The sequence below is a fragment of the Verrucosispora sp. ts21 genome, assembly GCF_002879555.1.
Classification (GTDB): Bacteria; Actinomycetota; Actinomycetes; order Mycobacteriales; family Micromonosporaceae; genus Micromonospora; species Micromonospora gifhornensis.
Genome location: NZ_PNOZ01000038.1, coordinates 1 through 55,515 on the forward strand (window position 1 = coordinate 1; position 55,515 = coordinate 55,515).

Below are 55,515 nucleotides of genomic sequence, written 5' to 3' on the forward strand. Positions count from 1 at the left end.
CACACCCACACACCCACACACCCACACACCCACACACCCACACACCCACACACCCACACACCCGCGATCTTGCACTTCATGTCGCCTTTATGCGCAGTTCATCCCGCTATGTGACGACCAAGAGTGCAAGATCGCCGCGCACAAGGCCCGCAGGCGTAGACCCTCAGGCCGCGCGCACCACACGTACGCGTGGATCTTGCACTTTGTGTCGCCGTTACGCGGCATTTATCCCGGTATTCGGCGACCGAAAGTGCAAGATCAACGCATGAAGGGGCCGCGCGTGCAGGCCCCAGGGCAGGTTCCCGTGCACGGCCCGCGCGGCACGGCCCGCGCGGCACGGCCCGCGCGGCACGGCCCACGCAGGGCATCGACCCACGCAGGGCATCCCCGTGTAGGGCACCCCTGTGCAGGGGTATGCCGCTGCACGGGCCCGCGTGTGCGAGCTTTGCCGCGGGGTTGGGGGCGCGGCGAGGGGTGGGGTTAGTCCTTGTCGCCTCTGGCGAGGTGGCCCGTTCCGGGCTGAAAATCGTGTCGGTCGCTCGCTGACGTCGTTGCTCCTTGGTCCGTGTGAGGTCGTGGGTTAGTCGGACGCTGGTAGCCGCGTTATGGGCCCTTCACTGTTGCTGCGAGCACGCGAGTTAGATTCACCCGTTCTGTGGCTGCCGTGGGCGACCGCCCTGATGTTCGCGCTGGTGGGGAGGGTTTCGGTTGCTGGATCAAGCCCAGGACGAAGAGCAGATCATCACGCGTGTGGCGGGGTTGGACATTGGTAAGGCGTCGTTGGTGTGTTGCGCACGGGTTCCGGACGAGAAGAAGCCCGGACGGCGGCTGCAGGAAGTGCGGACCTACCCGACGATGACCCGATCGTTGATCGGGCTGGCCGAGCGTCTGGCCGCGCTGGGGGTGACCCGGGTGGTCATGGAAGCCACCAGTGACTACTGGAAACCGGTGTTCTACCTCCTTGAGGCGCACGGGTTCGAGGTGTGGCTGGTCAACGCCCGCGACGTCAAGCATCTGCCGGGCCGGCCGAAGACCGACAAGCTGGACGCGGTGTGGTTGTGCAAGGTCGCCGAACGGCAGATGATCCGGCCGAGTTTCGTGCCACCGGCGCCGATCCGGATGCTGCGGGATCTGACCCGCTACCGGGTCGATCTGATCGCTGAGGCGGGGGCGGAACGCAACCGGGCGGAGAAGCTGCTCGAAGACGCGCAGATCAAACTGTCGGTCGTGGTCAGCGACCTGTTCGGCACGTCGGGGCGGGCCATGATGGCGGCGTTGATCGCCGGGCAGCGCGACCCACACACCCTGGCCGAACTGGCCCGCTCCAGCCTGCGCCGCAAGATCCCAGCCCTGCAGGAAGCTCTCACCGGTCACTTCACCGACCACCACGCGTTCCTGCTGGGCAAGATGATCGCCCGCATCGAGCAGGTCGAGGCCGACATCCGCGAGGTCGACGCCCGGATCGAGGCGCAACTGGCCCCTTTTGCCCCGGCGGCGACCCGGCTGCTTGAGATCCCCGGAGTCGGCCCGGCCGCCGCTGCCGCGATCATCGCCGAGATCGGCGTGGACATGACCCGCTTCCCGACCCCGGCCCACCTCGCCGGCTGGGCCAAGTTCGCCCCCGGCGTCAAGGAATCAGCCGGCCGCCGCAAAGGCACCGGATCGACCGGACACGGCAACCGCTACCTCGCCCGCGTCCTCGGGCAGATCGCGGTCTCCGCCGCCCGCACCAGCACGTTCCTCGGCGAACGCTACCGGCGCATCGCCCGAAGACGCGGCGCCAAACGCGCCATCGTCGCGGTCGGCCGCTCAGTCCTGACGATCATCTGGCACCTGCTGTCAGACCCCGCAGCCGGCTTCCGTGATCTCGGCGCCGACTTCTACCTCAGCCGCACCGACACCGAACGCCGCAAACGCAACCACATCCACCAGCTCGAAGCCCTCGGCTACCGCGTCACCCTCGACCTCGCCGCCTAACGCACCGCCCAACAAGACCCATCCCGCGCCGCTCCGCGACGCGGGATGCTGCCGCACGTCAAGTTACGGTCGATTTTCGAGTTAGTGCAGGGGGGTGTGGGCGGGGTTGACCTGTTCGGTGGGGGATGGGGGTGGTGGGGGAGTGCCGTTGCCGAAGGGGCGGCCGCCGAGGGCTTCGCGGTCGTGCGGGGTGAGCCAGTTCGACAGGTCGGGGCCCAGCGGCACCACCCCGGTCGGGTTGATGTCCCGGTGCACCTCGTAGTAGTGCCGTTTGATGTGGTCGAAGTCGATCGTGTCGCCGAAGCCGGGGGTGGTGAACAGGTCCCGGGCGTACGCCCACAGCACCGGCATCTCGCTGAGCTTCTGCCGGTTGCACTTGAAGTGGCCGTGGTACACCGGATCGAAGCGCACAAGCGTGGTGAACAGCCGCACGTCCGCCTCGGTGATGGTGTCGCCGACCAGGTAACGCTGCCCGGCGAGCCGGTCGCTGAGCCAGTCCAGCCGGTCGAACAGCCGGTGGTACGCCTTGTCGTACGCCTCCTGGTTGCCGGCGAAGCCGCACTTGTACACGCCGTTGTTGACGTCCTGGAAGACCACCGCGTTTACCTCGTCGATCTCGGCCCGCAGGTGCTCGGGATACAGGTCCGGGGCACCGGGTCGGTGGTGGGCAGTCCATTCGGTGGACAGGTCCAGGCTCATCTGGGCGTAGTCGTTGGTCACCACCTGCCCGGTCGGCACGTCGACGATCGCCGGCACGGTGATGCCGCGCGGATAGTCGGGGTGGCGGGCGAAGTACGCCTCCTGGATGCGTTCGATGCCGAGCACCGGGTCCCGGCCACCCGGGTCCAGGTCGAAGGTCCAGCTCCGCGCGTCGTGGGTCGGCCCGGTGACGCCCATCGACAGGACGTCCTCAAGACCCAGCAACCGCCGTACGATGATCAGCCGGTTCGCCCACGGGCAGGCGCGACTCACCACCAGCCGATAGCGTCCGGGCTCGACCGGATAGCCGTCCCGCCCGTCCGCGGTGATCCGGGTGGTGATGTAGTTCTGGTCCCGGTTGAACTCCCCGCCCGGCTCCACGTACTTCCCGCCGGTCTGTCTCTGGCCCGTGCCGTTGTCTGCCGTCATCGCCCTGCTCCTTGCCCGCGCCGCCTGCCATGCCGGTCCCATCATTGCTGACACTGCGGCCGCTGGCCCGGCAGAAGGGGCGGTGATCGAGCGGAAGCGCGGGAACCGCCCGTGCGATACCCGTCGGGCCGATCAGAGGTATCGGGGTGTCAACTGGGCCACGGACAGGTTCACCGGAAATGGCTCACCGGTGTCGACGAAACTGGTCCACCGTCCGGTCTCGGTGTAGACCTCGTGCACCGGATCGATCCGGTGGGTGTGTACCACGAGACCGGCCGGATCGGTCTCGATCCGCCAGTCCGCACCTCGACACCCTGGGTGACCTCGTACTCGTCGGGGTACTCCGCTTCGAGCGCGACGCCGAGTCGCATGGCGATGGTCTGGTGGGCGGCGGTGGGGGAGGCAGGCACGAGCAGCACTCCATCGAGCAGCTCGCGGCGGCGACCGTCGTCGGGCAGGGCGTCGAGGTCGTCCGTCGTCCACTCGCCCGACGGCGGTTGGTGCAGCGCGGCGGTTATCTGACGGGTCCTTTCCGATGTGTCGTTCTCCCCGTGGTCACGGTACTGACAGCAGAGCCCGGGTGGTGGTCGCGCGCGCCGTGCCCACAGGGCAGGATGGTCGACATGAGCGAGCGTCAGCGAGCGAATCATCGGCTCGGCGCATTGGTGCCTCGTGACGACACGGAGCGCAGCGGAGTGTCGGCATGAGCGAGCGAAGCGAGCCGGCGGGTGTGCCGGGCAGCGGGCTGGTCAAGGGCCTGGCGGTCACGCTCAAGACGATGACGAAGCGCTCCACCACCCAGCAGTACCCGGACGTCGCCCCCGAGTTGCCGCCCCGCTCACGTGGGGTGATCGCGCTGCTGGAGGAGAACTGCACGGTCTGCATGCTCTGCTCCCGCGAGTGTCCGGACTGGTGCATCTACATCGACTCGCACAAGGAGGAGGTGGCGGTGCCCGGCGCCGCCCGCCCTCGCCAGCGCAACGTGCTCGACCGGTTCGACATCGACTTCTCGCTCTGCATGTACTGCGGCATCTGCATCGAGGTCTGCCCGTTCGACGCGCTCTACTGGTCGCCCGAGTTCGAGTACGCCGAGTACGACATCAAGGACCTGCTGCACGACAAGGATCATCTCGGCGAGTGGATGGCGACCGTACCGCCGCCACCGGCGCACGATCCCAACGGTGAGCCGGCCAAGGAGGAGACCGCCGCCGCGCGCAAGGCCGCGATCCCCGCCGCGCCCGCCGCCCGGCCGACCGCCCCGCCGGTACGCCCCGAGCCGGCACCCGGCGGTACGGGTGAGCCCGGCGACGGGGAAGGTGCTTCCGAGTGACCGGCGTGGACGTGCTGCTGCTCGCCCTGGGCGCGGTGGCCGTCGGGTCCGGGGTGTTTGTGGTGTCGACCCGGCACCTGGTCCGCGCCGGGCTCTACCTGGTGGTCTGTCTCGGTGCCGTGGCGGGCATGTATCTGGTGCTCACCGCCGAGCTGGTGGCCTGGGTGCAGGTGCTGATCTACGTGGGCGCGGTGGTGGTGCTGCTGCTGTTCGCGGTGATGCTCACCCGCGCGCCGATCGGTGCCTCGGACGATCTGGACCGTCCGGGGTGGCCGGCCGCGCTGATCGGCGGCGGGGTCGGGCTGGGGTTGGCCGCCCTGCTGATCGACGCGTTCCGCTGGACAACTGTGGAGCTGCCCGAGGCGGGCACCGCCGAGCGGATCGGCGAGCAGGTCTTCGCCAGTTGGGTGCTGCCCTTCGAGGTGCTGTCGATCCTGCTGCTGTCGGCGCTGGTCGGCGCGATCGTGCTGTCCCGCCCCGACATCGGGCGCACACCGGGAGACAGCGCTGCGCGGGACCGCACACCGGGAGACCGTCCAGCCGGGGACGAGCCGGCCGAGCGGGCCGGCTCGGGTGGCGAGGGAGGGGCCCGGTGAGACCGGTCATCCCGTACGTCACCGCCGCGCTGCTGTTCGGCCTCGGCGTGTACGGCGTACTGCGGCGACGCAACGCGGTGCTGGTGCTGATGGGCGTCGAGCTGATGCTCAACGCGGTGAACCTGATCCTGATCACCGCCGACACCACGACCCGGGCGCTGCTGCCGCACAGCGGTCAGGTCTTCGCGCTCTTCGTGATCGTGCTGGCGGCGGCCGAGATCGGGGTGGGGCTGGCGATCGTGCTCCAGCTCTACCGGATGCGGGCCAGCGTCGCCGTCGACGAGGTGCCACTGGACACGGCGCCACTGGACGAGGTGTCGATGGACAAGGTGCCGTTGGAGGGTCAGCGGTGAGCACCACGACGCTGCTGGGCGCGCTGCTGCCGGTCGTACCGCTGGTCGCCGGTCTGGTCGGTCTGCTGCTGCCACCGGCGGCGCGGGGCGCGACCACCGACCGGGACACTTCCCGGCGCGCGGCGATCGCCCTCGGTGTGGCCGGGGCTGCGGGCGCTCTGCTGCTGGCGGTGGCGCTGCTCGTCACTCTTGACGCCCCGGCGGAGTCCTCGACCACCTGGATCCGCTTCGGCGAGCTCACCGTCACCCTCGGGGTACGCCTCGACGGCGCCGCCGCCCTGGTCGCCGTGGCGGTCGCCGCCGTGGCCCTGGCTGTGCAGGTCTACTCGGTCGGCTACCTCACGCGGGGGCCGCACGACGACACGGATGTCGACCACCGCTACCCGCCGTACGCGGCACAGATCAGCCTCTTCACCGCCGCCATGCTGCTGGTGGTGGTCTCCGGGGACCTGATCATGCTGCTGGTCGGCTGGGAGGTGATGGGCATCTGCTCGTACCTGCTGATCGCCCATGACCGGTGGCTGCCGCAGGCGCCGGCCGCCGGGCAGAAGGCGTTCCTGGTGACCCGGGTCGGCGACGTCGGGTTCCTGCTCGGCATCGCCCTGCTCGGGGTTTCGGCGGGCAGCTTCCGGATCGCCGACGTGCTCGCCCACGACCACGGCACCGGCACGCTGACCGCCGCCGGTCTGCTGCTGCTCGCCGGGGTCGCCGGCAAGAGCGCACAGTTCCCGCTGCACACCTGGCTGCCCGACGCGATGGCCGGCCCCACCCCGATCTCCGCGCTGATCCACGCCGCCACGATGGTGGCCGCCGGGGTGTACGCAATCACCCGGCTCTGGCCGCTGTTCGAGGCCACCCCCACCGTGCTGGCCGTCCTCGGGGTGATGGCCTCGGTGACGCTGCTGCTCGGCGCGTTCGCCGCCACCGCACAGGACGACATCAAACGGGTGCTCGCCTGGTCGACGGTCTCCCAACTCGGCTACATGACCGGTGCGCTGGCCGTCGGCTCGCCGCCTGCCGCGCTGTTCCACCTGCTCACCCACGCCGCGTTCAAGGCGTTGCTGTTCCTCGCCGCCGGTGTGGTGATCCACGCCGTCGGTACCGCGGCGATGTCCCGGATGGGCGGGCTGCGGCACAGCATGCCTGTCACCTTCTGGTGCACGCTGATCGGTCTGGGCGCGCTGGCCGGCCTACCCCCGCTCTCCGGCTTCTGGAGCAAGGAGGGCGTGCTCGCCGCCGCCGAGGGTGCCGCCCTGCACGGCGACGGCCCGGCTCCGGCCTGGGTGGGCTGGCTGGTCTGGCTGGCCGGGCTGGTCGGCGTTGCCGTCACCGCCTGGTACGCCACGCGGCTGCTGCTGCGTACCTTCTTCGGCGCGCCGCGCACCCCGCTGACCCACCCGCACGACCCGCCTGCTCTGCTGCGCTGGCCGGTGCTGGCGCTGACCGTGCCGGCGGCCCTGCTCGGCCTGGCCGGCTTCCCCGGCTGGTTCGCCACCCAGTTGCAACGCACGACGCCGTCCGACGCCGAGGGGGTGTCGGACCTGATGCCGCCGGACGGGCTGATCCACCTCACCCCGACCGTCCTGCTGCCCCTGGCGTTGCTGCTGCTCGGGGCGGGCCTGGCCTGGGCCGGTTGGCGGCGGGACACCGCCGCCGATCCGGCGGCGGCGCTGGGTCCGCTGCGGCCGGCCTTCGCCGGCGCGTTCCGCCTCGACGACGTCCAGCACACCCTTGTGGTACGCCCCACGACCGCGCTCGCCCGGGCGGCACGCGTCGCCGACGAGCGGGTCGTCGACGGCGCGGTCACCGGCACCGGCCGGGGTGCGGGTGCCCTCGGCGGCGGCCTCGCCGCCCTGCACCGCTCCGCGCTGCCCCGAGCCGTCGTCGCGGTGCTCGCCGGTGCGTTGCTGATCGCCCTGGCCGCCACCCTGATCGGAGCAATGTGATGAGCCGCAGCGCGTCGCGGGCCGCATCGCGGAGCGGAGCTGCCCGATGAGCTTCGGTGAGTTCCTGCTGGTCGCGGTCCTTGCGCTACCGGCGCTCGGTGCCCTGGCGGTGGCGGCGATCCCCCGCGACCTGCCCGCCCGCGTGGCCGGTACGGTGGCCGCCGCGCTGACCCTGGTCGCGGCGCTGGCGCTGGCCGTCGACCGGTCCGGCAGCTGGACCGCCTACGCGGTGACCCCGCCTGCGGTACGCCCCTGGCACGCCCTCGACCTGCCCTGGGTGCCGGGCCTGGAGCTGCGTTTCCACCTCGGGGTGGACGGCATCTCCTGGCCGCTTGTGGTGCTGACCGCCCTGCTCACCCTGCTCTGCTGCGGGTACACCTGCTGGCGGGTACCGCCCGGTGGCAGCGGGCGCGCCCTGGTGGCGCTGCTGCTGGTGGTCGAGGTCGGCATCCTCGGCACCTTCCTCGCCCTGGACCTGGTGCTGTTCTTCCTCTTCTTCGAGATCGTCCTGCTGCCGATGTACGCGATCATCGTCGGCTGGGGCGGCGACGGCACCGACCCGGCGGCGGTGGTGGCACGGCGTCGGGCGGCCCGCAAATTCGCCCTGTACACCCTGTTCGGCTCGGTGCTGCTGCTGGTCGGGGTCTACGTGGTGGTGGCCGCCGCCGGTACCGCCGACATCGTCGCGCTGACCGGCGGCAACGGACTGGCCCGGGGCACCCAACTGGCCGCGTTCACGCTGCTCGCGGTGGCCTTCGCGGTGAAGAGTCCGCTCTGGCCGCTGCACTCCTGGCTGCCCGACGCGCACACCCAGGCCCCGACCGTCGGCAGCGTGCTGCTCGCCGGGGTGCTGCTCAAGATGGGCACGTACGGTCTGATCCGGGTCGCCGTCGGGGTGGCGCCGGAAGGGGCCCGCTGGGCGGCACCGGTGCTGGGCGTACTCGCCGTCGCGGCGATCCTGATCGGATCACTTGTGTGTCTGGCGCAGACCGAGCTGAAACGGCTCATCGCGTACTCAAGCGTGGGGCACATGGGGTTCGTGCTGCTCGGGATCGCCACGCTGACCGCCACCGGCATCCAGGCGGCGCTGATCGGCAACGTCGCGCACGGCATCATCACCGGCCTGCTGTTCTTCCTCGCCGGGGCGATAAAGGACCGGACCCACACCGGGGCGCTGCGCGAACTGTCCGGGCTGCGGGAGACCGCCCCCCGGCTGTCCGGGCTGCTCGCCTTCGCGGCGGTCGCCTCGCTGGGGCTGCCCGGCCTGGCCGGGTTCTGGGGTGAGGCGTTCGCGGTGGTCGCCGCCGTCGAAGTGGGCGGCGCGCTGTGGATCACGCTGGCGGTGCTTGCCGCGTTCGGCGGTGCGCTGACGGCGGCGTACCTGCTGCGGCTGTTGCGGCAGGTCACCCACGGCACTGCGACGCCTGCGGTGGCCGGGCTGAAACCGGGACTGGCCGGAGCCGAGGTGGCCGCCTGGACGCCGCTGGTGCTGCTCGCGCTGGCCGTCGGGCTGGCACCGACCCTGGTGCTTGGTGTCGCCGAGGCACCGGTGACGGCCCTGGTGGAGGTCCTGCGATGACGACGACCCGGGACCGGGCCGACGGGAGGCAGCCGTGAGCAGGGTGCAGAGCGTCGACAGTGTGGCGCTGCTGCCGGCGTACCTGGCCGCCGGGACGGCCGTGCTGGCGCTCCTGGTCGACCTGGTGCTGGCCCGCAGGACGGCGACGATCGTCGCGGCGGCCACCGGTGCACTCGCCACCCTCGTCGCGGCCGTGGCGGTCGGTGCCGGAGCCGAACGCCGTACCTTCTGCGTCGGGGCCGACTGCTCGTACGTCTTCGGCGGGCGGGCCGCGCTGGTGGCCGGGCTGGTGGCGCTGCTGGCGCTCGGGGTGTTGGCGTTGGCCGGGCCGCTGCTGCGCGACGGCGTGACCCCGGTGGGGGAGTTCTGCTTCCTGCTCGCCTGCTCGATGACCGGTGGTGTGGTGCTCGGCGCGGCCGGCGACCTGATCACCCTGATCGTGGCGGTGGAGGCGTTGACCCTGCCGCTGTACATCCTGGTCGGGCTGCGCCGGGGGAGCCTGGCCAGCGCCGAGGCGGCGGTCACCTTCTTCGTGGTCAGCGTGGTGGCCACCACGCTCACCCTGCTCGGTGCGGCGCTGCTCTACGCGGTCACCGGCAGCCTGCACCTGGAACGGCTGGGCGCGATCCTGGCCGACCGCTCGGACCTGCTGGACCTGCCGCTGACCACTGTCGCGGTGACGCTGGTGCTGGCCGGGCTGGCGTTCAAGGTGGCGGCGGTGCCGTTCCACGCCTGGGCCCCGGCCACGTACGACGGGGCACCGCTGCCGGTGGCCGCGTACCTGTCGACGGCGTCGAAGCTCGGCGGGGTGGTCGCCCTGCTGGCCGTGGTGCAGCACGCGCTGCCACTGAGCGTGGCGGGGCCGGTGCTGGCCCTGGTCGCCGCGCTGACCATGACCGTGGGCAACCTGGTGGCCCTGCGTCAGCGGCGTACGGTGCGGCTGCTGGCCTGGTCCTCGGTGGCCCAGGCGGGCTACATCCTGGCCCCCCTCGGCGCTCTCGCCCTGGCCGACGTCGACGCCCGCTCCGCCGCGTACGCCGCCGCTCTGGCGTACGCCGTCTTCTTCGTGCTGTTGGAACTGGCCGCCTTCGCCGGGGTGGTGGCCCTGCGCCCGGCCGGGGCGGACGGTGGTCGCCTCGACGACCTGCGCGGCGCGGCCCGGCGGCACCCCTGGGTCGGCGCGGGCCTGGCGTTCGCGCTGATTGGGCTCGCCGGCCTGCCACCGGGGTTGGCCGGGTTGTTCGCCAAGGTGACCGTGGTGCGGTCGCTGCTCGGCGGCGATGCGGCCTGGCTCGCCCTGCTGGTGGCGCTGAACGCGGTCATCGGCCTGGCCTACTACCTGCGCTTCGCCGCGCTGCTCTACACCCCGACCGACAGTGCCCTCGCCGGTACTCCGGCCGGTGACGCGCCTGCCGGGGCGATCCGACCGGCTCGCGTGGTGGTGGCCGCGCTGGCCGTGGCGACCGCGATCGCCGTGATCGTCGGCTTCGCACCGCAACTGGTGCTCGATCTCGCCGGCAGCTGAATCCGGCCTGACCTGCCGGTGCATTCCCCAACATGACTGTCACTCAGGTAACTCTCAGTCATGAACCGGATGGTTGACGGGTACCGGGTTGTTGTACCGGTCGACGGATCCACGCATCCGTGCACCGAAGGAGTGATTCGTGCACCACAACCGTCTGAAGACCGCCGCGCTGCTCGGCCTGCTCACCTCGCTGATCCTGGCGGTGGGCTACTGGTTCGGCGGCAGTGGCGGCCTGGTCATCGCCGTCGTCATCTCGCTTGTGATGAACGGCGTCACCTACTTCTACTCCGACAAGCTGGCGCTTCGCTCGATGCGGGCACAACCGGTCAGCGAGGCACAGTTCCCCGAGCTGTACCACATGGTGCGGGAGTTGGCAGCCGAGGCACGGCAGCCCATGCCCCGCCTCTACATCAGCCCGACCGCCCAGCCCAACGCGTTCGCCACGGGTCGTAACCCGCAGAACGCGGCGGTCTGCGTGACCCAGGGGATCGTCGAGCTGCTCGACTACCGGGAGTTGCGGGGCGTCATCGGGCACGAGCTGTCACACGTCTACAACCGGGACATCCTGATCTCCAGCGTGGCCGCCGGCCTGGCCGGCATCATCACCATGGTGGCGAACCTCGCCCTGTTCATCCCGCTCGGCGGCAACGACGAGGACGGCCCCAACCCGGCAGTGCTGCTGCTCACCATCATCCTGGGCCCGATCGCGGCCAGCATCATCCAGTTGGCGATCAGCCGCAGCCGGGAGTTCCAGGCGGACGCCTCCGGCGCGGAACTCACCCGTGACCCGCTGGCGCTGGCCAGCGCGCTGCGGAAGATCCACATGGGCGCCCAGCGTCGGCCGCTGCCGGCCGAGGGGCAGCTCACCAGCACCGCGCACCTGATGATCGCCAACCCGTTCAAGGGCGGCGGGGTCGCGGCGCTGTTCGCCACCCACCCGCCCATGGAACAGCGCGTCGCCCGGCTGGAGCAGATGGCCCGCAACATGGGCCCGGTCCGCTACCAGCGCTGACCCGCACCGATCCTTCGCCGCCCACACCGGGTCCACCCGGTGTGGGCGGCACCCTATTCGGTTGCGGGCCACCACCTGGACAGCGTTAGGGTTCAAACCGCTCTCGCTCATTACACCTGTGGAGGTCCTCGGTGGCTGGTCTGCGCCGTTACCTGGGCGTTTGGCACCTTCCCGGGGCGCCGACCCTGTTGATCACCGGCATCATCGGGCGACTCGGGATCGGCATGACCCCGCTGGCCCTGCTGCTGGTCATCGAGGAGGTCACCGGCCGCTACTCGCTGGCCGCCCTGGCCGGCGGCTGCTACGCCCTCGCCGGGGCCGCGCTCAGCCCGGTGGCCGGGCGGATCGCCGACCGCATCGGCCCCACCCCGGTCCTGATCGGCACCGCGGTCGCCCACCCACTGGCCCTGATCGGCCTGCTCTGGGCGGCCCGCTCCGAGCAGACACCCTTCGCCCTGGTCCTGGTGGCCGCCGCCCTGGCCGGTGCCTCCTACCCGCCGCTGACCGCCGCGATCCGCGGCGCGTGGAACGACCTGACAAGCGTCGCCTCCGGCCGGTACCACCTGCGCAACACCGCCCTGGCCGCCGAGACCACCCTCTTCGAAGTCGTCTTCGTGCTCGGCCCACTGCTGGTCGCCGGCTTCGTCCTGTTCGCCGACGCCGGGGCCGCGCTGATCGGTGCGGCGGTGGTGACCCTGGTCGGCACCGTGGCCGTGGCGCTCGGCCAGACCATGCGTGGCTGGCAGCGGCACGAAGGGGAGCACCAGACCCGAGGCCTCGGCCCACTGCGGGTCCCCGGATTCCCGGCCCTGCTGCTCTGCGTGGCCAGCCTCGGCATCGCCTTCGGCGCGGCCGGCGTGACGGTGCCCGCCTTCGCCACCCGCTACACCCCCGACGACCCGGACAGCCTGGCCGGCGTACTGCTGGCCGTCTGGGGCGTCGGCAGCGCCGTCGGCGGCTTCTGGTTCGGGATCCGCCGCCCGGCCCGCAACATGACCCGACAGTTCGCCTGGCTGCTCGCCGCCGTGGCGGGCAGCTTCGCCGTCTTCGCCGTGATGCCCACCCCCTTGGCGCTCGGCACCGCCCTGGTGGTCGGTGGGGCCACCATCGCGCCGGCCCTGACCCTGGAGAACACACTGGTCGGGCGGATCTCGCCGGTCGGCATGCTGAACGAGGCGTACACCTGGGTGGTCACCATGTCCGTCGGGGCGAGCGCCGCCGGAGGCGCGGTGGCCGGCCTGATCGTCGACCACGCCGGCGGCGTGCCGTGGGCGTTCCTGTTCGCCGGTGCGGCGGTCGCCGCCGGGGCCGCCCTCGCCGCCCTGCCCGCCGGCCCCATCGCCCGCGCAGAAGCCGCCACCGTACGCGTCGAAACCCCCGCCCCGGTCTGACCGGGCCGGCGGTGGGTATCACCGAGGCATGTTCGCCTTCTTCTCGAACCGCCTCGGCTGCCTCGGCTCGATCCTGGTCAGCGCCATCGGCACCATCGTGCTTCTGTTGATCTTCAACCGCTGACCCGGCTGCCGCCCGACGGGATATTTGCACCGAAGACCACCCGACCGGCGTGGGTCAGCTCAGTGGGCCACGCCGGTCAGGTGGCGGCGAGGAACGCCCGTACCCGCTCCATGAGCAGCGCGGCCGCCTCCGGGTCGTACGCGTCGAGTGAGGAGTCGGCGAAGAGGTGCTGGTCGCCGGGATAGACGAACAGTTCGGCGTTCGCTGAGGAGTCGGCGAGTTCGCGTGCGGCCGGCAGGTCCTCGTCGAAGAACTCGTCGCCCTCCTTGCCGTGAATCTGCACCGGCACGTCCTCGGGCCACGCCTCTCCGAATTCCGTGACCGGGAGGCAGGAGTACATCAGGAGGGCCCCGCGGGCACCGGGCCGTGTCTGCGCAAGCTGCTGGGCGATCGTCACGCCGAAGGAGAATCCGGCGTAGACCAGCCCAGGGCCGAGTTCGTCGGCCGCGGCGATGCCGCGCTCCTGGATTGCATCCGGCCCCAACTCACGAGCGAATCCGAACCCTTCCTCGATGCTGCCGAACGTACGGCCATCGAACAGGTCCGGCGTGTGCACGGTGTGTCCGACCTGGCGCAGGCTGTCCGCGAAGCTCCGGACCCCGTCGGTCAAACCTTGGATGTGGTGGTAAAGCAGCACGTTGGCCACGGCGTAGAACCCCCTGTGAACGATCGAAATTTCTCGAACGTTCCGGGACGCTAGTCTGTTCCGCTATGGCAGACAACCCCCCGGACTACGACCTGGCCGAGCGGATCGCGCTGACCAGCCCGGACCAGGTGAAGGCCATCGGCCATCCGCTCCGCACATCGATCCTGCACCTCCTCCACGAGCGGGCCGCGACCGTGACCGAGCTGGCGGCAGCGGTCGAGCGCCCCAAGAGCACGGTCGCGCACCACGTGGACGTGCTCACCCGCAACGGCCTGCTCCAGGTGGTGCGTACGCGAAAGGTGCGGGCGGTCGAGGAGCGCTTCTACGGGCGCACCGCGCGGATGTTCTACATCCCGTCGGAGTCATCGCCCGCCGGCGGACAGATGCCTGGCGACTTCAACGACTTCGAGGTGGCTGCACGCGAGTCAGCGAAGGCGTTCGAGCAGGGAAAGCTCTGGGGCTTCATCCGGCATGCGCGCATCTCGGAGGCGCAGGCCGCTCAGTTCTGGGACCGGATGGCGCAGCTGGTCGACGAGTTCGACCGGATGCCGAGATCCGGCGAGACCATGTACGGGTTCGCGATCGGCGTTTATCCCACCGACCACCCGACCCTGCCGAGGGAGCAGTGACACGCCACCCGAGAAGGCTGCCGGTCGTCTCGCATCCCGTGGCCGGCGTCGCGGTCCCCGGCGGTTGCGCAGGAGCATTCCCGCCCGCCATCGGCCAGGTGGCGGACCGGGCAGACCGCCGCCCGACCCGCCCACGTTCGGACGAGCCGTTTGAGGTGGCGGGCCGGGCGGCGGCCCGCTCCCCAGGAGGCGGGTCGATGGCAGGCAGTGGGATGGGTCGTCGTGGTGTGACGGCATCAGGACCAGACTCGACCAAGCCGTCACCAGGCCGTCAGCGGTCAGGTAGGGACCAGTGCCGACGACTCCTGCCGAGGCCACAGGGGCAGCCGGTCCGCCGACCGGCTAGGACGGTGGTCTACCTGTAGTTGGTGAACTGAAGGGCGACGCCAAAGTCCTCCGCCTTGAGCAGGGTGATGACGGCCTGAAGGTCGTCCTTCTTCTTGCCTGTCACGCGCAACTGGTCGCCCTGGATCTGCGCCTGCACGCCCTTGGGGCCCTCGTCGCGGATCTTCTTGCTGATCGCCTTGGCCTTCTCCTGGTCGATGCCCTGCACCACCTTGGCGTCGATCTTGAAGATCTTGCCCGACGGACGAGGATCCCCGGCGTCCAGCGACTTCAGCGAGATGTTCCGCTTGATCAGCTTCTCCTTGAAGACCTCCAGCGCGGCCCGTACCCGCTCCTCGGTCTCCGCCTGGAGGCTGATCGCCTCCTCGCCCGACCAGGAGATCTCCGCACCCGTACCCCGGAAGTCGAACCGCGTCGCAAGCTCCTTCTCCGCCTGGCGAAGGGCGTTGTCGACCTCCTGGCGGTCAACCTTGCTGACGATGTCGAACGACGGGTTCGCTGCCATGCTCATACTCCTGCTGTTTGTGATCGTTTGCCCCTGGATGACCAGGGGTGCGACCCCCTGACGGTACCCGGTTGCGCCGAAGCCGGGAGGAGCCGCTATCCTTGCTTCCGCCGCCGCACCTCGGTGCGGAGGTGTGCCCTGGCGGGTTGCCCGAGCGGCCAATGGGAGCGGACTGTAAATCCGTCGCGAAAGCTACAGAGGTTCGAATCCTCTACCCGCCACCAGGTGCAGAAACGGCCCCTGACCAGCAGAGATGCTGATCGGGGGCCGTTTTCGTCGATCTACCTCTGTCGGGCGCGGGCGATCGGGGTCTGTGGGAGACGGGTCGGGGTTGGCAGGTAGTCCGGGGCTTGGGCTGACGCGGTAGTTGGAGGTGTCGTTCAGTTGCTCAGCGCTGTGGTGTCGCCGGCGAGGCGGCGGGCTTCGGCGATGACGTCCTCGTCGAGGTCTGCGGTCGTTGTGCTGGTGTACGGCTGCCCGTTGTAGACCGAGTCGACGTAGTCGTAGGCGATGTCGAGGGCGATCAGGTCGGCTGCCAGTGGAGTGCCGTCCCAGGTGATGAATCGGTACGCCCAGGATGTCAGGTCGCGGGGCGCGATGGTCTGCGCGAGCAGTCGGCGGGCCATGACGCGGAGTGCCGCATCTTCGCCCTCTCGGCTGCCCGTCGGGTAGTAGGTCAGCGAGAGTTCCGCGAGGGCGCCTTCAAGCCAGCGCCGCAACTCGTCGCTTTCGTTGCCATATCCACTCGTAGGTTCCTCGTCCGATGGCTGTGAACCCCGAACGGGACGAGGGGCAGCACTTGCTGGACGAGTCGCAATGGCGGGTATCTGTTGGTGGCGACCATGATCGGTGGCGTGCGTGATCCGACACTTCACTGCGGCGGCCGGCTTCGACCGTCGGGCGAGGGGTCCTTGCTGGGCATAGGCAGATCTCGCGGCCGTCTCGGGGCCGTCGTCCTGGACTGACTGGCTGAATCATCCATTCATGGGGGTGACTGAATTGGTATGTCGCGCCTACTCTGGTCGTGGTGCGGGCGGCGGTCTGGGGGGCCGTCGTCGGGGGCGTTGACTGGGCGCTTTCGGCGGCGTTTCAGGACACTGCGGCAGGGTGGCGCGGTTGGTCCGCTAGACCCGCTAAGCCACCTAAGTGGTGTATGTGCGGATAGCGTGTTCTTCCGGCTAGCCGTCGTCCGGAGGGCTTTGACCTGGTCGGATGCGGTGCGGCGGTGCACGTGCAGCTGATGTCAAGCGGCAACCCGACCAACATCGGGTTTGCGAGCTTTCCACCGCCCCGCAGGCTGTGGCACCATCGGAGAGCCCTGTTACGCACATTCGTCACCCCGCCAGGAGCGCTCATGTCTGCTCACCGTCTGGGCCGGCTACTCGGCTCCCTTCTGCTCGTCTCCGGCCTGGTGGTCGCGGCCGGCGTCGCCGGCGAGTTCGAGGTCCGGACCCACGGCATCGAATGGATGATGCCGGTGTTGGGCACGCAGGTGCGCTGACGCGCGTCCCGTCCTGACTCGGGCTCTACACCTCCAGCACCCCACGTCCCGAGGAGAGCCATGACGCCGTCGAGGTCTGGCTCTTCTCGCGGACGTACCGAACGGGCCTGGCTGATCACGGCTCCGCTCGCCCTCTGTGCTGTCCTCTTCTCACTCCTGCTGGGCTTGACCGTTCGGCCTGCGCTGGGTGACTGGCTGCTCACGCTGCTGCTCACGGTGGCGATGATCATTGCCGCCATCCCCACCATCAACGTGGTGGTGCGTCGGCAGGCGCTCGGCACCACGTTCACCGAAATTCCGCTCGTCGTCGCGCTCTTCGTGCTGCCCCCGCTGTCGGTGGTGCTGGCGTACACCGTGGCCACGCTCGTGGTGCAGGTGCGCCGCAAGCTGTTGCCGCCGAAGCTCTGGTTCAACGTGGCCCTCGCTGCGGCGGCGACCGCCCTGGCGACGATGGTCTACACGGTCCTGCCGACTCCGGTGGGTGCCGGGCCCGCCACCTGGGGGTTGCTGCTCGCGGCGATCGCTACGCACGCCCTTGTCGGGTTCGTCGCGGTGGTCGCGGTGATCTCCGTCGTGCAGGGCTGGCAGTCCGGCCGGGAGTTGATCCGGGCGGTTCCGCCGATGTCGCTCACCGTGGCGATCAACCTCTCCGTCGGCATCCTGATCATCATCGGCCTGGAGAGCACGCCGTGGGCGGTTTTCCTCTTCGCCGGTCTCGCCGTGGCGTTCGCGCTCGTCTACGACACGTACACACAGGTCATCCGGCAGCACCGCACGCTGACGGAGATGTACGAGCTGACCAAGGCGATCACCGAGAGCGGGTCGGACGGCAACCTCATCGACGCCCTGCTGGTCCGCATCCGCAGTCTCATGCAGGCCGAGTACGCGACGCTGTGGCTGCCCGCCCAGGGGCGGCACCCGGAGGTGCTGCTCACCGCCCAGGAGGGCAAGTCCGGTCTGCTCGACTCGGCGCTCACCCCGCAGGCGCTGCGGGACGCGGCAGTGACCCGCCAGTCGACGGTGTCGGTGGGCAGCCGGTTCGGCGCCGACCCGGAGTTGCGGGAGTCGTTGGGGCGGGTGGCCAAGGACGTGATCGTGGTACCGCTGCGGTCGGGCAAGGCGGTCATCGGCACGCTTGAGGTGGCGAACCGCCTCGGCGACGTCAACTCGTTCCGCCCGGCGGACGTGCCGGTCCTCCAGACGGTCAGCGCCCACGCCGCGGTCGCACTGGAGAACTCCCGGCTGGTCGACCGGTTGCGCCACGACGCGTACCACGACGGGCTCACCAAGCTGCCCAACCGGCGTCGGATCCTCGGCGCGCTCGCCGAGGCGGTCCGGATCCGGGCCCCCGGCGAGGTCGTCGCGCTGCTGCTGTTCGACGTGGATCGGCTGCGCCAGGTGAACGAGTCGCTGGGGCATGCCGCCGGAGACAAGGTGCTGACCGAGGTCGCCAACCGGCTGCGCGGCTGCGTGCCGTCGGCCGCCCTGGTCGGTCGGGCCGGTGGCGACGAGTTCCTGGTGACCCTGCGACTGGAGAGCGCCGAAGCAGCGGTGGAGCTGGCCGGCCAGCTCCGCGAGCAGATTCGCGACGAGATGGTCTTCGACGCGCTCACCCTCGATGTGGACACCGCCGTCGGGGTCGTCGTACACCCGGATCATGGCAGTGACCCGGCGACCCTGCTGCAACGGGTCGATGTGGCGGCGACCGCCGCGAAGTCGGTGCCGGGCAGCGTGCAGCTGTACAACCCGGCGCTGGAGTCGCGTTCGCTGCGCCGCCTCGGGCTCGCCGGCGACCTGCGCAGCGCCCTCGACAACGGTGAGCTGGAGATCTACTACCAGCCCAAGGTGACGCTGCGGGACCGCCGGCTGGTCGGGGTGGAGTGCCTGGCCCGCTGGGAGCATCCGACGCACGGCACGGTCGCCCCGGCGGACTTCGTCGCGGTCGCCGAGCACACCGGCCAGCTCGGTCGGCTCACCGAGTTCGTGCTTCGGGAGGGGCTGCGGCACAGCCGCGACTGGGCGCACGGCGGCCAGTCGCTCGCCGTCGCGGTCAATCTGTCCGCGCGTACGCTCAACGACGAACATTTTCCCGAGCAGGTCCGGGACCTCCTGGCGGAGTACGACATCCCGCCGCAGTTGCTGACGCTGGAGATCGAGGAGGCCGGGGTCCTCGACGGCACCGACCGGCCGATCCCGAGCCTGCGTCGACTGCGTGATCTGGGCGTACGGCTGTCGGTGGACGACTTCGGCACCGGCAGCTCGTCGCTGGCCCACCTGCGCCGGCTCCCGGTGCACGAGGTGAAGGTGGACCGCTCCTTCGTGCAGGGCATGGCGACCGACCCGGGGGACCTGGCCATCGTCAACGCCGTGGTCACCCTCTCCCAGCAGTTCGGGCTGACCGTGGTGGCCGAAGGGGTGGAGAGCGAGCTGACCCTGGAGCTGCTCCAGGACATCGGCTGCGAGATCGGGCAGGGATTCCTGTTCAGCCGGCCCCTGCCGTACGAGCGGTTGGAGGCCTGGTTCGGTGCCCAGGTCGACCCCGAGTCGATCTCCAGCCGCGAGCTTCCGCGCCTGCGCGCAGTGCCCTGAGCTGGGCGTACGCCGGCACCGGGGATCCGATTTCACCAGCAGGGGATGGCCGTGTACTCTTACCTCTGCGCGGCCACCGAGTGATCGCGCAGGCCCCCTTAGCTCAGTCGGCAGAGCGTCTCCATGGTAAGGAGAAGGTCTACGGTTCGATTCCGTAAGGGGGCTCAGAGGGTCCGGCTGGGCCCACCACGGCGGTGTAGCTCAGATGGCAGAGCAAGCGGCTCATAATCGCTGTGTCGCCGGTTCAAGTCCGGCCACCGCTACTCTCCGCCGCCGGGGTGAACCCGGTGGTCAGTGGGACGGGCGCCACAGGCGCCCGCTTTGCGTGTCCGCTCCGGCGGCGCGTAGGCTTTGACGCCGTAGTTGTATCCGTTAGCGAGGAAGGCACTCCGCCGTGGCGAAGGCGACCGATGTCCGGCCGAAGATCACTTTGGCGTGTGTGGAGTGCAAGGAGCGCAACTACATCACGCGCAAGAACCGCCGTAACGACCCGGACCGCATCGAGCTGAAGAAGTTCTGCCCCCGGGACGGTCGGCACACCGTTCACCGCGAGACGCGCTGAGCGTCGCCGGGCCTCGCCCGGCACTCTTCTGAACCATCACGATCGCCGGTTCACGCGGCGGGCGCGGCTTTCTGCCGCTCCCAGCCCGCGTGGATCGGCGATCTTGTTCTGCGTGTAGGTTCGGCGGCATGTCCCTGGACCAGTCCTTCGTCGGCCGGACCTATCCGCCGACCGCCCCCTATCAGGTGGGCCGCGAAAAGATCCGTGAGTTCGCGCGCGCGATCGGGGCCACCGATGCCGCCTACCACGACCCGGAAGCCGCCCGTGCGCTGGGCCACCCGGACGTGGTCGCGCCACCGACCTTCCCGATCGTGCTCACCATGGCTGCCAACCAGCAGATGATCGAGGACCCGGACCTCGCCATCGACTACACCCGGGTCGTCCACGGCGACCAGCGGTTCGCGTACACCCGTCCGGTGGTGGCCGGCGACGAGCTGGTCTGTGTCAACGCCATCGAGGAGATCACCGGCCGCGGGGGGCACGTCTTCGTGACCAGCCGGACCGAGGTCACCACGACCGCCGGCGAGCCGGTGGTCACCGCCTGGATGAAGCTCGTCGTACGCGGGGAGGCCTGAGATGGAACTGTCCACCCAGACGTTCCGGGTGACCCGGGCGGACCTGATCCGCTACGCGGGCGCCTCGGGCGACTTCAACACGATCCACTGGAGCGACCGGTTGGCCACCAAGGTCGGCCTGCCCGGGGTGATCGCCCACGGCATGTTCACCATGGCGCTGGTCGGTCGCGCGGTCACCACCTGGGCCGGCGCGCCCGACGCGGTCGTCGACTACGGGGTCCGGTTCACCCGGCCGGTGGTGGTTCCCGACGACGATTCCGGCACCGAGATCGTGGTGACCGCGGTGGTCCGCGAGGTGACCGAGGACGGTCTGACCAGGCTCGACATCACCGCCACCTGTCAGGGGGACAAGGTGCTGTCGATGGCGCGTGCCACCGTACGAACAGCGGGCTGACCTGCACCGCAGGGCGCGATGGCCAGACCGGTTGGGAAACTCGGGTCCGTACCCGTACACTGGTCCGCCGTGGGGCAAGTGACTCCTGCCTGGTCGTGTGACCTGGTGGGATGAGCGTTGCCGCATAGGGGTGTAGCTCAATTGGCAGAGCAGCGGTCTCCAAAACCGCAGGCTGCAGGTTCAAGTCCTGTCACCCCTGCGCCTCAGGCCTGACCGTTCCGTGGGTCGCGCCACCGAAAGGTGGCGCCCGGCCCGTGGTGGTGGCATCGGCGGGGAGGTTCCGAGGCATCGGGCCTTCCGGCTGATCCGCCGGCCGCGGCCCGTCCCGGGACGGTTGGGTCCGGCTGGCGTGACCAAACGCCGCGTACGCGAACCGCGTGCGACCCCGATATCCCGCGACGGAGGGCGAAGTGGCCGACAACAAGCGGCGCGGCGAGGACGCCGACGACGACCGCCTGAACGACGAGGTCGTCAGTGACGGCGCCGACGACGACGCCACCGACGCGGACGAGCCGGTAACCCGGGGCGGCACCGCCACCCGGGAGCGAGCGAAGGCGGAATCCGCCGACAGCCGGTCGAAGACGCGTGCCGATGGCGAGAAGGTGGGCCTGTTCGGCCGCGTCGCGCGTTTCATCCGCGAGGTCGTGGCGGAACTGCGTAAGGTCATCTGGCCGACCCGCAAGGAGTTGCTGACCTACACGGGCGTGGTTATCGCGTTCGTCTCGGTGATGCTGGCGATCGTCGCCCTCCTTGACTTCGCTTTTGCGAAGGGCGTGCTGTGGGTTTTCGGCAACCCCAGCTGACCGGCTGACTGTGCCGATAGTGACGGAAGTGAGCGAGCGTGCCTGAGTACGACGAGACCGCCGAGACCCCGGACGAGCAGTCCACGGTGGCGACGGCGGCTGGCGACGAGTCGGTCGAGGCCGCCAGCGAGCCGGAGTTCGCGATGACCGAGCCCGCGCCCGAGGAGGACTACGACCCGGTCGCCGAGCTGCGCCAGAAGCTGCGCTACGCGCCCGGCGACTGGTACGTGGTGCACTCGTACGCCGGTTACGAGAACAAGGTCAAGACCAACCTCGAAACCCGGATCACGTCCCTCGACATGGAGGACTACATCTACCAGGTCGAGGTGCCGACCCGGGAAGAGGTCGAGGTCAAGAACGGCAAGCGGTCCCAGGTGCAGGCCAAGGTCTTCCCCGGCTACATCCTTGTCCGGATGGAGTTGACCGCCGAGTCGTACTCCTGCGTACGCAACACCCCCGGGGTCACCGGCTTCGTGGGGGCCACGGACCGGGCCGACCGCCCGGCGCCGCTGAGCCTCGACGAGGTGCTGAAGTGGCTGGCACCGGCGGTGGAGACCGAGCAGAAGAAGGCCAAGCCGGAGATCAAGGTCCTCGACTTCGAGGTCGGCGACTCGGTCACGGTCACCGACGGTGCCTTCGCCTCGCTGCCGGCCACGATCAGCGAGATCAACGCCGACCAGCAGAAGCTCAAGGTGCTGGTGTCGATCTTCGGCCGCGAGACGCCGGTGGAGCTGAACTTCAACCAGGTCGCCAAGATCTGATTCAACGACCGCTGGTGGCGGCTTTCGGGCCGTTGCCAGCGGTCGTTTTCTGTCCGCTTCGCCCGGCCGGTCAACCTCCGTGGGTGCGCCGGTCCCGGCCTGCGCTACCCTAGAACGTCGCTGCTACCCTCCCGCGCTGACCGTGCGCGCCCCGGTGGTGGTGTCGGTGCGAACCATTCCCAGTTCCAAGCCCCAGGAAGAGACATGCCTCCGAAGAAGAAGCTCGTCAAGACGTTCACGCTTCAGCTGCCGGCGGGCCAGGCCACTCCGGCGCCGCCGGTCGGTCCCGCGCTCGGTCAGCACGGCGTGAACATCATGGAGTTCTGCAAGTCGTACAACGCGCAGACCGAGTCGCAGCGGGGCGACATCGTCCCCGCCGAGATCAGCGTGTACGAGGACCGATCCTTCACCTTCGTGCTGAAGACCCCGCCCGCCGCCCGGCTGCTGATCAAGGCCGCCGGTGTGCAGAAGGGCTCGGGCGTTCCGCACAAGGAGAAGGTCGGCACGGTGTCCCGCGCCCAGGTGCGGGAGATCGCCGAGAAGAAGATGGCCGACCTCAACGCCAACGACCTCGACCAGGCTGAGAAGATCATCGCCGGCACCGCCCGGTCGATGGGCCTCGACGTCACCGACTGACCTCGGCCACCACAGACCCGTACGGATCGTGGGAGGGCGCGCGAGCATCGCGGCCCGCCAGAGACCACAGGAGTAAACAGAACATGCAGCGCAGCAAGAGCTACCGCAAGGCCGCCGACGTCATCGACCGGTCGAAGCTCTACACCCCCGCCGAGGCCGTGAAGCTGGCCAAGGAGACCACCGCCACCAAGTTCGACGCCACGGTCGAGGTCGCCATGCGCCTCGGCGTCGACCCCCGCAAGGCGGACCAGATGGTCCGCGGCACGGTCAACCTGCCGCACGGCACCGGTAAGACCGCCCGCGTGATCGTCTTCGCCGCCGGCGCGAAGGCCGAGGAGGCCGTCGCCGCCGGTGCCGACGAGGTGGGCACCGACGAGCTGGTCGCTCGGATTCAGGGTGGTTGGCTGGACTTCGACGCGGCCATCGCCACGCCGGACCAGATGGCCAAGATCGGCCGGATCGCGCGGATCCTGGGCCCGCGCGGCCTGATGCCGAACCCGAAGACCGGCACGGTGACCATGGACGTCACCAAGGCGGTGACCGACATCAAGGGCGGCAAGATCACCTTCCGGGTGGACAAGCACTCGAACCTGCACCTGATCATCGGCAAGGCCTCCTTCAGCGAGGCCCAGCTGGTCGACAACTATGCGGCCGTGCTGGACGAGGTGCTGCGGGCCAAGCCGTCCGCGGCGAAGGGCAAGTACCTCAAGAAGGTCACCCTGACCACCACCATGGGCCCGGGTGTCCCGGTCGACCCGAACGTGGTGAAGAACCTGCAGGAAGGCTCGGCCGACAGCTGAGCACGAGCGCCCGGAAGGGGCCCCGCCACGTCGTGGCGGGGCCCCTTCGCCGCTACCGGAGTGGCAAACTCGCCTGATGCGACTGGAGGACGTCTGGCTGCGATACCGCCGGGGCGGTCCGTGGGTGCTGCGTTCGGTGACGGTCGAGATCGCCCCCGGCGAGGCCGCGGTGGTGCTCGGGCGTAACGGTGCCGGCAAGTCGACTCTGCTCCAACTCGCCGCGGGGATCCTGCCGCCGGCGCGGGGCCGGGTGGACGGTCGACCAGCCGTGGTGGGCTGGGTGCCGGAACGCTTTCCCGCCGGCCAACCGTTCACCGTCCAGGGCTATCTCACCGCCGCAGCGCGGATGCGCGGCCTTTCCCGGATCGAGGCCGACAAAGCGGTACGCGGCTGGGTCGAACGACTCGGCCTTGGTCCGTTCCAGTGCGTCCGGCTGCCACAGCTGTCCAAGGGCACCGCCCAGAAGGTCGGTCTGGCCCAGGCGTTGCTGCGTCCGCCGGGCCTGCTCGTGCTGGACGAGCCCTGGGAAGGGCTCGACGCGGCAGCTCGCGAGCTGGTCCCGGAGGTGGTCGGCGAAGTCCTGGCCGCGGGAGGCCGTGTGCTGGTCAGCGACCATCGCGGCGAGACGGCCCGACTGCCGGGTGCACGGGAGTGGACCGTCGCCGACCAGACGGTGACCGAGCGGGTGCCGACCGGCGAGCGGGCCATGGTCGTGGTGGAGCTGGCCATCCCGGCCGCACGGGTCGCCGACGCCGTACACCGGCTGCGCGCCGAGGGCCATCACGTCCTGCGCGTACGCGGTCACGACGCTCCGCCGCCGGTGACCCGGCTCGTGTCCGGCGCGGCCGTCGAGGAGAGCTCATGATCGCGCTCGTCCGCTTCCGGCTCTCGGGTTTCCTGCGTACCGGGCGGGCGCTGGCACCGGTCCTGGCGGGCCTGTTGGCACTGGGCATCCTCTACGGCGGCGGCCGCGCCGAGCCGGCGGAGGCATACGGGGTGTCGGCGGTCGTGCTCTTCCCGGTCCTGGCCTGGCAGACCAAGATCCTGCTGAACGCGGAGCCGGATGTGCAGCGGAGGCTGTCGCTGGTCGCGGTCGGTCCGGCCCGGGAACGGGCGGCCGGTCTGCTGGCGGCGCTGACGGCCGGTCTGGCCCTGATCGTGGTCGCGCTGGCGGTGCCCTGGCTGGTCGGTGGGGTGGCCACCCCGACCGGGCCGGGTGACCGGCCGATCGTCGTCGGACTGGCACTCGGCCTCTGGGCGCACCTGCTCGCCCTGCCCGCCGCCGTGGCGCTCGGCGCGTTGGCCAGCCGGGCGATCACCCGCAGCGCGGGGTACGGCGTCGCGGTGCTCGCCCTCGGCGTGGTCCTCGCGTTGGTGCTCGGCATCTCCGGTCCGGCGCTGGGGTGGCTCGCACCACCGTTGCTGCCCACCGCCCGCGCACTGACCGGGCCGATCCCGCCGGTGACCGGGGTGCTGCTGACCGGCTGGGCGTTGGTCTGGGCGGCGATGCTGCTGGCCGGGTACGCCCAGTCACGTCGTCGGCGTGCCTGACCTCGCCGGTGTGGTGAGGGAGCGCACTGCGGGGGCGATTTGGTGGCTACCGGGGGCAGGGCGTAGCCTAGGCGTGAAGTTCCACCCAGAGACCGCTGGTCACCGTGCCCCGGCACGGTCGAAGGTTCCGCGAAGACGGGCGACCCGCGCAGGGCGGTAAGCGAACATCGGCAGCATCCCGTGGTCCGCCGACTGCGGTGAGCGTTGCCCATCTCGCCCCGTGCGCCCTGCGCCGGGGCTTTTCTGTTGTCGCGACGCCCTCGCTCCAGTCGCAGGCACCCGCCTGTGCTGGCGACCAGCCTCGAGCAACGAGAGAGGAGGGACATGGCGGACAAGCCGATCCGGGCCGACAAGGCCACGGCTGTTGCTGAGCTGACCGAAAGCTTCCGCAGCGCGGGTGCCACCGTGCTGACCGAGTACCGCGGCCTGACGGTTTCCCAGCTCACCCAGCTGCGGCGCTCGCTCGGTCAGGAGACCAGCTACACGGTTGCCAAGAACACGCTGGCCAAGCGTGCCGCGGCGGACGCGGGCATCTCCGGCCTCGATGAGCTGTTCACCGGTCCTACCGCGCTGACTTTCGTTTCGGGCGACGTCGTCGAGGCGGCGAAGGGGCTTCGCGACTTCGCGAAGGCCAACCCGAAGCTCGTCATCAAGGGCGGTGTCTTCGAGGGCAAGGCCATTTCCGCGGCCGAGGTCACGAAGCTCGCCGACCTGGAGTCCCGTGAGGTGCTGCTGGCCAAGCTGGCCGGCGCGATGAAGGGCAACCTGAGCAAGGCTGCGGCCCTGTTCCAGGCCCCGTTGTCGAAGACCGCCCGTCTGGCGGCTGCCCTGCAGGACAAGCGCGAGAAGGAAGGCGCCGAGGCGGCCTGAGGCCGTACGGCGCACCCACGTTCTTAGTTAAACCTTTAGGAAAGGACGCCAGACATGGCGAAGCTCAGCACCGAAGAGCTGCTCGACGCGTTCAAGGAGATGACGCTGATCGAGCTCTCCGAGTTCGTGAAGCAGTTCGAGGAGACCTTCGAGGTCACCGCCGCCGCTCCGGCCGCGATGATGATGGCGGGTCCGGCCGGCGGTGGCGCCGCTGCCGAGGCCGAGCCGGAGAAGGACGAGTTCGACGTCGTCCTCGACGCCGACGGTGGCAAGAAGATCCAGGTCATCAAGGTCGTGCGTGAGCTGACCGGCCTGGGCCTCAAGGAGGCCAAGGACCTGGTCGAGTCGGCCCCCAAGGCCGTCCTGGAGAAGGTCAACAAGGAGACCGCGGACAAGGCCAAGGCCAAGCTGGAGGGTGAGGGCGCCAAGGTCACCCTCAAGTGACCTGAGCTCCACCTGGCCGCCCCCGCTCACGTGAGCCGGGGCACACCATGTCGCGGCGGGCGGCGATCCGATCTGACGGATCGCCGCCCGCAGTGCAGGTGGATGCGGGCACAGTGGGCATGAGCAGGCGTGGAACCGGCGGTGGGAGCTTTGGACGCGTCAGGCGGGCCTCCGGTCGGTAGGGAAAGAACAGCGGATGGCAATCTCGGCCCTTGACGCAACCATGGGCTGACAGGCACGCTGACATCAGCAAGACCTTCCGCGCTTGCGACGGCCACCGCGTGGGTAGATCACGGCAGCACCACTGCCGCCGACACCCGAGCGGCCCGGCGGGAACGTTGCGTTCCGAGCGGCCCGGTACGACCCGGTTCACAGGGTCCCGTGGCCAGATCCGCAACGTCCTGCGGGATGGGCTGGACAGCGGTTAGCCTCTCGGCTACACTGCTAGTTTGCGCTGCCTTCCGACTTGACCCCTGCTCGGAAATGTCCGGTTATGGATGTTTTCTGGTGGGGTCATTGGAGTGCACGCGTACCAGCCGTTCTGCAGCACCGGTCCTCGGAAGGACGCATCTTGGCAGCTTCCCGCCCTGCGAAGACCAGTCGTACGTCGAGCGCATTCGCTCCCCGCCGAGTTTCCTTCGGTCGGATCACCGAACACCTCGAGGTCCCCAACCTCCTCGCCATTCAGAACGAGTCCTTCGACTGGCTCGTCGGCAACGAGGCTTGGCAGGGCCGGTCGGCGGACGACCCGCACGCACGCTCGGGTCTCGCGGAAATCCTCGACGAGATCAGTCCCATTGAGGACTTTTCCGGCACCATGTCGCTTTCCTTCTCGGCTCCGCGCTTCGACGAGGTCAAGGCCTCGATCGAGGAGTGCAAGGAGAAGGACCTCACCTACTGCGCGCCACTGTTCGTGACCGCGGAGTTCACCAACAACACCACCGGCGAGATCAAGAGCCAGACGGTGTTCATGGGTGACTTCCCGATGATGACGCCGAAGGGCACCTTCATCATCAACGGCACCGAGCGTGTGGTGGTCAGCCAGCTCGTCCGTTCGCCGGGCGTCTACTTCGACAAGCAGCCGGACAAGACCTCCGACCGCGACCTCTCCAGCGTGAAGGTCATCCCGAGTCGGGGTGCCTGGCTGGAGTTCGACATCGACAAGCGCGACACGGTCGGTGTCCGCATCGACCGCAAGCGTCGGCAGGCCGTCACGGTGCTGCTGAAGGCCATCGGGTGGTCCGCCGAGCGGATTCGTGAGAAGTTCGGCTGGTCCGAGCTGATGATGACCACGCTCGAGAAGGATCACATCGCCGGCCAGGACGAGGCGCTACTCGACATCTACCGGAAGCTGCGCCCTGGCGAGCCGCCGACCCGCGAGAACGCCCAGACCCTGCTCGACAACCTCTTCTTCAACCCGAAGAGGTACGACGTCGCCAAGGTCGGTCGGTACAAGTTCAACAAGAAGCTCGAGCTGGACGTGCCGATCACCACCGGCACGCTCACCGAGGACGACATCGTCGCCACCGTGGAGTACCTCTGCCGGCTGCACGCCGGTGAGGAGGGCTACGAGGCCGACGACATCGACCACTTCGGCAACCGGCGGCTGCGTACCGTGGGCGAGCTGATCCAGAACCAGGTTCGGGTCGGCCTGTCCCGGATGGAGCGGGTCGTCCGCGAGCGGATGACGACTCAGGACGTCGAGGCGATCACGCCGCAGACCCTGATCAACATCCGCCCGGTGGTGGCCGCGATCCGGGAGTTCTTCGGCACCTCGCAGCTGTCCCAGTTCATGGACCAGACCAACCCGCTGGCGGGCCTGACCCACCGGCGCCGGCTGAGCGCGCTCGGCCCGGGTGGTCTGTCCCGGGAGCGGGCCGGCTTCGAGGTCCGCGACGTGCACCCGTCCCACTACGGCCGGATGTGCCCGATCGAGACGCCGGAAGGCCCGAACATCGGCCTGATCGGCGCGCTGTCCACCTTCGCCCGGGTCAACCCGTTCGGCTTCATCGAGACGCCGTACCGGAAGGTCATCGACGGTCGGGTCACCGACCAGATCGACTACCTGACCGCGGACGAGGAGGACCGGTTCGTCAAGGCGCAGGCCAACGCGCCGCTGCGGGCCGACGGCACGTTCGCCGAGGACCGCGTCCTGGTCCGTCGTAAGGGCGGCGAGACCGAGGACGTCGCGCCGGGCGCCGTGGACTACATGGACGTGTCGCCGCGGCAGATGACCTCGGTCGCGACCGCGATGATCCCGTTCCTCGAGCACGACGACGCCAACCGGGCCCTGATGGGCGCGAACATGCAGCGCCAGGCGGTGCCGCTGGTCAAGGCCGAGTCCCCGCTCGTCGGCACGGGCATGGAGTACCGTGCCGCGGTCGACGCCGGTGACGTGGTGGTGGCCGAGGTCGGTGGCGTGGTCGAGGACCTCTGCGCCGACTACATCACCGTTCACCAGGACGACGGTCACCGCCGGACGTACCTGCTGCACAAGTTCCGCCGCTCCAACGCCGGCTCCTGCGTCAACCAGAAGCCGGTGGTCTTCGAGGGCGACCGCGTCGAGGCCGGCCAGGTCATCGCCGACGGTCCGTGCACCGACGAGGGCGAGATGGCGCTCGGACGCAACCTGCTGGTGGCGTTCATGTGCTGGGAGGGCCACAACTACGAGGACGCGATCATCCTGTCGCAGCGCCTCGTGCAGCAGGACGTGCTCACCTCGATCCACATCGAGGAGCACGAGGTCGACGCCCGGGACACCAAGCTCGGCCCGGAGGAGATCACCCGCGACATCCCGAACGTCAGCGAGGAAATGCTCGCCGACCTCGACGAGCGCGGCATCATCCGGATCGGTGCCGAGGTCGTCCCCGGCGACATCCTGGTCGGCAAGGTCACTCCCAAGGGTGAGACCGAGCTGACCCCGGAGGAGCGACTGCTCCGCGCGATCTTCGGTGAGAAGGCGCGCGAGGTCCGCGACACCTCGCTGAAGGTGCCGCACGGCGAGACCGGCACGGTCATCGGCGTGCGTACCTTCTCCCGCGAGGACGGCGACGAGTTGCCGCCGGGCGTCAACGAGCTGGTCCGGGTCTACGTCGCCCAGAAGCGGAAGATCCAGGACGGTGACAAGCTCGCTGGCCGGCACGGCAACAAGGGCGTCATCTCCAAGATCCTGCCGGTCGAGGACATGCCGTTCCTGGAGGACGGCACCCCGGTCGACATCGTGCTCAACCCGCTGGGTGTGCCGAGCCGAATGAACATCGGTCAGGTGCTGGAGACCCACCTGGGCTGGGTGGCCAAGACCGGTTGGAAGGTCGAGGGCGACGACGCCGAGTGGAAGCGTCAGCTGCAGAGCATCGGCGCGGACACCTCGGAGCCGGACACCAACGTGGCCACTCCGGTCTTCGACGGTGCCCGCGAGGAGGAGATCTCCGGTCTGCTCGCGTCGACCCTGCCCAACCGGGACGGCAAGCAGCTGATCGGGGCCACCGGCAAGGCGCAGCTGTACGACGGCCGCTCCGGCGAGCCGCTGCCCGACCCGATCGCCGTCGGCTACATCTACATCCTGAAGCTCAACCACCTGGTCGATGACAAGATCCACGCTCGGTCGACCGGCCCGTACTCGATGATCACGCAGCAGCCGCTGGGTGGTAAGGCGCAGTTCGGCGGCCAGCGCTTCGGTGAGATGGAGTGCTGGGCAATGCAGGCGTACGGAGCCGCGTACGCCCTGCAGGAGCTGTTGACGATCAAGTCCGACGACGTCCTCGGCCGGGTGAAGGTCTACGAGGCCATCGTCAAGGGCGAGAACATCCCCGAGCCGGGCATCCCGGAGTCGTTCAAGGTGCTGCTCAAGGAGCTGCAGTCGCTGTGCCTCAATGTTGAGGTGCTCTCCAGCGACGGCGTGGCCCTGGAGATGCGCGAGACCGACGACGAGGTCTTCCGGGCTGCGGAGGAACTGGGCATCGACCTTTCCCGGCGCGAGCCGAGCTCGGTCGAGGAAGTGTGACGTTGGGGTTTCGGAGCGGGGCGACCCACTCCAGGCGGGCAGGTTGACCGTGCGAGGGTCGCTCCGCTCCGAAACAAACCCGGTGAGCTGCTGACGCAACAAGCGACGTGTGAGGGAATTGAACGTGCTCGACGTCAACTTTTTCGACGAGTTGCGAATTGGGCTGGCGACCGCGGACGACATCCGTCAGTGGTCGCACGGCGAGGTCAAGAAGCCCGAGACGATCAACTACCGCACCCTCAAGCCGGAGAAGGACGGGCTCTTCTGCGAGAAGATCTTCGGTCCGCAGCGGGACTGGGAGTGCTACTGCGGCAAGTACAAGCGGGTCCGCTTCAAGGGCATCATCTGTGAGCGCTGCGGCGTCGAGGTGACCCGCTCGAAGGTCCGCCGTGAGCGGATGGGCCACATCGAGCTGGCCGCTCCGGTGACCCACATCTGGTACTTCAAGGGCGTGCCGAGCCGGCTGGGCTACCTGCTGGACCTCGCTCCGAAGGACCTCGAAAAGATCATTTACTTCGCCTCGTACGTCGTGACGAGCGTGGACGCCGAAGCGCGTCACCGTGACCTCTCGACCATCGAGAACGAGATCCTGGCCGAGAAGCGGCAGTCGGAGAACAGCCGCGACTCGGAGATCGAGAAGCGGGCCGCCAAGCTCGAGGCCGACCTGGCCGAGCTGGAGGCCGAGGGCGCGAAGGCGGACGTCCGGCGCAAGGTCAAGGAGGGCGGAGAGCGCGAGATGCGCCAGATCCGCGACCGGGCCCAGCGCGAGATCGACCGCCTGGACGAGGTGCTGGACACCTTCCGCAAGCTGGACTCGAAGCAGCTGGTCACCGACGAGCTGCTCTACCGTGAGCTGCGCGACCGGTTCGGTGAGTACTTCACCGGCGGCATGGGTGCCGAGGCGATCAAGGCCCTGGTGCAGAACATGGACCTCGACGCCGAGGCGGAGAGCCTGCGCGAGACCATCCGCACCGGCAAGGGCCAGCGGAAGATCCGGGCGCTCAAGCGGCTGAAGGTCGTGGCGGCGTTCCAGAACACCCGCAACTCGCCGCTCGGCATGGTGCTGGACTGCGTACCGGTGATCCCGCCGGACCTGCGTCCGATGGTGCAGCTCGACGGTGGCCGGTTCGCGACCAGCGACCTGAACGACCTCTACCGCCGGGTGATCAACCGGAACAACCGGCTCAAGCGGCTGATCGACCTCGGCGCGCCCGAGATCATCGTCAACAACGAGAAGCGGATGCTCCAGGAGGCCGTCGACGCGCTGTTCGACAACGGCCGTCGGGGCCGGCCGGTCACCGGCCCGGGTAACCGTCCGCTGAAGTCGCTGTCCGACATGCTCAAGGGCAAGCAGGGCCGGTTCCGCCAGAACCTGCTGGGCAAGCGCGTCGACTACTCCGGCCGTTCGGTCATCGTGGTCGGCCCGAAGCTCAAGCTGCACCAGTGCGGTCTGCCCAAGCAGATGGCGCTGGAGCTGTTCAAGCCGTTCGTGATGAAGCGGCTGGTCGACCTCAACCACGCGCAGAACATCAAGTCCGCCAAGCGGATGGTCGAGCGGCAGCGGCCGGTCGTGTGGGACGTGCTGGAAGAGGTCATCGGCGAGCACCCGGTGCTGCTCAACCGGGCGCCGACCCTGCACCGACTGGGCATCCAGGCCTTCGAGCCGCAGCTGGTCGAGGGCAAGGCCATCCAGATCCACCCGCTGGTCTGCACCGCGTTCAACGCCGACTTCGACGGTGACCAGATGGCGGTGCACGTGCCGCTGTCCGCCGAGGCCCAGGCCGAGGCGCGGATCCTGATGCTGTCGTCGAACAACATCCTCAAGCCGGCCGACGGCAAGCCGGTCACCATGCCCACCCAGGACATGGTCATCGGCCTGTACCACCTGACCCACCTCACCACCGGTGAGCGTGGCGAGGGCCGGGCGTTCAGCTCGGACGCCGAGGCGCGGATGGCGTACGACAACGGCGAGCTGCACCTGCAGGCACCGGTCAAGATCCGGCTGCGGGGTGTGGTCGAGGTCGACAACGGTGCCGGCGGGCAGCCGTGGACCGCGCCCGAGGACTGGACCCCGGGTGAGCCGTTGACCGTGGAGACCACGCTCGGCCGGGTGCTGTTCAACGAGACCCTGCCGCAGGGCTACCGGTACGTGAACTACGAGATCCGCAAGGGTCAGCTCTCCGCGATCGTCAACGACCTCGCCGAGCGGTTCCCGAAGGTGGCCCTGGCGGCCACCCTCGACGGGCTCAAGGAGGCCGGTTTCCACTGGGCCACCTGGTCCGGTGTGACCATCGGCATGGAGGACGTCATCGCTCCGCCGCGCAAGCGGGAGATCCTGGAGAAGTACGAGAAGGAAGCCGACCGGATCGACAAGCAGTACCAGCGTGGTCTGATGACCGCCGAGGAGCGTCGCGGCGAACTCATCGAGATCTGGACCAAGGCGACCAACGAGGTCGCCAAGGAGATGGACACCGCGCTGCCGCAGGAGAACCCGCTGTGGAAGATGATCAACTCGGGTGCTCGCGGTAACCTGCTCCAGCTCCGGCAGATCGCGGCGATCCGTGGTCTGGTGGCCAACCCGAAGGGTGAGATCATCCCGCGGCCGATCAAGGCCAGCTACCGGGAAGGTCTGTCCGTGCTGGAGTACTTCATCTCCACGCACGGTGCCCGTAAGGGTCTCGCGGACACCGCCCTGCGTACCGCCGACTCGGGTTACCTGACCCGTCGTCTGGTGGACGTCTCGCAGGACGTCATCATCCGCGAGGAGGACTGCGGCACCGACCGGGCCATCCCGATGCAGATCGGTCAGCAGCTCGACGGCCGGCTCGTGGTGCACGAGCACGCGGAGACCAGCGTGCACGCCCGTACCCTGGCCGACGACATCAAGGGTCCGGACGGCACCGTCGTCGCCGAGCGGGGCGTGGACATCAACTCGATCCTGGTCGACAAGATCGTCGCCGCCGGGGTGGAGACCATCCGGGTGCGCAGCGTGCTCACCTGCGAGTCGAAGCTGGGCGTCTGCGGTGCGTGCTACGGCCGTTCGCTGCCGACCGGCAAGATCGTGGACGTCGGCGAGGCGGTCGGCATCATCGCCGCCCAGTCGATCGGTGAGCCGGGTACGCAGCTGACGATGCGTACCTTCCACACCGGTGGTGTCGCGGGTGAGGACATCACCCAGGGTCTGCCCCGTGTCCAGGAGATCTTCGAGGCCCGGATCCCGAAGGGTAAGGCGCCGATCGCCGACACCCCCGGCCGGATCCGGATCGAGGACGGCGAGCGGTCGCGCAAGATCGTCGTCATCCCGGACGACGGCAGCGACGAGATCGTGTACGACAAGATCTCGAAGCGGGTCCGGCTGCGGGCGCACGACGGCGACCACGTCGAGGTCGGCGAGAAGCTCACCGAGGGCACCATCGACCCGCACGAGCTGCTGCGCATCCTCGGCCCGCGGGCGGTCCAGGTCCACCTGACCCAGGAGGTCCAGGAGGTCTACCGCTCGCAGGGTGTGCTCATCCACGACAAGCACATCGAGATCATCATTCGCCAGATGCTCAAGCGGGTGACGGTCATCGACTCCGGCTCGACCGAGTTCCTGCCGGGTGTGCTCGTCGACCGGGCGCTGTTCGAGTCGGAGAACCGCCGACTCGTCGGCGAGGGTGGCGAGCCCGCCGCCGGTCGTCCGGTGCTGATGGGTATCACCAAGGCCTCGCTGGCCACCGACTCCTGGCTCTCGGCGGCCTCCTTCCAGGAGACCACCCGGGTGCTGACCGACGCGGCGATCCACGCCCGCAGCGACTCGCTGATCGGTCTCAAGGAGAACGTGATCATCGGTAAGCTCATCCCGGCCGGTACCGGCATCAGCAAGTACCGCAACGTCCGGGTCGAGCCGACCGAGGAGGCGAAGGCCAAGGTCTACTCGATGACCGGCTACCCGGAGACCGACTACGGCTTCGGGCCGGCCAGCGGCCAGGCGGTTCCGCTCGACGACTTCGACTTCGGGTCGTACCGCTGAGTTGTTCGCTCTGACGACGAGGCCCCCGGCAACCCGCCGGGGGCCTCGTCGTCGGTGGCGGCGGTCATGCTCCTACCGATCCGCCGAGGGCGGGGCATGATGGAGGCATGACGACCGCCGCCGGACCGATGCCGGTCGCTTCACCGCCCGGCCCGCCCCGGCACCCGCTCGACCCGGACCCGGTCCGGGCCACGAAGGCGCGGGCCGTCTTCGCGCTCGGACTGATGGGTGCGCTGACCGGCCTGTTCATCGGGGGAGTGGTGCCGGCCACGGTGGCGCTCCAGTTGGCGCGGCAGGCGCGCCGCGAGGCGTACGCCTCAGGGGGTTTTCTGACCGGCGCGGCCTGGCTGCGGCGGGGGGAGACCCTGGCTTGGACGGGCCTGGGGCTGGTCGCGGTGAGTGTGGTCGTCGCGTTGGTGATCGGCGTGATCCGGCTCGCCGAGGCACCCTACGGGCACGACTTCGCGCCGAACATGGACTGAGACCGCTCTCGCGCCGCAGGCCGGTGGGCTGACCGGCGACGGTAGCCTGACGGTGTCCGCCGCACGGCGGCGGACGCGGCCGATGAGGAGGATTCCCGTGACGGAACCGGCGCGTCCCGAGAGCGGCGAACCCGCTCAGCCCACCGCCGGGCGCTCGGAGGCCGGTGCACCGGAACCGGGTAGCTGGGCATCACCGGGACCGACCGGGGCAGACCTCTCCGCCGGGCACCCGCCGTCTCCACCGACCCCGAACGGACCCGTACCCTCCGCGCCGCCGTTCGGGTCCGTTCCCTCCGGGCCGTCGTTCGGATCTCCACCCTCTGCCCCGTTCGGACCCGTACCGTCCGCGCCGCCGTTCGGACCCGTACCGTCCGCGCCGCCGTTCGGACCCGGTCCGTCCGGGCCGGTGGGTGGGCCGGGTGTGGGCGTACCCGGCGGATGGGGTTCCGGCCCGGGGCACGGCGGTGGTGGCCGGGTCCCGCCGCCGCAGGAGCGGCCCCGACCGCCGAGTCGGGTGGAGCCGGTACCGGGCACCCCGTTCGCCATGGTGCACCTGGATGTGCCGCCGGTCACTTCGGGCCTGGCGGTCGGCTCTCTGATCGCCGGCATCATCTCCATTCTGGTGTCGTTCCTGGTCATCTGTGTGGGTTCGGTGGGAGGCGGGCTGAACGGTGTCTGGGCGGCCGGGTCCTTCGCCACCCTCGGCGGCCTCACCGGGGCCGGTGCCCTGGTGGCGGGCCTGCTGGGCGTCCGGCAGATCCGGCGGCCGACGCCGGCGCCGGCGGTGCGGTTCACCGGCCGTGGTCTCGCCATCGCCGGGATCAGCTGCGGCGGCGTCGGGTTGCTGTTGAGCCTGCTCGGCGTGGGCCTGGCCCTCCTGCTGACGCTGGCCTGAGCAAGATGCCTGATCAGAAGCGGCTGTTGCCGCGCGTCAGACTGCTGGCCTCGGCTCGGGGGCTCGGCGGGTGGTTTCCGGTGGAGCCGGTACACTTGTATCTGTAGGTGCCCATCACGGGCGGGTGGAGCGACGGAGCCGGTTGCCGAGCGGTGAGAAGTTCGGCAGGTCTCCCGTTTTGACCTGCGCGGCTGTGGTAGGTACTCTTTCCCCTTGTGCCCGGGCCAGCCCGGGCAAATCGTGCGTGCGCTGGATCCGGCCTCCGGTTTCCGGAAGGCGCCACGAATGAGCCAAAGATCCGGCGCACGGTCGCGTGTGCCGGTGACAGACCCCCGGGGCTGCGCTCACAAGCGTGCGGAACCGGGACCGTGATCGGGCGACACGCCCGACCGCGGGTGCCGGGACCTCCGCGAGGTGGCCCTGGTCGGAATGTAGGAGAGCCGGTCATCAGGTCGGCTACGGCAGACGGCGCGGTCGCGAAAGCGGCCGAAGGGAGCGGAGAAACCCGGTGCCCACGATCCAACAGCTGGTCCGAAAGGGCCGCCAGGCGAAGACCACCAAGACCAAGACCCCGGCGCTGAAGGGTTCCCCTCAGCGGCGCGGCGTGTGCACCCGTGTGTACACCACCACCCCGAAGAAGCCGAACTCGGCGCTGCGCAAGGTTGCTCGTGTCAAGCTCAGCAGCCAGGTCGAGGTGACCGCCTACATCCCGGGCGTCGGGCACAACCTGCAGGAGCACTCGATCGTGCTCGTCCGCGGTGGCCGTGTGAAGGACCTCCCCGGCGTGCGTTACAAGATCGTCCGCGGCTCGCTGGACACCCAGGGTGTCCGCAACCGCAAGCAGGCGCGCAGCCGTTACGGCGCGAAGAAGGAGAAGAGCTGACATGCCGCGTAAGGGACCTGCCCCGCGTAAGCCGCTGGTCGCTGACCCGGTGTACAACTCGCCGCTGGTCACCCAGCTGGTAAACAAGATCCTGCTTCGCGGCAAGCGTCAGCTCGCCGAGCGCATCGTCTACGCCGCCCTGGAGGGCTGCCGCGAGAAGAGCGGCACCGACCCGGTCGTCACGCTCAAGCGCGCGATGGACAACGTCAAGCCGACCCTCGAGGTCCGCAGCCGCCGTGTCGGTGGCGCGACCTACCAGGTTCCGGTCGAGGTCCGTCCCGCCCGGGCGACCACGCTGGGGCTGCGCTGGCTGGTCACCTACTCCCGCGCCCGCCGCGAGAAGACCATGGTCGAGCGGCTGATGAACGAGCTGCTGGACGCGAGCAACGGCCTCGGTGCCGCCGTCAAGCGGCGTGAGGACACCCACAAGATGGCGGAGTCCAACAAGGCCTTCGCGCACTACCGCTGGTAACACCTGAGGCCCCGGCGCCTACCGGCGCCGGGGCCGCCACCAGTTGTGTCGGGACGACGATAAGTAGGGATTGAAGTGGCCGCCGCAGACGCGCTCGCCAACGTACGCAACATCGGCATCATGGCGCACATCGATGCCGGTAAGACCACTACCACCGAGCGAATTCTGTTCTACACCGGTATCACGTACAAGATCGGTGAGGTTCATGAGGGCGGCGCCGTCATGGACTGGATGGAGCAGGAGCAGGAGCGCGGTATCACCATCACTTCCGCCGCCACGAAGTGCGAGTGGAAGGGCCACACGATCCAGATCATCGACACGCCCGGCCACGTCGACTTCACGGTCGAGGTGGAGCGGTCGCTTCGAGTCCTGGACGGTGCCGTCGCGGTCTACGACGGTGTGGCCGGCGTGGAGCCGCAGACGGAGAACGTCTGGCGTCAGGCGGACAAGTACAACGTCCCCCGGATGTGTTTCGTCAACAAGCTCGACCGTACCGGCGCGGACTTCTTCCGCTGCGTGCAGATGATGATCGACCGGCTGAACGCCACCCCGCTGGTGCTTCAGATCCCGATCGGCGCCGAGAGCGACTTCATCGGCGTGGTCGACCTGGTCGAGATGCGCGCCCTCACCTGGCGTGGCGAGACCCAGAAGGGTGAGGACTACGCGGTCGAGGAGATCCCGGCCGAGCTGGCCGACTCCGCTGCCGAGTGGCGCGAGAAGCTGATGGAGACCCTGGCCGACGTCGACGACGCGGTGATGGAGAAGTACCTGGAGGGCGAGGAGATCTCCGTCGAGGAGATCAAGGCCGCCATCCGTCGGGCCACCATCGCCGGCAAGGCCAACCCGGTCCTCACCGGTACCGCCTTCAAGAACAAGGGCATCCAGCCGATGCTGGACGCGGTCGTCGCGTACCTGCCGTCGCCGCTGGACATCCCGGCGATCGAGGGTACGGCCACCGACGGTGAGACCCCGATGCTGCGCAAGCCGTCGGTGTCCGAGCCGTTCTCCGGCCTGGCCTTCAAGATCCAGACGGACAAGCACCTCGGCAAGCTCACCTACGTGCGGATCTACTCCGGCACGCTCGAGTCCGGCTCCCAGGTGGTCAACTCCACCAAGGACCGCAAGGAGCGGATCGGCAAGATCTACCAGATGCACGCCAACAAGCGGGAAGAGCGCAGCACCGCGAAGGCCGGCGACATCATCGCGGTGCAGGGTCTGAAGCAGACCACCACCGGTGACACCCTGGCCGACTCGGCGAACCCGGTCATCCTGGAGTCGATGACCTTCCCGGAGCCGGTCATCGAGGTGGCCATCGAGCCGAAGACCAAGGCCGACCAGGAGAAGCTCAGCACCGCCATCCAGCGGCTGGCCGAGGAGGACCCGACCTTCCGCGTCAAGCTGGACGACCAGACCGGTCAGACGGTCATCTCCGGCATGGGCGAGCTGCACCTGGACATCCTGGTCGACCGGATGCGCCGCGAGTTCAACGTCGAGGCGAACATCGGTAAGCCGCAGGTGGCGTACCGCGAGACCATCCGCCGCAAGGTGGAGAAGGTCGAGTACACCCACAAGAAGCAGACCGGTGGTTCCGGCCAGTACGCCCGGGTGATCGTCAGCCTGGAGCCGCTGCCGCTGGGCAACGACGCGCCGACCTACGAGTTCGCCAACGCGGTCACCGGTGGCCGTATCCCCCGGGAGTTCATCCCCTCGGTGGACGCGGGTGCGCAGGACGCCATGCAGTACGGCATCCTCGCCGGCTTCCCGCTGGTGGGCGTCAAGCTGACGCTGCTGGACGGCCAGTACCACGAGGTCGACTCGTCGGAAATGGCGTTCAAGATCGCCGGCTCGATGGTGATGAAGGACGCGGCCCGCAAGGCCGATCCCGCGCTGCTCGAGCCGATGATGGCCGTTGAGGTCACCACTCCTGAGGAGAACATGGGTGACGTCATCGGTGACCTGAACTCCCGCCGTGGCATCATCCAGGCGATGGAGGAGCGCAGCGGCGCCCGCGTCGTCCGGGCTCTGGTGCCGCTGTCGGAGATGTTCGGCTACGTCGGCGACCTGCGGTCGAAGACCCAGGGCCGGGCTAGCTACAGCATGCAGTTCGACTCCTACGCCGAGGTTCCGGCCTCGGTGGCCAAGGAGATCATCGCCAAGGCGACGGGTGAGTGACGTCCGCCTGAGCTGAGCCGACGGTTGGTCGCGGGAGGTTTCCCCGACCGCGACCACCTCGGTCGGATTGGGTGAATTCCGGGCCTGTAGGCTTCATCGCCGCAGAGCCCACAAAAGCTTCCCGGCCGTCAGGCCGGAAAGGCTGTCGACAGAGTCCTAAGCGCCACTCGTGGCGTACCGGGGCGAACGAACCAAGAAGTCCACAGGAGGACACCAGTGGCGAAGGCGAAGTTCGAGCGGACTAAGCCGCACGTCAACATCGGCACCATTGGTCACATCGACCACGGTAAGACGACGCTGACGGCGGCCATCACGAAGGTCCTGCACGACCAGTACCCCGACCTGAACCCGTACACGCCGTTCGACGAGATCGACAAGGCGCCGGAGGAGAAGGCCCGGGGCATCACGATCTCGATCGCGCACGTCGAGTACCAGACCGAGGCGCGGCACTACGCGCACGTCGACTGCCCCGGTCACGCTGACTACATCAAGAACATGATCACCGGTGCCGCCCAGATGGACGGCGCGATCCTGGTGGTCGCCGCGACCGACGGCCCGATGCCGCAGACCCGCGAGCACGTGCTGCTGGCCCGCCAGGTCGGCGTGCCGTACATCGTCGTGGCGCTGAACAAGAGCGACATGGTCGACGACGAGGAGCTGCTGGAGCTCGTCGAGCTCGAGGTTCGTGAGCTGCTCTCGTCGCAGGAGTACCCGGGCGACGACCTGCCGGTCGTGCGTGTCTCGGCGCTCAAGGCCCTTGAGGGTGACCCGGAGTGGACCGGGCGCCTGCTGGAGCTGATGAACGCTGTCGACACCGCGATCCCGCAGCCGGAGCGCGAGACCGAGAAGCCGTTCCTGATGCCGATCGAGGACGTCTTCACGATCACCGGTCGTGGCACCGTCGTCACCGGTCGCGCGGAGCGCGGCATCCTCAAGCCGAACGAGGAGGTGGAGATCGTCGGTATCCGCGAGAAGTCGCAGAAGACGGTCTGCACCGGCATCGAGATGTTCCGCAAGCTGCTCGACGAGGCCCGCGCGGGTGAGAACGTCGGTCTGCTGCTGCGTGGCATCAAGCGCGAGGACGTCGAGCGCGGCATGGTGGTCGTCAAGCCGGGCACCACGACCCCGCACACCGAGTTCGAGGCGACGGTCTACATCCTCTCCAAGGAGGAGGGCGGCCGGCACACCCCGTTCTTCCAGAACTACCGTCCGCAGTTCTACTTCCGGACCACGGACGTCACCGGTGTCGTCACCCTCCCCGAGGGCACCGAGATGGTCATGCCGGGTGACAACACCACGATGACCGTGAAGCTGATCCAGCCCATCGCGATGGAGGAAAACCTCAAGTTCGCGATCCGGGAGGGTGGCCGTACGGTCGGCGCTGGTCGCGTCACCAAGATCATCAAGTGAGCTGGGTAACCCCGATTAGACCCGCCGCCGGTCGTGCGGCATACTAGTCAGGTTGCGTAACGACAGTTCGCTGCCCGCGTTCGACTCACGTCGAACCTCCGGGTAGGCAGGACAGTCGGGCGTGGGGTGGTTGGCGGTTCACCCGTCAACCACCCTCGCGCGGCGTTCAGGTCGCGGTAGTGCGATCGGCGCCTCGACCCACCGCGGTCAGGATCGCTCCGGAAGGTCGGGGCGGAGCTGGGCCACAGAACGCGACACGCCCGACCGCGGGGGTGGGCGAAGAGGGTCTGTACCAGCCGGTACAGGACACCCGCAACACAGCGGCATCGAGAGAAGGAACAGAAGCCACCATGGCGGGACAGAAGATCCGCATCCGGCTCAAGGCCTATGACCACGAGGTCGTCGACTCCTCGGCGCGGAAGATCGTCGAGACGGTGACGCGTACCGGGGCGCAGGTCGCGGGCCCGGTGCCGCTGCCCACGGAGATCAACCGTTTCTGCGTCATCCGCTCGCCGCACAAGTACAAGGACTCGCGCGAGCACTTCGAGATGCGTACGCACAAGCGGCTGATCGACATCATCGACCCGACCCCGAAGACGGTCGACTCGCTCATGCGCCTCGACCTGCCGGCTGGCGTCGACATCGAGATCAAGCTGTAGGGACCGGACACATGGACAGGCAAGTTAAGGGGATCCTGGGCGCGAAGCTCGGCATGACCCAGGTCTGGGACAACAACAAGGTTGTTCCGGTGACCGTGGTTCAGGCCGGCCCGTGCGTCATCAGCCAGGTTCGTGACGCCGACAAGGACGGTTACTCCGCGGTCCAGCTGGCGTACGGCACGATCGACCCGCGCAAGGCCAAGAAGCCGCTGCGTGGGCACTACGCGAAGGCTGACGTGGCGCCGCGCCGGCACATCGTCGAGCTGCGCACCTCCGACGCCGCGGACTACTCGCTCGGTCAGGAGATCACGGTCGAGGAGTTCCCGGCCGGCATCTCGATCGACGTCACCGGCAAGACCAAGGGCAAGGGCTACGCCGGCCCGATGAAGCGGCACGGCTTCCACGGTCTGCGCGCCAGCCACGGTGTCGAGCGCAAGCACCGCTCGCCGGGCTCCATCGGCGCCTGCGCCACCCCGGGTCGGGTCTTCAAGGGCACCCGGATGGCGGGCCGCATGGGCGGCGTGCGCTACACCGTGCAGAACCTGACCGTCCAGGCGGTCGACACCGAGAACAACCTCCTGCTCGTCCGCGGTGCCATTCCCGGCCCGAAGGGCGCGCTGGTCCTGGTCCGCACTGCGGCCAAGACGAAGGCGAAGAAGGGCGGTGCGGCCAAGTGACCACCGTTGACGTCTTGAACTCCGAGGGCACCAAGACCGGCTCGGTCGAGCTGCCCGGGGACATCTTCGACGTGCAGGCCAACGTGCCGCTGATGCACCAGGTCGTGGTGGCGCAGCTGGCCGCGGCTCGGCAGGGCACGCACAAGACCAAGACCCGGGGCGAAGTCTCCGGCGGCGGCAAGAAGCCCTACAAGCAGAAGGGCACCGGTCGGGCCCGGCAGGGCTCGATCCGCGCGCCGCAGTTCGCCGGCGGTGGCGTGGTGCACGGCCCGGTGCCGCGCGACTACAGCCAGCGCACCCCGAAGAAGATGAAGGCTGCCGCTCTGCGTGGCGCCCTCTCGGACCGGGCCCGCGCCGGGCAGGTACACGTCGTCGAGGCGTTCGTCTCGGGCGAGAAGCCGTCGACCAAGGCCGCGCTGGCCGCGCTCACCAAGGTGACCGAGGCCCGCCGGGTGCTGGTCGTGCTGAGCAGCGTCGACGAGCTGAACTGGGTGTCGCTGCGCAACGAGCCGCGGGTGCACCTGATCGAAGCCGGCCAGCTCAACACGTACGACGTGTTGGTGGCCGACGACGTGGTCTTCACCAAGGAGGCCCTGGACGAGTTCCTGGGCGTTCCCGCCGAGACCACCGAGGAGGGTGGCAAGTGAGCACGATCGCCGACCCGCGCGACATCATCGTTGCGCCGGTCGTCTCGGAGAAGAGCTACAGCGAGCTGAACCGGAACTGGTACACCTTCCTGGTGCACCCGGACGCGAACAAGACCGCGATCAAGATCGCTATCGAGCAGATCTTCAACGTCCGTGTCCTGACGGTCAACACGCTCAACCGCGAGGGCAAGCGCAAGCGGACCCGCACCGGGTTCGGCAAGCGCAAGAACACCAAGCGCGCGATGGTGAAGCTGGCTGAGGGCGACCGTATTGACGCCTTCGGCGGCCCGGTCAGCTGAGGGGTGTAGACAATGGCTATCCGTAAGTACAAGCCGACGACGCCGGGCCGGCGTGGCTCCAGTGTCGCCGACTTCGCCGAGATCACCCGGTCGACGCCTGAGAAGTCGCTGCTGGCACCGCTGCCGAAGAAGGGTGGGCGTAACGCCCACGGGCGGATCACCGCCCGGCACCAGGGCGGCGGCCACAAGCGGCAGTACCGGATCATCGACTTCAAGCGGGTCGACAAGGACGGTGTGCCGGCCAAGGTCGCGCACATCGAGTACGACCCGAACCGCACCGCGCGCATCGCGCTGCTGCACTACGCCGACGGCGAGAAGCGGTACATCATCGCGCCGAAGGACCTGAAGCAGGGCGACCGGGTCGAGTCCGGTCCGGGCGCCGACATCAAGCCGGGCAACAACCTGCCGCTGCGCAACATCCCGGTCGGTACCACCATCCACAACGTGGAGCTGCGTCCGGGTGGCGGGGCCAAGCTGGCCCGCTCGGCCGGCGTCGGCATCCAGCTGCTCGGCCGGGAGGGCGTGTACGCCACCCTGCGTATGCCGTCGGGTGAGATCCGGCGTGTGGACGTGCGGTGCCGGGCCAGCATCGGCGAGATCGGCAACGCCGACCAGTCGAACATCAACTGGGGTAAGGCCGGCCGGATGCGGTGGAAGGGCAAGCGCCCGACCGTCCGTGGTGTGGCCATGAACCCGGTCGACCACCCGCACGGTGGTGGCGAGGGCAAGACCTCCGGTGGTCGCCACCCGGTCAACCCGCAGGGTAAGCCCGAGGGCCGCACCCGTCGTAAGGGCCAGCCGAGTGACCGGCTGATCGTCCGCCGCCGCTACGCCACGCGTAAGCGCGGCTGAGGGAGATAAGACATGCCTCGCAGCCTGAAGAAGGGCCCGTTCATCGACGACCACCTGCTCAAGAAGGTGGAGACGCAGAACGAAAAGGGCTCGAAGAACGTCATCAAGACTTGGTCGCGGCGCTCGACGATCATCCCGGAGATGCTCGGGCACACGATCGCGGTGCACGACGGACGTAAGCACGTCCCGGTGTTCGTGACCGAGGCGATGGTCGGGCACAAGCTCGGCGAGTTCGCGCTGACCCGCACGTTCAAGGGTCACGAGAAGGACGACCGGAAGAGCCGCCGGCGCTGACGCCGCGGGCATACGGATAGAGGATCAAGGGGTTACAGCGATGCCAGGAAAGGGCGACGCTCCGGTGCTTCCGGGCGCGCGGGCGGTTGCGCGATACGTGCGCATCTCGCCGATGAAGGCGCGCCGGGTGGTCAACCTCGTCCGCGGCCTGCCCGCGAAGGAGGCTCTCACGGTGCTGCAGTTCGCGCCGCAGGCTGCGAGCGAGCAGGTGTACAAGGTGCTCGCGAGTGCGATCGCCAACGCGGAGAACAACGAGCGGCTGGACCCCGACGCGTTGCTCGTCAGCGAGGCGTTCGTGGACGAGGGCCCGACCATGAAGCGGTTCCAGCCGCGGGCGCAGGGCCGGGCGTACCGGATCCGTAAGCGCACCTGCCACATCACGGTGGCGGTCGAGGCGGTGGCGCCGGCCGCGCCGAAGAAGTCGGCGAAGAAGGCGGCACCGGCGGCGCAGAGCGCACCGGCCGAGACGCAGAGCAACACGGAGGGCGCCGAGTAATGGGTCAGAAGGTTCACCCGCACGGGTTCCGCCTCGGCATCTCGACCGACTGGAAGTCCCGCTGGTTCGCGGACAAGCTCTACAAGGACTACATCGGCGAGGATGTCAAGATCCGCCGGATGATGTCCAAGGGCCTGGAGCGCGCCGGCATTTCCAAGGTCGACATCGAGCGCACCCGCGACCGGGTCCGCGTTGACATCCACACCGCCCGGCCGGGCATCGTCATCGGCCGTAAGGGTGCGGAGGCCGACCGGATCCGCGGCGAGCTGGAGAAGCTCACCGGCAAGCAGGTGCAGCTGAACATCATCGAGGTGAAGAACCCCGAGTCGGATGCGCAGCTGGTTGCCCAGGGCGTAGCCGAGCAGCTCTCGAGCCGGGTCAGCTTCCGTCGGGCGATGCGCAAGGCGATGCAGTCGGCGATGAAGAACCCGATGTGCAAGGGCATCCGGGTGCAGGTCTCGGGTCGCCTCGGCGGCGCCGAGATGAGCCGCACGGAGTTCTACCGCGAGGGTCGGGTTCCGCTGCACACGCTGCGGGCCAACATCGAGTACGGCTTCTTCGAGGCCCGTACCACCTTCGGCCGCATCGGCGTGAAGGTCTGGATCTACAAGGGTGACGCGGTGCCGGGTCGGGAGACTCCGGCCGAGGCGCCGTCGCGCCCGCGCCGGGATCGCGGTGACCGCCCCGAGCGGCCGCGTCGTGGTCGCTCCGGCTCGTCCGGTACGACCTCCGGTGGCACCGAGGCCGGCCGGGCTGCCGCGACGACCGTCGCGCAGCAGGCCGAGACGCCGAGTGGCGAGCCGGTGGACACGTCCGCCGTCGCCGCCGCGGCAGAAACGCAGCAGGAGGGCTGACAGATGCTGATGCCGCGCAAGCCCCCGAAGGGCTTCCGCAAGCCGCACCACCCGGACCGTAGCGGCGCGTCCAAGGGCGGCAACCGGGTGGTGTTCGGCGAGTTCGGGATCCAGGCTCTCGAGCCGGCGTACGTGACCAACCGGCAGATCGAGTCGGCGCGTATCGCGATGACCCGTCACATCAAGCGTGGCGGCAAGGTCTGGATCACCATTTTCCCGGACCAGTCCCTCACCAAGAAGCCGGCCGAAACCCGGATGGGTTCCGGTAAGGGCTCGCCGGAGTGGTGGGTCGCCAACGTCAAGCCGGGACGGGTTCTCTTCGAGATGTCCTTCCCGAACGAGCAGATCGCGCGAGAGGCGATGCGTCGCGCGATCCACAAGCTCCCGATGAAGTGCCGGATTGTGACGCGCGAAGTGGGTGAATCCTGATGGCAGCGGGCGTCAAGCCCTCCGAGCTGCGTGAGCTCTCCGAGGAGGAGCTGGTCACGAAGCTGCGTGAGGCCAAGGCGGAGCTGTTCAACCTCCGCGTGCAGGCCGCAACCGGGCAGCTGGACAACAACCGGCGGCTGCAGGTCATCCGTCGGGAGATCGCCCGGATCTACACGATCATGCGTGAGCGTGAGCTGGGGCTCTCGGCCGCGCCGACTGAGGTGGCTTCATGAGCGAGAACACGACGACCGCGGGCGCGGAGCTCGTGCGGGGACGCCGTAAGGTCCGCGAGGGCCTGGTGGTCAGCGACAAGATGGACAAGACCGTCGTGGTCGAGGTCGAGGACCGTGTCAAGCACGCGCTGTACGGCAAGATCATGCGCCGGACCAGCAAGCTCAAGGTCCACGACGAGCAGAACTCCGCGGGCATCGGCGACCGGGTCCTGATCATGGAGACCCGTCCGCTGTCCGCCACCAAGCGGTGGCGGCTCGTGGAGATCCTCGAGAAGGCCAAGTAGCGAAGGCTCGAGCTCGGCCGGATCGGTCGGGCGCAGGTTCCGCCAGGCTCCGGCCGCTCCGGCGGCCGGAGAACCGGCAGACATAGGAGATAGACGTGATTCAGCAGGAGTCGCGACTGCGCGTCGCCGACAACACGGGTGCCCGGGAGATCCTGTGCATCCGAGTTCTCGGTGGCTCCGGTCGGCGCTACGCGAGCATCGGCGACGTCATCGTCGCCACCGTCAAGGACGCGATCCCCGGTGCTGGTGTGAAGAAGGGCGACGTCGTCAAGGCGGTCGTCGTGCGTACGGCCAAGGAGAAGCGTCGGCCGGACGGTTCGTACATCCGCTTCGACGAGAACGCCGCCGTCATCATCAAGGACGGTGGGGACCCGCGGGGCACCCGCATTTTCGGCCCGGTCGGTCGTGAGCTGCGGGACAAGCGGTTCATGAAGATCATCTCTCTCGCGCCGGAGGTGTTGTGACCGTGAAGGTCAAGAAGGGCGACACGGTCGTCGTCATCGCCGGCAAGGACAAGGGTGCCAAGGGCAAGGTCATCGCGGCCTACCCGCGGCAGGACAAGGTCCTGGTCGAGGGCGTGAACCGGATCAAGAAGCACACCCGCATCAGCACCACTCAGCGTGGCGCCAAGACCGGTGGCATCGTCACCCAGGAGGCCCCGATCCACGTGTCGAACGTGATGGTCCTGGACTCCGACGGTAAGCCGACCCGTGTCGGTTACCGCATCGACGAGAATGGCCAGAAGGTCCGCATCGCGCGTAGCACCGGTAAGGACCTGTGATGACCACGGCTACCGAAACCAAGACCATGCCGCGCCTCAAGGAGCGGTACCGCAACGAGATCGTGGCGAAGCTGCGCGAGCAGTACGACTACGGCAACCCGATGCAGGTGCCGCGGCTGGTGAAGATCGTCGTGAACATGGGTGTCGGCGAGGCTGCTCGCGACGCCAAGCTCATCGACGGCGCGGTCCGCGACCTGGCCACGATCACCGGCCAGAAGCCGCTGGTCCGGCGGGCGAAGAAGTCCATCGCGCAGTTCAAGCTGCGGGAGGGAATGCCGATCGGCGCGAAGGTCACCCTGCGCGGCGACCGGATGTGGGAGTTCCTGGACCGGCTGCTGTCCATCGCGCTGCCGCGTATCCGTGACTTCCGCGGCCTCGACGGGCGCAAGCTCGACGGGCACGGCAACTACACGTTCGGTCTGACCGAGCAGTCGGTGTTCCACGAGATCGACCAGGACAAGATCGATCGCCAGCGGGGCATGGACATCACGGTGGTCACGACCGCCACGACCGACGACGAGGGCCGGGCGCTGCTCAAGCTCCTGGGCTTCCCGTTCAAGGAGAACTGAGATGGCCAAGAAGGCGCTGATCATCAAGGCGGCCGCGAAGCCGAAGTTCTCGGTTCGCGCGTACACCCGCTGCCAGCGGTGCGGGCGTCCCAAGGCGGTCTACCGCAAGTTCGGGCTCTGCCGGGTGTGCATCCGGGAGATGGCCCACCGCGGTGAGCTGCCCGGCGTGTCCAAGGCTTCCTGGTAATAGCCCGGCGCGCCCCGCGCGTTAGCTGGACTGTCTCTTCGCCGTAGGCCTGCGCTGACAAAGCCGCGGGAACCCCGGCGAGAAAGGTTGACGAGTTTCATGACGATGACCGACCCGATCGCAGACATGCTCACGCGTCTGCGTAACGCCAACCAGGCGTATCACGACCGGGTGACGATGCCCTACTCGAAGATCAAGGCGAACATCGCCGAGGTCCTCAAGACCGAGGGTTACATCGCCACCTGGTCGGTCGAGGAGCCCGAAGAGGGTGCCGTCGGCAAGCGACTGGTCGTCGAGCTGAAGTACGGCCAGAACCGGGAGCGGAGCCTGGCCGGCATCAAGCGCGTCTCCAAGCCCGGTCTGCGGGTTTACGCCAAGTCGGACGGGCTCCCGCGGGTGCTCGGCGGGCTGGGCGTGGCGATCATTTCGACGTCCCAGGGGCTGCTCACCGACCGGCAGGCCCGCAAGCGGAGCGTTGGCGGGGAAGTCCTCGCCTTCGTCTGGTAACGGGAGACAGGTAGAAATGTCGCGTATTGGACGTAAGTCGATCCCGGTACCATCCGGCGTCGACGTGACGATCGACGGCCGGACCGTCAAGGTCAAGGGCCCCAAGGGCGAGCTGTCGCACACTCTAGCCGAGCCGATCTCCATCGAGCGGGCCGAGGACGGGCAGCTGAGCGTCAACCGCCCGAACGACGAGCGCAAGGCCAAGGAACTGCACGGCCTGAGCCGCACCCTGGTCGCCAACATGATCGTCGGAGTCACCGAGGGCTACCGCAAGAGCCTGGAGATCTCCGGCACCGGTTACCGGGTCACCGCCAAGGGCAAGGACCTCGAGTTCGCGCTCGGGTTCTCGCACCCGGTCACGGTCCCCGCGCCGGACGGCATCACCTTCACGGTGGAGAAGCCGACGCTGTTCCACGTGGCCGGCATCGACAAGCAGCAGGTCGGTGAGGTCGCCGCCAACATCCGGAAGATTCGCCCGCCGGAGCCCTACAAGGGCAAGGGTGTCAAGTACCAGGGCGAGGTCATCCGACGTAAGGCCGGAAAGGCAGGTAAGAAGTGAGCGCCACGCTGCTCAAGCGCCGCCGCGGCGTCGCCGCCAAGCGTGCCGTCGGGCGTGCGCGTCGGCACTTCCGGGTCCGCAAGAGCGTCAACGGCACGCCCGAGCGTCCGCGCCTGGTCGTCACCCGTTCGCTGCGGCACATCGTCGCCCAGATCGTGGACGACACCAAGGGTCACACCCTGGCGTCGGCCTCGACCCTGGACGCCTCGGTGCGCGGCACGGAGGGCGACAAGAGCGCCCTGGCCGGCAAGGTCGGCACCCTGCTCGCCGAGCGGGCCAAGGCCGCTGGCATCTCCAAGGTCGTCTTCGACCGCGGTGGCAACCGGTACGCGGGGCGGGTAGCCGCGCTTGCCGACGCCGCCCGCGAAGCCGGGCTCGAGTTCTGACAATCCCCGTCACGAGAGAAAAGGAAGGCTGCTGATGCCAGGTCAACAGCGCCGTGGCGGCGGGTCCGGTGGCAACGAGGGTGGTCGCCGCGACAACCGCCGTGAGGGCGGCCGCGGAAACGCGCCCGCCGAGAAGACCCCGCACCTTGAGCGGGTCGTCGCGATCAACCGTGTCGCCAAGGTCGTGAAGGGTGGTCGTCGCTTCAGCTTCACCGCCCTGGTGATCGTGGGCGACGGCGACGGCACCGTGGGCGTGGGCTACGGAAAGGCCAAGGAGGTGCCCGCGGCGATCGCCAAGGGTGTCGAGGAGGCCAAGAAGCACTTCTTCAAGGTGCCGCGGATCGGCTCCTCGATCCCGCACCCGGTGCAGGGCGAGGCCGCTGCCGGTGTGGTGCTGCTCAAGCCGGCCTCGGCCGGTACGGGTGTCATCGCCGGTGGCCCGGTGCGTGCCGTGCTGGAGTGCGCGGGCATCCACGACGTGCTCTCCAAGAGCCTCGGGTCGTCGAACCCGATCAACATCGTGCACGCCACCGTGGCTGCGCTGAAGGGGCTCGAGTCCCCTGAGGCCGTGGCCGCGCGTCGGGGCCTGCCGGTGGAGGATGTTGCGCCGGCCGCCATGCTGGCGTCCCGGGCGGGGGTGGCTTCCTGATGGCACGTCTCAAGGTCACCCAGGTCCGGTCCGTGATCGGGACCAAGCACAACCAGCGTGAGTCGCTGCGTTCGCTCGGTCTCAAGCGGATCAACGACGTGGTGGTCAAGGAGGACCGGCCCGAGATTCGCGGGATGATCTTCACGGTGAACCACCTCGTGAAGGTCGAGGAGGTCGAGTAATGACGATCAAGGTCCACCACCTGCGCCCGGCGCCGGGGGCCAAGACCGCCAAGACCCGCGTGGGTCGTGGTGAGGGCTCCAAGGGCAAGACCGCCGGTCGCGGTACCAAGGGTTCCAAGGCCCGTAAGAACATCTCGGCGGCGTTCGAGGGTGGGCAGATGCCCATCCACATGCGACTGCCGAAGCTGAAGGGCTTCAAGAACAAGTTCAAGGTGGTCTTCCAGGTGGTCAACCTGGACCGCCTGGCTGAGCTGTTCCCCAACGGCGGTCAGGTCGGCCCGGCCGAGCTGGTCGAGGCCGGCGCGGTCCGCAAGGGCCAGCCGATCAAGGTTCTCGGTTCCGGGGACCTGGGCGGTGTCTCGCTCCAGATCTCGGCGCACGCCTTCAGTGCGTCGGCCAAGGAGAAGATCGCCGCCGCCGGTGGCTCGGTAACAGAGCTGTAAGCTGCACAAACGCTTGGCGCCCGCCAGTTGATCACAGCTGGCGGGCGCCATGCTCTCAACTCGGGCGTGTGCGCCCGGTAACATCGGATTCGGTTTATGTAGCCGGGCACATCTGCCCGGACCGGGATCGGGCTGTTAGAGTCCCTTCCCAGCATGGAGAATCGGGCACCCTGCCCGACACCACCACCACCCCGATCCGCCTGGGATGCCCGGCGGCCCGCCTCGCGCAGGAGGAAGAAGTTGCTGTCCGCCTTTCTCAGTGCGTTCCGTACGCCTGACCTGCGCAAGAAGCTGCTGTTCACAGTAGGCATCATCGCGATCTACCGGCTCGGCGCCACTCTGCCCAGCCCAGGTGTCTCGTACGGCAACGTGCAGAAGTGCCTCGACACGATCGAGGGCTCCACCGGTGTGCTGAACCTGCTCGACCTCTTCTCGGGCGGCGCACTGCTCCAGCTGTCGGTCTTCGCGCTGGGCATCATGCCCTACATCACCGCGTCGATCATCCTGCAGCTGCTGACGGTGGTGATCCCCCGGCTCGAGCAGCTCCGCAAGGAGGGCCAGGCCGGCCAGGCGAAGATCACCCAGTACACCCGCTACCTGACCCTCGGCCTCGGTGTCCTCCAGGCCTCGGCGTTCGTGGCGCTGGCCCGCTCCGGCCAGCTGTTCAACAACCAGTGCGACGAGTTCCCGATCATCCCGCAGGGCACCGGCATCCCGGACTGGCTGACGCTGTCCATCCTGGTGATGACGATGACCGCGGGTACCGGCGTGGTCATGTGGCTCGGTGAGCTGATCACCGACCGCGGCGTCGGCAACGGCATGTCCGTCCTGATCTTCACCTCGATCGCCGCCCGGCTCCCCAGCGAGGGCTGGCGGATCAAGGAGAGCCAGGGCTGGTTCAAGTTCTTCCTCGTCATCGCTCTGGTGCTGGTGGTCATCACCGCGGTCACCTTCATCGAGCAGGCCCAGCGCCGCATCCCGGTGCAGTACGCCAAGCGCATGATCGGCCGGCGGATGTACGGCGGCACCTCGACCTACATCCCGCTGAAGGTCAACCAGGCGGGTGTCATCCCGGTCATCTTCGGTTCGTCGCTGCTCTACCTGCCGCAGCTGGCGCTCCAGTTCTTCGACCAGAACGACCCGGGCAAGACCCAGGCGTGGATCCAGAACAACCTGGTCGACCCGACCAGCCCGATCTACATCTCGGTCTACTTCCTGCTGATCATCTTCTTCACCTACTTCTACGTCTCGATCACGTTCAACCCGACCGAGGTCGCGGACAACATGAAGAAGTACGGCGGCTTCGTGCCGGGCATCCGCCCCGGCAAGCCCACCGCCGACTACCTGGACTTCATCCTCAGCCGCATCACCCTGCCGGGGGCGCTGTACCTCGCGATCATCTCGATCCTGCCGAACTTCTTCTTCATCTGGCTGGACCGGCAGCAGTACCTCAACTTCCCGTTCGGTGGTACCGCTGTGCTGATCATGGTTGGTGTTGCTCTCGAGACCAGCAAGCAGATCGAGAGCCAACTGATGCAGCGGAACTACGAAGGGTTCCTGCGGTAGATGAGACTGGTTCTGGTTGGCCCGCCTGGCGCGGGCAAGGGCACACAGGCAGAGTTCATCGCCGCGCACCTGTCCGTTCCGAAGATCTCGACCGGGGACATCTTCCGGGCCAACGTTTCGCAGGGCACGCCGTTGGGCGTCGAGGCCAAGCGGTACATGGACGCCGGCAAGCTGGTCCCGGACGAGGTCACCATCAACATGGTCCGGGACCGGCTCGCCGAGCCGGACACCGCCGAGGGCTTCCTGCTCGACGGCTTCCCTCGGACCACCCCGCAGGCCGCGGCCCTGGACAAGCTCCTGGCCGACCTGGGCACCGCTCTGGACATCGTGCTGGAGCTGGTGGTCGATGACGACGAGGTGATCCGGCGGCTGTCCGGCCGGCGCACCTGCCGGGGTTGCGGCAAGATCTGGCACGTCGAGTTCGACGCGACCAGCCGGGAAGGCATCTGCGACAGGTGCGGCGCCGAGTTGTTCCAGCGGGACGACGACAAGCCGGAGACCATCGCGGCGCGGCTGCGGGAGTACGCGGACAAGACCGCGCCGTTGGTGGACTACTACGGCGCTCAGGGCAAGCTGGTCGGCATAGACGCCACGGGCCCGGTGGAGGACGTCACGGTCCGCGCGATCGACGCCCTGCGCTCCTACGGGAGCTGACCGCCGTCGGCTGACCGCCACCCGGATAGAGTGCGAACAGCGGGGTACGCTCGGCGTGCCCCGCTGTTCGTGGCAACGAAAGGTATCGCCTCCATGCGTTGTCCCCAGCTGGACATCCAGCTGAAAACCCCCGAGCAGATCGAGAAGATGCGAGCCGCCGGCCTGGTGGTCGCGGAGGCGCTTCGCAGGATGCGGGAAGCGGTCGCGCCCGGGGTGACCACGGCCGATCTGGACGCGATCGCCGAGTCGACGATCCGTGAGGCGGGTGCCGTCCCGTCCTTCAAGGGCTACCACGGGTTCCCGGCGTCGATCTGCTCGTCGGTGAACGAGCAGATCGTGCACGCCATCCCGTCGCCGGAGCAGGCGTTGGCCGAGGGGGATCTGATCTCGATCGACTGCGGTGCGGTGCTCGACGGCTGGCATGGCGACGCGGCGATCACCGTCGGCGTGGGCGAGGTCGATCCGGCGCTGCTGCGGATGGCGACGGTCGCCGAGGACGCCATGTGGGCCGGAATCGCCGCCGCCGCCCGGGGCGCCGCCAGCGGCAAGGGCCGGCTGACCGACATCTCGCACGCGGTGGAGAACGCGGTACGCAAGGGCGGCCGGTACGGCATCGTCGACGGTTACGGCGGTCACGGCATCGGCACCGAGATGCACCAGGACCCGCACGTGCTCAACCACGGCCGGCCGGGCAAGGGACCCCGACTGGTGCCGGGCATGGCGCTTGCCATCGAGCCGATGATCACCATGGGTTCCCCGCGTACCGTCGAGTTGGCCGACGGGTGGACGGTAGTCACCCGGGACGGCTCGCGGGCCGCGCACGTCGAGCACACCATGGCGCTGCTGCCCGACGGGGTGTGGGTGCTGACCGCCCCCGATGGTGGCCGGGGCCGCCTCGGTGACCTGGTCACCGCCCGCCAGCCGAGCAACGCGCCGTCCGCCTGAGTCGCGCCCGAGCCAAGGACCCCGACCCACCTTCGATCGAGTGCCGGGTGGGCGGACTGGCGGGCCGGTGGCATGCTTGCCCGCATGGATGGGCGTGACGGGATGCGGGCAGCGGACGCCGACCGTCAGGTCATCGCCGATCGGCTGCGGGTCGCGCTCGACGAGGGCCGGCTGAACCTGCACGAGTACGACGAGCGACTCCAGCGGGCGTACGCCGCTCGTACCTACGCCGACCTGGACGACCTGGTGCGTGATCTGCCGGCGGCGGGTGCGGTGGCACCGACGCCGGGTGCGGTGCCTGCGCAGCGGGCGGCCGACGGTGCGGTATCGGCGTCGGACGGAGCGGTACCGGCGTCGGACGGCGCCGCCGACCGGACGGTGACCGTGCGCTGGCTGGTCGAGGTCTGGGAGCCGTGGCTGAAGACTGTCGGGATCGTGGTGGCGATCTGGGCGGTGACCTCCTTCGCCTCCCGCGACCTGCTTTACTTCTGGCCCGCCTGGGTGGCCGCGCCGTGGGGTGCGATCCTGCTGGTCCAGACCGTCACCGGGCTGGTCGGCGGCGAGCCCCGGCGGTGGGCGGCAGAGCGGGAGCGCCGCCGGCAGCGGCGGGCCGAGAAGAGGGCCGTCAAGCGGGACCGCAAGGCCGCCCGTCACCTGCCGCACCATGGCCGGCGATCGGCGGGCGGAACCGAGGCCCTGGCCGACGCGCAAGGGCCGCAGCATGACCTGGGTCACCAGGCGACCGAGCCGGGCCCGGTGCCGCAGCAGCCGGAGGGGAATGCCTGAAAGGCACGTTTGTCGTGCCGGTCCGGGCGTATTGGCCGGTCGGTTTGGCGACGGCGTGCATGCGGGCGTACACTTTCTGATCGGCGCACAGCGTCCACTCCGCCATGCCCACCAAGCGCTTCGGTGGGACGCGGAGCCGCGGCTGGCGCGGGTCAACTGATCATGATCAGCACCCGTGTAAGGCGTTGTGAGCCGGTCCGGAGTAACCGACGTCAGGACAGCGGAGGACATGCCGAAAAAAGACGGAGCCATCGAGATCGAAGGTCGGGTCATCGAGCCCCTGCCGAACGCCATGTTCAGGGTGGAGCTCGCCAACGGCCACAAGGTGCTGGCTCACATCAGCGGCAAGATGCGGCAGCACTACATCCGTATCCTGCCGGAGGATCGGGTCGTCGTGGAACTCTCGCCGTACGACCTGACCCGCGGGCGCATCGTCTACCGCTACAAGTAGTCCTGACGACGGCCGGAAACGTCCCGTGTCCGTCTTCGACGTCCGGTGTCGCGCCTCGTGGTGCCGGGCCAGATGGGAAGTAAGGCAACCGTGAAGGTCAAGCCGAGCGTCAAGAGGATCTGCAACAAGTGCCGGGTTATCCGCCGGCACGGCCGGGTCATGGTCATCTGCACCGACCCGCGCCACAAGCAGCGCCAGGGCTGATCGTCACGGCCGACCGGTGAC

General features: G+C 68.8%; 62 protein-coding genes, 4 tRNA genes and 1 pseudogene. 62 read left to right on the forward strand and 5 right to left on the reverse strand.

From position 1 onward, the window contains the following. Positions 1–750: 750 nt before the first annotated feature. Complete coding sequence (locus C1A38_RS17480; protein WP_233196881.1) at positions 751–1,977, forward strand: IS110 family RNA-guided transposase; 1,227 nt, start codon at positions 751–753, stop codon at positions 1,975–1,977. Positions 1,978–2,058: 81 nt separating this feature from the next. Here C1A38_RS17480 and C1A38_RS17485 read toward each other — a convergent pair whose 3' ends face one another. Together C1A38_RS17485 and C1A38_RS32215 are read right to left on the reverse strand one after the other, a co-directional pair. Then, positions 2,059–3,105, reverse strand: coding sequence for a glutathione S-transferase family protein (locus tag C1A38_RS17485; RefSeq protein WP_102658882.1), 1,047 nt, complete (start codon positions 3,103–3,105; stop codon positions 2,059–2,061). A 132-nt stretch (positions 3,106–3,237) separates the two neighbouring features. Further along, a complete protein-coding gene (locus C1A38_RS32215; protein WP_286047507.1) occupies positions 3,238–3,372 on the reverse strand; it encodes a hypothetical protein in 135 nt (44 codons plus the stop codon). 436 nt (positions 3,373–3,808) lie between these two features. On the opposite strand from C1A38_RS32215, the gene C1A38_RS17495 reads away from it, so the two are divergent. The 8 genes from C1A38_RS17495 (at position 3,809) to C1A38_RS17530 (ending at position 12,837) form a co-directional block, all read left to right on the forward strand. Continuing rightward, complete coding sequence (locus C1A38_RS17495) at positions 3,809–4,435, forward strand: NuoI/complex I 23 kDa subunit family protein (RefSeq protein WP_102658883.1); 627 nt, start codon at positions 3,809–3,811, stop codon at positions 4,433–4,435. After that, positions 4,432–5,031, forward strand: a complete 600-nt coding sequence (locus tag C1A38_RS17500; protein WP_102658884.1) for an NADH-quinone oxidoreductase subunit J family protein — start codon at positions 4,432–4,434, stop codon at positions 5,029–5,031. The genes C1A38_RS17495 and C1A38_RS17500 overlap by 4 nt, the downstream gene beginning before the upstream one ends. Further along, positions 5,028–5,384 carry an NADH-quinone oxidoreductase subunit NuoK gene (gene nuoK / locus C1A38_RS17505; RefSeq protein ID WP_102658885.1) on the forward strand — a complete coding sequence of 119 codons (357 nt, stop codon included), beginning with the start codon at positions 5,028–5,030 and terminating at the stop codon, positions 5,382–5,384. The genes C1A38_RS17500 and nuoK overlap by 4 nt, the downstream gene beginning before the upstream one ends. Continuing rightward, positions 5,381–7,330, forward strand: a complete 1,950-nt coding sequence (locus tag C1A38_RS17510) for an NADH-quinone oxidoreductase subunit 5 family protein (protein ID WP_102658886.1) — start codon at positions 5,381–5,383, stop codon at positions 7,328–7,330. Before nuoK ends, C1A38_RS17510 begins: the two co-directional genes overlap by 4 nt. A 46-nt stretch (positions 7,331–7,376) precedes the next feature. Then, positions 7,377–8,909 (forward strand): complex I subunit 4 family protein, encoded by a 1,533-nt coding sequence (locus C1A38_RS17515; protein ID WP_102658887.1) that lies wholly within the window; start codon positions 7,377–7,379, stop codon positions 8,907–8,909. A 34-nt stretch (positions 8,910–8,943) separates the two neighbouring features. Then, positions 8,944–10,434 (forward strand): NADH-quinone oxidoreductase subunit N, encoded by a 1,491-nt coding sequence (locus tag C1A38_RS17520; RefSeq protein ID WP_102658888.1) that lies wholly within the window; start codon positions 8,944–8,946, stop codon positions 10,432–10,434. A gap of 139 nt (positions 10,435–10,573) precedes the next feature. Then, entirely contained in the window at positions 10,574–11,446 is an 873-nt protein-coding gene (gene htpX / locus C1A38_RS17525; protein ID WP_102658889.1) for a zinc metalloprotease HtpX, read from the forward strand. A gap of 131 nt (positions 11,447–11,577) precedes the next feature. Beyond that, positions 11,578–12,837 (forward strand): MFS transporter, encoded by a 1,260-nt coding sequence (locus C1A38_RS17530; protein WP_102658890.1) that lies wholly within the window; start codon positions 11,578–11,580, stop codon positions 12,835–12,837. 200 nt (positions 12,838–13,037) lie between these two features. Here the strand turns inward: C1A38_RS17530 and C1A38_RS17535 are convergent, their stop codons facing one another. Further along, the gene (locus tag C1A38_RS17535) at positions 13,038–13,607 is read right to left on the reverse strand and encodes a dienelactone hydrolase family protein (protein WP_102658891.1); all 570 of its coding nucleotides are present in this window, start codon (positions 13,605–13,607) and stop codon (positions 13,038–13,040) included. Positions 13,608–13,672: 65 nt separating this feature from the next. On the opposite strand from C1A38_RS17535, the gene C1A38_RS17540 reads away from it, so the two are divergent. Then, positions 13,673–14,236, forward strand: coding sequence for an ArsR/SmtB family transcription factor (locus C1A38_RS17540; protein WP_102658892.1), 564 nt, complete (start codon positions 13,673–13,675; stop codon positions 14,234–14,236). Positions 14,237–14,591: 355 nt separating this feature from the next. On the opposite strand, the gene C1A38_RS17545 is transcribed toward C1A38_RS17540, so the two are convergent. After that, on the reverse strand, positions 14,592–15,086 hold the full coding sequence (locus C1A38_RS17545) for a YajQ family cyclic di-GMP-binding protein (RefSeq protein ID WP_102658922.1): 495 nt from the start codon (positions 15,084–15,086) through the stop codon (positions 14,592–14,594). 140 nt (positions 15,087–15,226) lie between these two features. Between C1A38_RS17545 and C1A38_RS17550 the strand changes: the two genes are divergently transcribed. Then, a tRNA-Tyr gene (locus tag C1A38_RS17550) sits at positions 15,227–15,310 on the forward strand. A 156-nt stretch (positions 15,311–15,466) separates the two neighbouring features. On the opposite strand, the gene C1A38_RS17555 is transcribed toward C1A38_RS17550, so the two are convergent. Then, the gene (locus C1A38_RS17555) at positions 15,467–15,712 is read right to left on the reverse strand and encodes a hypothetical protein (protein ID WP_158244908.1); all 246 of its coding nucleotides are present in this window, start codon (positions 15,710–15,712) and stop codon (positions 15,467–15,469) included. Positions 15,713–16,440: 728 nt separating this feature from the next. Between C1A38_RS17555 and C1A38_RS31170 the strand changes: the two genes are divergently transcribed. From C1A38_RS31170 to rpmJ, 51 genes and pseudogenes are all read left to right on the forward strand, one after another. Beyond that, entirely contained in the window at positions 16,441–16,587 is a 147-nt protein-coding gene (locus C1A38_RS31170) for a hypothetical protein (protein ID WP_158244909.1), read from the forward strand. Positions 16,588–16,647: 60 nt separating this feature from the next. Continuing rightward, positions 16,648–19,176, forward strand: a complete 2,529-nt coding sequence (locus C1A38_RS17560; protein WP_102658894.1) for a putative bifunctional diguanylate cyclase/phosphodiesterase — start codon at positions 16,648–16,650, stop codon at positions 19,174–19,176. A 92-nt stretch (positions 19,177–19,268) separates the two neighbouring features. Beyond that, positions 19,269–19,341: transfer RNA gene (locus C1A38_RS17565), tRNA-Thr, on the forward strand. A 25-nt stretch (positions 19,342–19,366) separates the two neighbouring features. Continuing rightward, positions 19,367–19,439 (forward strand) — tRNA-Met (locus tag C1A38_RS17570). 131 nt (positions 19,440–19,570) lie between these two features. Continuing rightward, positions 19,571–19,738 carry a 50S ribosomal protein L33 gene (gene rpmG / locus C1A38_RS17575; protein WP_007073056.1) on the forward strand — a complete coding sequence of 56 codons (168 nt, stop codon included), beginning with the start codon at positions 19,571–19,573 and terminating at the stop codon, positions 19,736–19,738. A gap of 128 nt (positions 19,739–19,866) precedes the next feature. Beyond that, positions 19,867–20,313, forward strand: a complete 447-nt coding sequence (locus C1A38_RS17580; RefSeq protein WP_102658895.1) for a MaoC family dehydratase N-terminal domain-containing protein — start codon at positions 19,867–19,869, stop codon at positions 20,311–20,313. A 1-nt stretch (position 20,314) separates the two neighbouring features. Then, positions 20,315–20,707, forward strand: a complete 393-nt coding sequence (locus tag C1A38_RS17585; RefSeq protein ID WP_102658896.1) for a MaoC/PaaZ C-terminal domain-containing protein — start codon at positions 20,315–20,317, stop codon at positions 20,705–20,707. 126 nt (positions 20,708–20,833) lie between these two features. After that, positions 20,834–20,906, forward strand: a tRNA-Trp gene (locus C1A38_RS17590). Between the two features lie 211 nt (positions 20,907–21,117). Continuing rightward, on the forward strand, positions 21,118–21,510 hold the full coding sequence (gene secE, locus C1A38_RS17595) for a preprotein translocase subunit SecE (RefSeq protein WP_102658897.1): 393 nt from the start codon (positions 21,118–21,120) through the stop codon (positions 21,508–21,510). 38 nt (positions 21,511–21,548) lie between these two features. Next, positions 21,549–22,271 carry a transcription termination/antitermination protein NusG gene (nusG, locus tag C1A38_RS17600; protein ID WP_102658898.1) on the forward strand — a complete coding sequence of 241 codons (723 nt, stop codon included), beginning with the start codon at positions 21,549–21,551 and terminating at the stop codon, positions 22,269–22,271. A gap of 204 nt (positions 22,272–22,475) precedes the next feature. Beyond that, a complete protein-coding gene (gene rplK / locus C1A38_RS17605) occupies positions 22,476–22,907 on the forward strand; it encodes a 50S ribosomal protein L11 (RefSeq protein WP_102658899.1) in 432 nt (143 codons plus the stop codon). An 83-nt stretch (positions 22,908–22,990) separates the two neighbouring features. After that, complete coding sequence (gene rplA / locus C1A38_RS17610; protein WP_102658900.1) at positions 22,991–23,707, forward strand: 50S ribosomal protein L1; 717 nt, start codon at positions 22,991–22,993, stop codon at positions 23,705–23,707. Positions 23,708–23,783: 76 nt separating this feature from the next. Then, positions 23,784–24,572, forward strand: a complete 789-nt coding sequence (locus C1A38_RS17615) for an ABC transporter ATP-binding protein (RefSeq protein WP_102658901.1) — start codon at positions 23,784–23,786, stop codon at positions 24,570–24,572. Next, entirely contained in the window at positions 24,569–25,258 is a 690-nt protein-coding gene (locus C1A38_RS17620; protein ID WP_102658902.1) for a hypothetical protein, read from the forward strand. Before C1A38_RS17615 ends, C1A38_RS17620 begins: the two co-directional genes overlap by 4 nt. A gap of 324 nt (positions 25,259–25,582) precedes the next feature. After that, positions 25,583–26,128 (forward strand): 50S ribosomal protein L10, encoded by a 546-nt coding sequence (rplJ, locus tag C1A38_RS17625; protein ID WP_102658903.1) that lies wholly within the window; start codon positions 25,583–25,585, stop codon positions 26,126–26,128. Between the two features lie 54 nt (positions 26,129–26,182). After that, positions 26,183–26,572: a 50S ribosomal protein L7/L12 gene (gene rplL / locus C1A38_RS17630; protein WP_102658904.1), complete on the forward strand. Its 390-nt coding sequence runs from the start codon at positions 26,183–26,185 to the stop codon at positions 26,570–26,572. A 571-nt stretch (positions 26,573–27,143) separates the two neighbouring features. Then, entirely contained in the window at positions 27,144–30,575 is a 3,432-nt protein-coding gene (gene rpoB / locus C1A38_RS17635; protein ID WP_102658905.1) for a DNA-directed RNA polymerase subunit beta, read from the forward strand. A 124-nt stretch (positions 30,576–30,699) separates the two neighbouring features. Then, on the forward strand, positions 30,700–34,587 hold the full coding sequence (locus C1A38_RS17640; RefSeq protein WP_102658923.1) for a DNA-directed RNA polymerase subunit beta': 3,888 nt from the start codon (positions 30,700–30,702) through the stop codon (positions 34,585–34,587). Positions 34,588–34,694: 107 nt separating this feature from the next. Continuing rightward, a complete protein-coding gene (locus C1A38_RS17645) occupies positions 34,695–35,069 on the forward strand; it encodes a hypothetical protein (protein ID WP_102658906.1) in 375 nt (124 codons plus the stop codon). A 514-nt stretch (positions 35,070–35,583) separates the two neighbouring features. Next, entirely contained in the window at positions 35,584–35,964 is a 381-nt protein-coding gene (locus tag C1A38_RS17650; RefSeq protein ID WP_102658907.1) for a hypothetical protein, read from the forward strand. 508 nt (positions 35,965–36,472) lie between these two features. Further along, positions 36,473–36,847: a 30S ribosomal protein S12 gene (rpsL, locus tag C1A38_RS17655; RefSeq protein WP_013735958.1), complete on the forward strand. Its 375-nt coding sequence runs from the start codon at positions 36,473–36,475 to the stop codon at positions 36,845–36,847. Position 36,848: 1 nt separating this feature from the next. Continuing rightward, entirely contained in the window at positions 36,849–37,319 is a 471-nt protein-coding gene (gene rpsG / locus C1A38_RS17660) for a 30S ribosomal protein S7 (protein ID WP_013735957.1), read from the forward strand. Positions 37,320–37,394: 75 nt separating this feature from the next. Then, positions 37,395–39,491 carry an elongation factor G gene (gene fusA / locus C1A38_RS17665; protein ID WP_102658908.1) on the forward strand — a complete coding sequence of 699 codons (2,097 nt, stop codon included), beginning with the start codon at positions 37,395–37,397 and terminating at the stop codon, positions 39,489–39,491. A gap of 216 nt (positions 39,492–39,707) precedes the next feature. Continuing rightward, complete coding sequence (tuf, locus tag C1A38_RS17670; RefSeq protein WP_102658909.1) at positions 39,708–40,901, forward strand: elongation factor Tu; 1,194 nt, start codon at positions 39,708–39,710, stop codon at positions 40,899–40,901. Positions 40,902–41,251: 350 nt separating this feature from the next. Continuing rightward, the gene (rpsJ, locus tag C1A38_RS17675) at positions 41,252–41,560 is read left to right on the forward strand and encodes a 30S ribosomal protein S10 (RefSeq protein WP_007073037.1); all 309 of its coding nucleotides are present in this window, start codon (positions 41,252–41,254) and stop codon (positions 41,558–41,560) included. 11 nt (positions 41,561–41,571) lie between these two features. Next, positions 41,572–42,237: a 50S ribosomal protein L3 gene (rplC, locus tag C1A38_RS17680; RefSeq protein ID WP_043721961.1), complete on the forward strand. Its 666-nt coding sequence runs from the start codon at positions 41,572–41,574 to the stop codon at positions 42,235–42,237. Next, positions 42,234–42,884 carry a 50S ribosomal protein L4 gene (rplD, locus tag C1A38_RS17685; protein WP_013735953.1) on the forward strand — a complete coding sequence of 217 codons (651 nt, stop codon included), beginning with the start codon at positions 42,234–42,236 and terminating at the stop codon, positions 42,882–42,884. Before rplC ends, rplD begins: the two co-directional genes overlap by 4 nt. Further along, the gene (gene rplW / locus C1A38_RS17690) at positions 42,881–43,183 is read left to right on the forward strand and encodes a 50S ribosomal protein L23 (RefSeq protein WP_102658910.1); all 303 of its coding nucleotides are present in this window, start codon (positions 42,881–42,883) and stop codon (positions 43,181–43,183) included. The genes rplD and rplW overlap by 4 nt, the downstream gene beginning before the upstream one ends. Positions 43,184–43,195: 12 nt before the next feature. Then, entirely contained in the window at positions 43,196–44,035 is an 840-nt protein-coding gene (gene rplB / locus C1A38_RS17695; protein ID WP_013735951.1) for a 50S ribosomal protein L2, read from the forward strand. A 12-nt stretch (positions 44,036–44,047) separates the two neighbouring features. Beyond that, positions 44,048–44,329 carry a 30S ribosomal protein S19 gene (gene rpsS / locus C1A38_RS17700; RefSeq protein WP_013735950.1) on the forward strand — a complete coding sequence of 94 codons (282 nt, stop codon included), beginning with the start codon at positions 44,048–44,050 and terminating at the stop codon, positions 44,327–44,329. A 40-nt stretch (positions 44,330–44,369) separates the two neighbouring features. Further along, entirely contained in the window at positions 44,370–44,825 is a 456-nt protein-coding gene (rplV, locus tag C1A38_RS17705) for a 50S ribosomal protein L22 (RefSeq protein WP_043721958.1), read from the forward strand. Beyond that, a complete protein-coding gene (gene rpsC, locus C1A38_RS17710; protein ID WP_102658911.1) occupies positions 44,825–45,679 on the forward strand; it encodes a 30S ribosomal protein S3 in 855 nt (284 codons plus the stop codon). Before rplV ends, rpsC begins: the two co-directional genes overlap by 1 nt. 3 nt (positions 45,680–45,682) lie before the next feature. Then, positions 45,683–46,108: a 50S ribosomal protein L16 gene (gene rplP / locus C1A38_RS17715; protein WP_013735947.1), complete on the forward strand. Its 426-nt coding sequence runs from the start codon at positions 45,683–45,685 to the stop codon at positions 46,106–46,108. After that, complete coding sequence (gene rpmC, locus C1A38_RS17720) at positions 46,108–46,341, forward strand: 50S ribosomal protein L29 (RefSeq protein ID WP_013735946.1); 234 nt, start codon at positions 46,108–46,110, stop codon at positions 46,339–46,341. Before rplP ends, rpmC begins: the two co-directional genes overlap by 1 nt. Further along, complete coding sequence (gene rpsQ, locus C1A38_RS17725; protein ID WP_013735945.1) at positions 46,338–46,625, forward strand: 30S ribosomal protein S17; 288 nt, start codon at positions 46,338–46,340, stop codon at positions 46,623–46,625. The genes rpmC and rpsQ overlap by 4 nt, the downstream gene beginning before the upstream one ends. 95 nt (positions 46,626–46,720) lie before the next feature. Beyond that, positions 46,721–47,089: a 50S ribosomal protein L14 gene (gene rplN, locus C1A38_RS17730; protein WP_007073026.1), complete on the forward strand. Its 369-nt coding sequence runs from the start codon at positions 46,721–46,723 to the stop codon at positions 47,087–47,089. Then, positions 47,086–47,406, forward strand: coding sequence for a 50S ribosomal protein L24 (gene rplX / locus C1A38_RS17735; protein WP_013735944.1), 321 nt, complete (start codon positions 47,086–47,088; stop codon positions 47,404–47,406). The genes rplN and rplX overlap by 4 nt, the downstream gene beginning before the upstream one ends. Continuing rightward, positions 47,406–47,975: a 50S ribosomal protein L5 gene (rplE, locus tag C1A38_RS17740; RefSeq protein WP_102658912.1), complete on the forward strand. Its 570-nt coding sequence runs from the start codon at positions 47,406–47,408 to the stop codon at positions 47,973–47,975. Before rplX ends, rplE begins: the two co-directional genes overlap by 1 nt. Before the next feature lies 1 nt (position 47,976). Further along, positions 47,977–48,162: a type Z 30S ribosomal protein S14 gene (locus C1A38_RS17745; RefSeq protein ID WP_007465272.1), complete on the forward strand. Its 186-nt coding sequence runs from the start codon at positions 47,977–47,979 to the stop codon at positions 48,160–48,162. A gap of 99 nt (positions 48,163–48,261) precedes the next feature. Further along, positions 48,262–48,669, forward strand: a complete 408-nt coding sequence (rpsH, locus tag C1A38_RS17750; protein ID WP_007073022.1) for a 30S ribosomal protein S8 — start codon at positions 48,262–48,264, stop codon at positions 48,667–48,669. A gap of 16 nt (positions 48,670–48,685) precedes the next feature. Further along, positions 48,686–49,228 (forward strand): 50S ribosomal protein L6, encoded by a 543-nt coding sequence (rplF, locus tag C1A38_RS17755; RefSeq protein WP_013735942.1) that lies wholly within the window; start codon positions 48,686–48,688, stop codon positions 49,226–49,228. Next, positions 49,225–49,614: a 50S ribosomal protein L18 gene (gene rplR, locus C1A38_RS17760; protein WP_013735941.1), complete on the forward strand. Its 390-nt coding sequence runs from the start codon at positions 49,225–49,227 to the stop codon at positions 49,612–49,614. The genes rplF and rplR overlap by 4 nt, the downstream gene beginning before the upstream one ends. A gap of 34 nt (positions 49,615–49,648) precedes the next feature. Further along, positions 49,649–50,263 carry a 30S ribosomal protein S5 gene (gene rpsE, locus C1A38_RS17765; RefSeq protein WP_013735940.1) on the forward strand — a complete coding sequence of 205 codons (615 nt, stop codon included), beginning with the start codon at positions 49,649–49,651 and terminating at the stop codon, positions 50,261–50,263. Beyond that, positions 50,263–50,445, forward strand: coding sequence for a 50S ribosomal protein L30 (gene rpmD / locus C1A38_RS17770; protein ID WP_102658913.1), 183 nt, complete (start codon positions 50,263–50,265; stop codon positions 50,443–50,445). The genes rpsE and rpmD overlap by 1 nt, the downstream gene beginning before the upstream one ends. Next, the gene (gene rplO, locus C1A38_RS17775; protein WP_013735938.1) at positions 50,445–50,888 is read left to right on the forward strand and encodes a 50S ribosomal protein L15; all 444 of its coding nucleotides are present in this window, start codon (positions 50,445–50,447) and stop codon (positions 50,886–50,888) included. Before rpmD ends, rplO begins: the two co-directional genes overlap by 1 nt. A gap of 240 nt (positions 50,889–51,128) precedes the next feature. After that, on the forward strand, positions 51,129–52,454 hold the full coding sequence (secY, locus tag C1A38_RS17780; RefSeq protein WP_013735937.1) for a preprotein translocase subunit SecY: 1,326 nt from the start codon (positions 51,129–51,131) through the stop codon (positions 52,452–52,454). Beyond that, positions 52,455–53,108 (forward strand): adenylate kinase, encoded by a 654-nt coding sequence (locus tag C1A38_RS17785; RefSeq protein WP_013735936.1) that lies wholly within the window; start codon positions 52,455–52,457, stop codon positions 53,106–53,108. It begins immediately after the preceding gene. A gap of 93 nt (positions 53,109–53,201) precedes the next feature. Next, complete coding sequence (gene map / locus C1A38_RS17790) at positions 53,202–54,053, forward strand: type I methionyl aminopeptidase (RefSeq protein WP_102658914.1); 852 nt, start codon at positions 53,202–53,204, stop codon at positions 54,051–54,053. Positions 54,054–54,137: 84 nt separating this feature from the next. Then, a pseudogene (locus tag C1A38_RS17795) lies at positions 54,138–54,713 on the forward strand (DUF1707 SHOCT-like domain-containing protein); the annotation flags it as partial. 355 nt (positions 54,714–55,068) lie between these two features. Then, complete coding sequence (gene infA / locus C1A38_RS17800; protein WP_007073013.1) at positions 55,069–55,290, forward strand: translation initiation factor IF-1; 222 nt, start codon at positions 55,069–55,071, stop codon at positions 55,288–55,290. 90 nt (positions 55,291–55,380) lie between these two features. Next, positions 55,381–55,494 carry a 50S ribosomal protein L36 gene (gene rpmJ / locus C1A38_RS17805; RefSeq protein ID WP_012184307.1) on the forward strand — a complete coding sequence of 38 codons (114 nt, stop codon included), beginning with the start codon at positions 55,381–55,383 and terminating at the stop codon, positions 55,492–55,494. Positions 55,495–55,515: the final 21 nt, after the last annotated feature.

Bases quoted from the DNA above. Each gene is read 5' to 3' on its own strand.
- rplO (WP_013735938.1), top strand. From the start codon at position 50,445: ATGACGATCAAGGTCCACCACCTGCGCCCGGCGCCGGGGGCCAAGACC.
- C1A38_RS17515 (WP_102658887.1), top strand. From the start codon at position 7,377: ATGAGCTTCGGTGAGTTCCTGCTGGTCGCGGTCCTTGCGCTACCGGCG.
- infA (WP_007073013.1), top strand. From the start codon at position 55,069: ATGCCGAAAAAAGACGGAGCCATCGAGATCGAAGGTCGGGTCATCGAG.
- C1A38_RS17585 (WP_102658896.1), top strand. From the start codon at position 20,315: ATGGAACTGTCCACCCAGACGTTCCGGGTGACCCGGGCGGACCTGATC.
- C1A38_RS17645 (WP_102658906.1), top strand. From the start codon at position 34,695: ATGACGACCGCCGCCGGACCGATGCCGGTCGCTTCACCGCCCGGCCCG.
- rpmD (WP_102658913.1), top strand. From the start codon at position 50,263: ATGGCACGTCTCAAGGTCACCCAGGTCCGGTCCGTGATCGGGACCAAG.
- C1A38_RS17620 (WP_102658902.1), top strand. From the start codon at position 24,569: ATGATCGCGCTCGTCCGCTTCCGGCTCTCGGGTTTCCTGCGTACCGGG.
- rplP (WP_013735947.1), top strand. From the start codon at position 45,683: ATGCTGATGCCGCGCAAGCCCCCGAAGGGCTTCCGCAAGCCGCACCAC.
- rplK (WP_102658899.1), top strand. From the start codon at position 22,476: ATGCCTCCGAAGAAGAAGCTCGTCAAGACGTTCACGCTTCAGCTGCCG.
- rpsE (WP_013735940.1), top strand. From the start codon at position 49,649: ATGCCAGGTCAACAGCGCCGTGGCGGCGGGTCCGGTGGCAACGAGGGT.
- C1A38_RS17485 (WP_102658882.1), bottom strand. From the start codon at position 3,105: ATGACGGCAGACAACGGCACGGGCCAGAGACAGACCGGCGGGAAGTAC.
- C1A38_RS31170 (WP_158244909.1), top strand. From the start codon at position 16,441: ATGTCTGCTCACCGTCTGGGCCGGCTACTCGGCTCCCTTCTGCTCGTC.
- rplE (WP_102658912.1), top strand. From the start codon at position 47,406: ATGACCACGGCTACCGAAACCAAGACCATGCCGCGCCTCAAGGAGCGG.
- rplB (WP_013735951.1), top strand. From the start codon at position 43,196: ATGGCTATCCGTAAGTACAAGCCGACGACGCCGGGCCGGCGTGGCTCC.
- C1A38_RS17495 (WP_102658883.1), top strand. From the start codon at position 3,809: ATGAGCGAGCGAAGCGAGCCGGCGGGTGTGCCGGGCAGCGGGCTGGTC.
- rplL (WP_102658904.1), top strand. From the start codon at position 26,183: ATGGCGAAGCTCAGCACCGAAGAGCTGCTCGACGCGTTCAAGGAGATG.
- rplC (WP_043721961.1), top strand. From the start codon at position 41,572: ATGGACAGGCAAGTTAAGGGGATCCTGGGCGCGAAGCTCGGCATGACC.
- rpsS (WP_013735950.1), top strand. From the start codon at position 44,048: ATGCCTCGCAGCCTGAAGAAGGGCCCGTTCATCGACGACCACCTGCTC.
- C1A38_RS17785 (WP_013735936.1), top strand. From the start codon at position 52,455: ATGAGACTGGTTCTGGTTGGCCCGCCTGGCGCGGGCAAGGGCACACAG.
- C1A38_RS17745 (WP_007465272.1), top strand. From the start codon at position 47,977: ATGGCCAAGAAGGCGCTGATCATCAAGGCGGCCGCGAAGCCGAAGTTC.
- rpsH (WP_007073022.1), top strand. From the start codon at position 48,262: ATGACGATGACCGACCCGATCGCAGACATGCTCACGCGTCTGCGTAAC.
- C1A38_RS17560 (WP_102658894.1), top strand. From the start codon at position 16,648: ATGACGCCGTCGAGGTCTGGCTCTTCTCGCGGACGTACCGAACGGGCC.
- C1A38_RS17615 (WP_102658901.1), top strand. From the start codon at position 23,784: ATGCGACTGGAGGACGTCTGGCTGCGATACCGCCGGGGCGGTCCGTGG.
- C1A38_RS17540 (WP_102658892.1), top strand. From the start codon at position 13,673: ATGGCAGACAACCCCCCGGACTACGACCTGGCCGAGCGGATCGCGCTG.
- rplV (WP_043721958.1), top strand. From the start codon at position 44,370: ATGCCAGGAAAGGGCGACGCTCCGGTGCTTCCGGGCGCGCGGGCGGTT.
- rplA (WP_102658900.1), top strand. From the start codon at position 22,991: ATGCAGCGCAGCAAGAGCTACCGCAAGGCCGCCGACGTCATCGACCGG.
- C1A38_RS17545 (WP_102658922.1), bottom strand. From the start codon at position 15,086: ATGGCAGCGAACCCGTCGTTCGACATCGTCAGCAAGGTTGACCGCCAG.
- rplF (WP_013735942.1), top strand. From the start codon at position 48,686: ATGTCGCGTATTGGACGTAAGTCGATCCCGGTACCATCCGGCGTCGAC.
- rpmC (WP_013735946.1), top strand. From the start codon at position 46,108: ATGGCAGCGGGCGTCAAGCCCTCCGAGCTGCGTGAGCTCTCCGAGGAG.
- rpsJ (WP_007073037.1), top strand. From the start codon at position 41,252: ATGGCGGGACAGAAGATCCGCATCCGGCTCAAGGCCTATGACCACGAG.
- map (WP_102658914.1), top strand. From the start codon at position 53,202: ATGCGTTGTCCCCAGCTGGACATCCAGCTGAAAACCCCCGAGCAGATC.
- C1A38_RS17580 (WP_102658895.1), top strand. From the start codon at position 19,867: ATGTCCCTGGACCAGTCCTTCGTCGGCCGGACCTATCCGCCGACCGCC.
- rplJ (WP_102658903.1), top strand. From the start codon at position 25,583: ATGGCGGACAAGCCGATCCGGGCCGACAAGGCCACGGCTGTTGCTGAG.
- rpsQ (WP_013735945.1), top strand. From the start codon at position 46,338: ATGAGCGAGAACACGACGACCGCGGGCGCGGAGCTCGTGCGGGGACGC.
- C1A38_RS17555 (WP_158244908.1), bottom strand. From the start codon at position 15,712: ATGGCCCGCCGACTGCTCGCGCAGACCATCGCGCCCCGCGACCTGACA.
- rpsG (WP_013735957.1), top strand. From the start codon at position 36,849: ATGCCGCGTAAGGGACCTGCCCCGCGTAAGCCGCTGGTCGCTGACCCG.
- rpsC (WP_102658911.1), top strand. From the start codon at position 44,825: ATGGGTCAGAAGGTTCACCCGCACGGGTTCCGCCTCGGCATCTCGACC.